This is a genomic window from Micromonospora rosaria (assembly GCF_001567585.1).
Taxonomy (GTDB): Bacteria; Actinomycetota; Actinomycetes; order Mycobacteriales; family Micromonosporaceae; genus Micromonospora; species Micromonospora rosaria.
The window spans coordinates 1-57,022 of the sequence record NZ_LRQV01000027.1; the positions used below are offsets into that span (position 1 = coordinate 1).

The window sequence follows — 57,022 nt, forward strand, 5'->3', positions numbered from 1 at the left end:
CGACGCCGTCCACCGGTGAGCCGGCGGCACCGCCGCACGGGCGGTGCCGGGCCAGGACGGCGTCGGCACCGCCCGCGCGCGTCACCGCCGGGCGTTCTGCTTGGCCATCTGGGGCTGCTCCCCCTTGCCGACCCGCCGCAACGCCTCGCGCAGTTGCTCCTCGGTCATCTTGGAGTTGCCCTCGATCCCCGCGTCGTGGGCCTGCTGACGCAGGTCGTGCAGGCTGTCCCGGTTACCCATGTCGACCCTCCCCGGCGACGGTGGCGCGGGCGGCCCCCACGCCAGTCGGAGCACGCCTTCCCGGCTCCCCCGGGGGCAAACCCGTCCGGTGCCGGGCCGACGCCCGACCAGGCGGTCGGCCCCGCCCGGCCGGACCCGCCGCAGGATGTCAGGCGGGACGGGGCCAGCGGGTGTGGTTGGCGTCGATGACGACGCGGTGGCTGTGCACCCAGGTCGCGCCGTCCCACTCGGCCCGGGTGAGGTGCCCCGGGTCGGCGCCGGCGTGGTGCCGGTGCCGGACGACCTCGCTGAGTCCGGCCGGCCAGAGGCGGCGGGCGGTGAGCCCGGCCGCGAGCACCAGCGCCCCGAGGACCGCCCACGCCGTGGTGAAGCCGGCCGCCGCCCCCACCCAGCCGGCCAGCGGATAGGTGACCAGCCAGCAGAGGTGGGACAACGAGAACTGCGCCGCGAAGACGGCCGGCCGGTCGGCGGCGGTGGACGACGAGCGGACCACCCGCCCGATCGGCACCATGATCAACCCGGTGCCGAGACCGATGAGCAGCCACACCCCGACCGCCAGCGGCCACGACGGCACCGCCGCGAGGGCCAGCGCCCCCGAGACCGCGGCCACGGCCACGGCGACCCCGGTCAGCATCGAGACCCGATCCCCGACCCGGCGGACCAGCGACGGCGTGGCGAGCGCCGCGGTGGCCGTCCCGACCCCGGAGACGGCGAGCAGGAGCGGTACCTGCGCCGCGGTGGCGCCGAGCAGGTCCCGTACCACGTTGACCGTGTTGACCAGGGTGATCGCGCCCGCGCCGGCGACCACCATGTTCAGGGCCAGGACCGCCCGGAGCCGGGGCGTGGCCACGACCACCCGCAGCCCGGCGAGCACCCGGTCGGTGAATCGGCCGGAACCGCCGCCACGCACGGCCGGAATGACGACGCCGAGCACGAGAACCGCCGACACCAGGAATCCGGCCGCAGTTCCCACGAAGAGGAGGTGGAAATCCACGAACAGCAGCAGGAATGCGGCGAGAACCGGGCTGGCGACATTTTCCAGGGACACGGCGAACTGGGACGCGGACAGCGCCTTCGTGTAGTCCTCCTCGTTCGGCAGGACATCCGGGAGGACGGACTGGAAGGTGGGCGTGAAGGTGGCCGACGCGGCCTGGAGCACGGCGATCAGCAGGTACACCTGCCAGACCTCGCCGACCCAGGGCAGCAGGAGGACGACCCCGATCCGGACCACGTCCGCGCCGACCAGCAGCAGGCGGCGGGGCACCCGGCCGGCCCACGCCCCGGCCAGCGGGGAGACGCACACGTACGCGACCATCTTGATCGCGAGCACCGTACCGAGGATCTCCCCGGCCCGTACGTCGGCGAGGTCGTACGCGAGCAGCCCGAGCGCCACCGTCGCCAGGCCGGTGCCGACCAGTGCGATCACCTGAGCGGCGAACAGCCACCGGTAGGACGGGTTACGCAGCAGTTCACGCACGGGATCAGCGGCCTTCCGCACACGATCGAGGAACCCGACCATATCCGTGTGACCCGATTGCGACAACGCCGCTATTGCACCGGCAGGGCAAGAGAACAACGGCCGCACGTGAACAGTGACCGCAGGTGAACAACGGCCGCACGTGAACAATGGCCGCACGTACCCGGGAACGGCGTCGCAGAAGTGTCGCAGGCGCGATTCCTGCGGATTCCCGGGCCGGCCGTCAGCGCGGCCCGCGCCGGGCGACCGCCTGGATCTCGATGAGCAGGTGCGGGTGCGGCAGTTGGTGGACCGCGACGGTGGTGCGGGTGGGTCCGGTCTCGTCGAAGAACTCGGCGTAGACCTCGTTGTAGCCGCCGAAGTCGTTCATGCTCACCAGGTAGGTGGTGACCTGGACGAGGTCGGTCAGGTCGGCGTCGACGGCGTGCAGGATGTCGCGGATGTTCTCGATGACGGCCCGCGTCTGGACCCGGATGTCGAGGTCGGTGGTGCCCATCGGGTCGACGGAGGCGCCGGCGATGGTGTTGTCGGGCCGGCGGCTGGACGTGCCGGAGACGAAGACCAGGTCCCCGGCGACCCGGACGTGCGGGAACCGGCCGCGCGGGGTGGCCTTGCCGGCCACCACCCCGCCGCCCACCCCGCCGCCCGCCGCGCCGCCGCCGTCCGCTGCCCCGCCGCCGTCCGCTGCCCCGCCGCCCGCCGCGCCGCCACCGGCCGCCACGCCGCCCGCGTCGCCACCGGTCACGGCGTCGCCCCCGGCGGTGGTGCCGGTCACGGCGCGACCCGCAGGGAGACGGTGCCGAGCTTCTCGACGGTCGCCCGCACGTGGGCCCCGGCCCGCAGCGGCACGGCGGCCGTCGCCGCCCCGGCGAGCAGGATCGCGCCGTCGGTCAGGTCGACGCCGCTGGCGCCGGCCAGCCGGACCGCCTCGGGCAGGACCCGGCGCGGGTCACCGAGGATGGCGGCGGTCGAGCCGACCTGGACGGTGCGCCCGTCGACCTCCAGCAGCACCCCGAGGTTGTCGATCCCGTCCGGCACCGGCTGCCAGGCGCCGACGACGTAGCCGCTCGCCGAGGTGTTGTCGGCGATCACCTCGGGCAGGGTGAAGCGGAAGTCGACGTAGCGGGAGTCGATGACCTCCAGCGCCGGCGCGACCGCCGCGATGGCGCCCCCCTCGACGCGGAAGGCGACCTCCGGTTCGGCCTTCGGGTGGATGTGGTCGGCGAGGCGGAGCGTGCCGCCGTCGGGCAGGTGCATGGCGTCGGTGAGCCGACCCCAGATGACCTCGTCGACGCCCATCTGCGTCATCTTGGCCCGGCTGGTCAGCCCCAGCTTCACCCCGACGAGACGTTCGCCGCGTCCCGTACGGTGGGCGACCACGGCCTCCTGCACCCGGTACGCGGTGGGCACGTCCAGCCCGGTCTCGGCGGCGAACTGCGGGATCGCGGTACGGCTGGTCGCCGCCGCGTCGAGGCGGACGGCGATCTGGTCGGTGCTGGTCATCGGGCCTCTCCGGTGGTGGTGCGCTGGTCCTGTCCGCCGGTGGTGGCGGCCAGGTCGAGGGCGACGTCGACGATCATGTCCTCCTGCCCGCCGACCATCCGGCGGCGGCCCAGCTCGACCAGGATCGAGCGGACGTCGACCCCGTACCGCTCCGAGGCCCGTTCGGCGTGCCGCAGGAAGCTCGAGTACACCCCGGCGTAGCCGAGGGTCAGGGTCTCCCGGTCGACGCGCACCGGCCGGTCCTGCACCGGCCGGACCAGCTCCTCGGCGGCGTCCATCAGGGCGAACACGTCGCAGCCGTGCTCCCAGCCGTGGAGTTCGGCGACGGCGACGAAGACCTCCAGGGGCGCGTTGCCGGCGCCGGCGCCGTGCCCGGCCAGGGACGCGTCGACCCGGGTGGTGCCGTGTTCGACGGCGACGACGCTGTTCGCCACGCCGAGGGACAGGTTGTGGTGGGCGTGGATGCCGATCTGGGTGTCGGCGTCGAGGACCTGCCGGTACGCGTCGACCCGGTCGGCGACGTCGCGCATCAGCAGCCGGCCGCCGGAGTCGGTGACGTACACGCAGTGCGCGCCGTAGGACTCCATCAGCTTCGCCTGCGCGGCCAGGCTCGCGGGATCGCTCATGTGCGACATCATCAGGAACCCGGAGACGTCCATGCCGTTCTCCCGGGCCCAGCCGATGTGCTGCGCCGAGATGTCCGCCTCCGTGCAGTGCGTGGCGACGCGGACGCTGGTCACCCCGAGGTCGCGGGCGGCCTTCAGGTCCGCGATCGTGCCGATGCCGGGCAGCAGCAGCGTGGTCAGCCGGGCGTCGGTGACCGCCTCGGCGGCGGCGGCGATCCAGTCCGCGTCGGACGCGGCGCCGTGGCCGTAGGTGACGCTGGAGCCGGCCAGGCCGTCGCCGTGCGCGACCTCGATCGCGGCGACCCCCGCCGCGTCCAGGGCGGCGGCGATGGACCGGACCTGCTCGACGGTGAACTGGTGCCGGACGGCGTGCATCCCGTCCCGCAGGGTCACGTCCTGGATGTACAACGTCATGCCAACGCCTCCCGCTCCGCCCGCGACGCCACCATCCGCTCCGCGGTCCGCAGCGCGGCCGACGTCATGATGTCCAGGTTCCCGGCGTACGCCGGCAGGTAGTGCCCAGCCCCGGAGACCTCCAGGAAGACCGACACCTGCACCCCGGTGAAGTCCCGGCCCAGGGCCGGCACGTGCCCGGACACGTCGTCGAACTGCACCCGCTGCTTGAGCCGGTAGCCGGGGACGTACCCGGCGACGGTGGCGACCATCGTCTCGACCGAGGCGGCGACGGCGTCGCGGTCGAGGTCCCGGTCGGGGCAGAGGCAGTACACGGTGTCGCGCATCAGCAGCGGCGGGTCGGCCGGGTTGAGCACGATGATGGCCTTGCCCCGGCCGGCGCCGCCGACCACCTCGATCGCCCGCGCCGTCGTCTCGGTGAACTCGTCGATGTTCGCCCGGGTCCCCGGCCCCGCCGACCGGGACGCGATCGAGGCCACGATCTCCCCGTACGCCACCGGGGTCACCCGCCCGACCGCGGCGACGACGGGCACGGTGGCCTGGCCGCCGCAGGTCACCATGTTCACGTTCGGCGCGCCGAGGTGCTCGTCGAGGTTGACCGGCGGCACCACGTACGGCCCGACGGCGGCCGGGGTCAGGTCCACCACCAGCCGGCCGTGTTCGCGCAGCAGGGCCGCGTGCCGACGGTGCGCGCCGGCCGACGTGGCGTCGAAGACCACCCGCACGTCGGCGAACTCCGGCATCGCCAGCAGCCCGTCGATGCCCTCGGCGGTGGTGGCCACGCCGAGCCGGCGGGCCCGCGCGAGTCCGTCGGAGGCCGGGTCGACACCGACCATCGCCACCATCCGCAACGACTCCGACAGCCGCAACACCTTGATCATCAGGTCGGTGCCGATGTTGCCCGACCCGATCACCGCCACACCCGTGCTCACGCCTCCTCCTTCGCGCCGAAGCAGACCCGGACCGATCCCAGGCCGGAGATCCGCGCCTCGTATCCCGCCCCGGCGGTGACCGGCACCATCGGGCCGAGCGCCCCCGACAGCACCACGTCACCGGCGGTCAGCGGGGTGCCGGCGGCGGCGAGGGTGCCGGCGAGCCACGCGACGGCGTGCACCGGGTTGCCCAGGCACGCCGCGCCGGCACCGACCGACACCGGCTCACCGGCGTGGTCCAGCACCATGCCGGCCAGCCGCAGGTCCACGTCGGCCAGCCGGCGCGGTCGGTTGCCGAGCACGAACAGACCGGACGAGGCGTTGTCGGCGACCGTGTCCACGATCGAGATGTCCCAGCCGGCGATCCGCGAGTCCACCACCTCGATGGCGGGCAGCAGGTGGTCGGTGGCGCGGACCACGTCGACCACCGTCACCCGCTCGTGCGGCAGGTCGGCGCCGAGCACGAACGCGACCTCGGCCTCCACCCTCGGTTGCAGCAGCCGACCCAGGTCGACCTCCTCGCCGTCGGGGACCGCCATGTCGGCGAAGAGCACCCCGAAGTCCGGCTGGTAGACCCCGAACGCCTGCTGCACCGCGGCCGACGTCAACCCGATCTTCGCGCCGACCCGACGCCGGCCGGCCGCCACCCAGTCGGCGACCTGCGCCTGCTGCACGGCGTACGCGGTGTCGACGTCCCCGACGGGTACCAGGTCACCCCGCACCGGCGCGACCGGCGTCCGGGTCTCGTACGCCGCGCGCAGCAGGTCCGCCGCCCGAGCCACATCAGTCATGAGAGATCCACACAGACGTTGGTGAGTTCCGAATAGAAGTCCAGTGAGTGGGTGCCGCCCTCCCGGCCGACGCCGGACGCCTTCACCCCGCCGAACGGGGTGCGCAGGTCCCGCAGGAACCAGGTGTTCACCCACACGATCCCGGCGTCGAGCCGCTGCCCGGCCCGGTGCGCCCGGCCGACGTCGCGGGTCCACACCGTGGCGGCCAGGCCGTACTCGCTGTCGTTGGCGAGGGCGAACGCCTCGTCCTCGTCGTCGAAGGGCGCGACGTGGCAGACCGGCCCGAAGACCTCCTCCCGGTTGACCCGGGCGGCCGGCCCCAGCCCGGTCCAGACCGTGGGCCGCACGTACGCGCCACCGTCGCGGCCGTCTCCGAACACCGGCACTCCCCCGCCGGCCAGCACCGTCGCGCCCTCGGCGCGGGCCAGGTCGTGGTAGCCCAGCACCTTCTCCCGGTGCTGGTGCGAGATCAGCGGCATGGTGCCGGTGGCCTCGTCGGCGGGCCACCCGTACGCCAGCTCGTCCGCGCGGGCCGCCAGCCGGGCCACGAACTCGTCGAAGACCGGCCGCTGCACGTACAGCCGTTCCGTGCACAGGCACACCTGGCCGCCGTTGGTGAAGCTGGAGCGCACCGAGCCCTCGACGGCGGCGTCCAGGTCGGCGTCGGCGAAGACCAGGCCGGCGTTCTTCCCGCCCAGCTCGAACGAGACCGCCTTCACCCCGTCGGCCGCCGCCCGCATGATCGCCCCGCCGGTCGCCGACTCCCCGGTGAACGTGATCGCGTCCACCCCCGGGTGCCGGGTCAGGAACTCCCCCGCCGACCCCGGCCCGAAGCCGTGCACGACGTTGAAGACCCCGTCGGGCACCCCGGCCGCCGCCATCACCTCCGCCAGCAGCGTCGCCGACGACGGGGTCTCCTCCGACGGCTTCACCACCACCGCGTTGCCGCAGGCCAGCGCCGGCGCCACCTTCCAGGTCAGCAGCAGCAGCGGCAGGTTCCACGGCACGATCACCGCCACCACGCCCACCGGCTTGCGTACCGCGTAGTTGAGCGCCCGGCCGCCGGCCGGGGTGACGGTCGTGAACGACTCCGTCGGCGTCGTCGACACGATCTCCGCGAACGCCCGGAAGTTGGCCGCGCCCCGGGGGATGTCCAGCGTCCGGGCCTGGGAGATGGACTTGCCGGTGTCGCCGACCTCCGCCGCCACCAGGTCGTCGTAGCGGCGCTCCAGTTCGTCGGCCACCCGGTACAGCACCGCGGCCCGTTCCCGCTCCCCCATCCGACCCCACGGGCCCCGCACCGCGGCCCGCGCCGCGCCGACGGCGGCGTCGACGATGGACTCGTCGGCCTCGGCCACGTACCGGATGGTCTCCCCGGTGACCGGGGAGCGTTTGGCGAACCGGTGGCCGGAGGTGTCGAACCGGCCGCCGACGTAGTTCGGCAGCACGGTCGGCTCGCCGTCCGGCCGGCCGGCGAGCAGGGTCGGGGACCAGAGCCCGGTCATGATGGGTACCTCCCGGTCAGGTGGTGGTGGGTGCGACGTCCGCGTCGGCGACCAGGGCGACCACGGCCGCGTCGACGGTGGCCTCACCGGTGACCGCGGCCGCCGCCTCGTCGGTGACGACCAGGACGGTGGTGCCGACGCCGACGTTCAGCGGGTCGACGGCCACCAGGTCGGGGCCGTCGGGCCGGACCCGGACCAGCACGAGGCGCCGGCCCTGGAGCGGGGTCAGGATGCGGTCCGCCCACACCTTGCCGACGACCTCGCCGAGGACCATCAGCCCTCTCCCCGCAGGCCGGCCATGACCTCGCGGATCCGGGCGGTGTCCGGGTTGTCGAGCAGCGCGGCGGTGGTCGGGTGGGGCTTCGGGTACACCTGCGAGCTGCGCAGGTCGCCGTGGGCGCGGATGGCGGCCTCGCCGGCCGCGACGGCCTGCCGGACGGCGGCGAGGGTGCCCCGGACGGCGACGGCGAGGTAGCCGCTGGTGACCCGCTCGACGCCGACGCACCGGACGTCGGCGGTCTTGATCATGGCTTCGATGCCCGCCGAGAGGGCCACCACGCCACGGGTCTCGACGATTCCGATCGCGATGTCGGACGACATGTCTGGTTCTCCTTACCGGCTGTCAGTTGCCGACGAGTTGGGGGTCGGCCGCCAGCGCGCTGACGGCGTCGCAGGGGCTCGCGAAGACGATGGAGCGCACCGAGCGGCTCTTGGCGCGCGCGGTCTCCTCACCGATGTCGACGGCCTCCTCGACGGTGGCCAGGTCGCCCCGGACGGCGACGGCGACGATGCCGCCGCCGAGCCGGACGACCTTGGTCACCTCGACCTCGGTGGCCTTCACCATCGCGTCGACGGCGTCGAAGATGGGGGTGAAGCCTTCGGCCTCGACGAAGCCCACGGCGGTGTTCCGCATGGTTTCTCCTTAGGGGTGGTCGGGCAGGTTCCAGGACAGGACGGCGGCGCCGGTGCCCCAGATCGGGCCGTACGCGTGCAGGTGCGCCGGCCCGGTGGTCGCCTCGGCGCCGGCGGCGAACGCGAGGGCGCGGAACTGGCTGTCGGCCTGCGCCTGCCGGGCGAAGTCCTCCCGGACGGCGAGGACCTCGTCGACCTTGCCGGCGGTGAGCAGGTCGAGGACGCGGGTGTTCCACTGGTCGTGGCCCGGCTCGCCGATGCGGTCCTGGCCGGGTTCGATCCACTGCTGGATGAGGCCGGAGGACATCCCGGTCACCACGACGACGGCGGCGCGCAGGCCCGCGTCGCGGGCGGCGGCGGCACCGGCGCGGCCCACGTCGGCGAGGGTGTCGGCGTCGGCGTACAGGTTGCAGGAGACCTGGGCCCACCGCAGCCTGCGGTCCGGGTCGAGCAGCGCGGAGGTGACGATGGTGCCGGTGTCGATCGGGAACCCGTCGTACCGGGTCCGGCGGGCCTGCATCCCGCCGGCCTGGACCCGGTCGGCCCAGCGTTCGGTGAAGTCGACGTCGAAGCGCAGGTCGTAGTCGAGCAGCCCGTAGTCGTAGGCGTACCAGTTCTCGTCGACGTGCTCGCCGCGCGGGTTGGGGTCGCACTGGAACTGGTGGCCGAGGACGGTGAACCACTGCGTCGACAGCAGCAGCACCACGTCGGGTTCGAGGCGACGCAGCCGGGCGCCGACGTCGCGGGCCGCCCCGGCCAGCGCCGACCAGCTCGGCGCGGGGTGCTCGGCGAGCAGGTGCGGCATGCCGGGCAGGAGCGCCCCGGCGACGATTCCGGTCCGGTCAGCCATGGTGGCTCCCCTCGGGCAGCCACTCCACGATCGCGTTGCCGGTGCCGATGATCGTGCCGTAGCCGAGCACGTCGCCGGCGACCTTGGGCCAGCCCATCGCGGCGAGCATCCAGGTGAGGCTGCCGGCCTTGGTCTCGGAGGCGGTCGCCTCGATGTGTTCGGGGATCAGGTCGCGCAGCGGCGCGGTGGGGCCGCGCCGGATCGCCTCGAGCAGTTTCATGTCCCACCGGTACTGGTGGTTGTTGTACGGGTGTTCCCGTTCCATGTCCTCGGGCAGCTCCGGCTCCTCGTGCCAGTGCAGGTGGGACAGGGAGTTGGAGGCCAGCAGCACGGCCCGGCGGCCGGTGGCCTCGACGGCCAGGCGGGTGGCCTCGCCGAGGACCTCCATCTCGGTCAGCGAGGCGTCGGAGTAGAAGTACGGGTTGTTGTTGGCCGACAGGGAGACCACCGGGATGTCCCAGGCCGGGTTGGCCAGGTGCAGGGCGCCGATGGTGGCGTAGTCGACGCGGACCCGGGGGTCGCGCAGGGTGCGGGTGACCAGGCCCAGACCGCTGGCCTCCTCGGCGATCGCCTCACCGAGTTCGACGTCGGTCCGGAAGTCGTACCGGTAGCGGAACAGGTGCGGGAAGATCGGCTCGACGGAGAGGCCGCGTGGGTTCGGGACGCAGTTGACGTGGTGGCCGACCATCGTGATCCAGTGCGGGGCGTGCACGATGAGCACGTCCGGCTTGTGCACGTCGCGGATGCGGGCGCGCAGCCGCTCGTACGCCCAGCGCAGGGTCTCCCAGCCGCCGGTGGAGCGGGGCTCGTTCTGCGGCGGGTTCTCCCCGTAGATCAGGTGGGGCGGGTGCGGGCTGAGGCAGCCGGCGACGATGCCGGGCCGCGTCGGCGCCGGGGCCGGCGCCGGGGTGCGCGGCGCGGTGGTGGCGCCGCCACGGGTCGGGGCCAGCGGCACCCGGAAGACTCTGCTCATGACCGTCCTCCCCCGGCGAGCACCCGCACGTGGGAGCGGTCCTGCGGGGCGGTGCCGAGAATCTGCAGCCCGTCGTCGTCGAGGGCGAGTTCGTCCGCGGCCAGCGCCGCGTCGTGCCGGATCCAGGCCCGCAGCGGGGCCGGGTGTCCGCCGTGCACCTCGACGAGGGTGTCCTCGGCGAGGCCGCTGCCGGGGGCGACGTAGGCCAGCCGCCGCCGGCCGCGCTGCCCGGTGTAGGCCGGCTGGGTGGTGACGGTGGTGCGCAGCCAGCGCCGTTGGTCGCGCAGCCGTTGGCGGGTGGCGGCGGTCGCGGCCGGGTCGACCCGTCCGGCCGGGTCGAGGACGACGCCGTAGCGGTCCCGGGCGGCGGCGGCGGTCAGGTACTCCTGGGTCACGTCCTCGGCGACGGCCTCGGGTGCCCGGTCCAGCGGGTCGCCCCAGCCGCCACCGCCGGCGGACTCCATCACCAGGACGTCGCCGGCGCGCATCGGGAAGCCGGCGACCTTGCCGGGGGTGGCGAAGTCGACGCGCTCGCCGTCGGCCCGGCGGACGTGGGTGACGGTGGGTGCGCCGGGGCCGCCGTGCCGCAGCCCGTACGGCGGGACGGTGGTCCGGTCGGTCTGCACCGAGTACGCGCCGCCGCTGGCCAGCAGGCGGGTCTCGCGGCGGCTGCCGAGCCCGCCCCGGCGGGCGCCGTCACCGCAGGAGCCGGTGCGCAGCTCACAGGCGTCGATGAGGATCGGGATCTCGGTCTCCAGCCGTTCGACGGACTGGATGGTCGAGATGTCGCCGAGGTCGACGGGGTTCATCGCGCTGGGGCCGTCGGACTCGAGGAACCCACCGTTGCCGCCGGCCGGGTAGTCGTAGTAGAGGTAGGGCCGTCCGGTGTGCTCGTCGACACCGCCGATGAGGTTCTGGAAGGTGGTGCCGAACTGGTCGGCGGCGACGAGGTCGGGCGCCACCTGGCTGAGGGCGGCCATCACGGCGGAGATGACCCGCTTGCGGACCTCGCTGTGCGCGTTGGCCGGGGCGGGGTAGCTGACGTGCACGACGGTGCCGGGCTCGGTGTGCACCCGCAGCGGGCGGAAGGCGCCGTGGTTGACCAGCCCACCGGGGTCGAGGGCCGACTTGACGGCGATGAAGACGCCGGCGACGGTCATCGCCCGGGAGGAGTTGACGACGGCGGCGACCTGGGTCGACGAGCCCCGGAAGTCGGCGTCGATCTCGTCGCCGTCGACGGTGAGCCGGCAGCGGACGATGGCCGGGTCGTACCGGCCGTCGGTGTAGAGGTCGAGGTAGTCCTCGTAGTGGTAGGCGCCGTCGGGCAGCGCCCGGATCATGTCGCGCAGCCGCTGCTCGGTGCGGTCCATGTTGGCGGCGACGCACTCGCGGACCAGGGCGGTGCCGTGCCGGGCGACGAGTTCGCGCAGCCGGCGCTCGGCGGTGTGGCAGGCGGCGACGCTGGACTCGAGGTCGCCACGGCGTTCGTCGGCCATCCGGACGTTGGCGAAGACGATGTCGTACGCGGCGCGGTTGGGCCGGCCCTGTTCGATCAGCTTGATCGGGGGGATCCGCAGCCCCTCCTGGAGGATCTCGGTGGCCTGGCCGGAGACGCTGCCCGGGGTCATGCCGCCGATGTCCGCCCAGTGCATGCGTACGCAGGGGAAGAGGAAGAGCTGCCCGTCGACGAAGACCGGGCTGATCAGCGTGACGTCGTTGAGGTGGCTGCCGCCCCGGTAGGGGTCGTTGACGATGTAGAGGTCACCGGGGCGCATCTCCTCGGCGAAGTCGGCGAAGATCTCGGCGACCGAGGCCGGCATGGCGATGACGTGGCCGGGCATGTCCCGGCCCTGGGCGACCATCTGTCCCTGCGGGTCGAACAGCGCGCACGAGAAGTCCTGTGCGTCGGCGATCACCGGCGAGTGCGCCGTACGGAAGATCGTCTGTCGCATCTCCCGGACGATCGAGATGAGACCTTCGGTGACGACTTCCAGGTCGATCGGGTTCACAGTCATGCGGATGCCTCACTGGTTCCGGCTCGATCCCGGTGGCGGGAGAACGGACCATCCTGGGGTGGACCACCTGTCGGTGGGCCTGCTGTCGATGAGCCGTCGGCGGGTGGACCGTCGGCGGGTGGACCATATTGTGGTCCTAGGGTTATATTGTGAAACCTAGCAACCGAGAAGGTGGGAAGCAAGATGTCGTATGCCACTGACACCGCCCCGGACGACGGGCCGGCTCCCCGCGAGTCCGGCACGCAGGCGCTGGACCGCGCGCTCGGCGTGCTGCTCGCCTTCCGCGGCACCGACGCCGAACGCAAGGTCAGCGACGTCAGCCGCGAACTCGGCCTGCACAAGTCGACCGCCAGCCGGCTGTTCCGCGCGCTGGCCGACGCCGGCTTCCTCCAGCGCAACGAGGAGAACGGCAACTACCGGCTCGGCGTCGCCGTCTTCGAGCTCGGCGCGCGGTACCTCGCCGGGCTCGACCTGCACACCATCGCCCGCCCGCTGGTGCACCGGCTGGCCGAGGAGGAGGGCGAGAGCGTCAACCTGTCGGTCCTGGAGGGCCTCGACGCGATCTCGATCCACGTCGTGCAGGGCACCCGCAACCTGCAACTCGTCTCCCGGCTCGGCCGGCGCATCCCGCTGTGGTGCAGCGCGGCCGGCAAGGCCCTGCTGATCGAGCAGGACGACGACGCGCTGCGGGCCACCCTGGCCACCGCGCCGTTCACCGCCCTGACCGGCCACACGATCACCGACCTCGACACGTTCGTCGCCCGGATGGCGACCGTCCGCGAGCAGGGCTGGGCGCTCAACGACCAGGAGAGCGAGGAGGGGCTGCGGGTCGTGGCCGCCCCGGTCCACGACCGGCACGGCCGGGTCGCGGCCGCCATCAGCGTCTCCGGCCCGATCTTCCGGCTCGACGGGGACCGGGTGGCGGAGCTGGCCGCCGCCGCCCGCCGGACCGCCGACGAGCTGTCCCGGCAGCTCGGGTACGGCTTCGGTGAGGTCTGGGGCGACTGAGCCGATCCACGCCTGCGGGCCGGTCAAAACCGCTCCTGCACCACGTCGGGGCGGACCCGCACGTGCAGCACCGCCGGGCCGGTCAGCGGCAGCACCGCGTCGAACGCCGCCCGCGCGCCCGCCTCGTCGGTGACCGTCCACGCCGGCACCCCGAGCGCGCGGGCCACGGCGGCGAGGTCCCGGCCGGGGAACCGGGCCAGGTCCGGGTCCACCCCGCGCGGGGCGAGCTTGCGCACCTCCGCCCCGTACGCGGCGTCGTCGAGGACCACCAGCAGCACCGGCGCGCCGACCCGGGCCAGGGTGTCGAGTTCACCGAGTCCGGTGAGCAGGCTGCCGTCGCCCTCGAAGGCGACCACCGGCCGGTCGGGGCGGCCGACGGCGGCGCCGACCGCGAACGGCAGCCCGACGCCGATGCTGCCGAACTCCCACGGCGCGACGAACGAGCGGTCGGTGGCGGCCGAGTCGAGCAGCAGGTTCGGCCAGCCGCCGAAGTGCCCGACGCCGACGACGGTGGTCCGCCCACGCGGCAGCCGGTCGGCGCAGATCCGCATCAGGGCCCGGGGGTCGATCGCGTCCGCCGAGGGCTCGACGGGCAGCTCGGCGAAGGGGTCCGCCGCCGCCAGCGCGGCGGCCAGGTCCGGGCTGCGCCAGTCCGGCCGCGACACCGGGGCCAGCAGCGCCGACACCGCCCGCGCGGTCTCACCGGCGTCACCGACCACCCCGGCGGCCACCGGCCACCGGGCGCCGATGGCGGCCGGGTCGACGTCGACGCTGACCACCGTCGCGTCCGGGAAGAGGACGCCGTGGTCGGCCGTCCACCGGTTCAGGCCGGCGCCGAAGGTGACCACCAGGTCCGCCCCGGCCAGCACCCGCCGGGTCAGCGGCCGGGCCAGCCCGCCGGCCACCCCGAGGTCGTACGGGTGGCCGGTGAACAGCCCGGCGGCCATCAGGGTGGTGGCGAGCAGGGCGTCGGCCCGGTCGGCCAGGTCCCGGAGCGCGTCGGCGGCCGGCTCGGCGCCCCGGCCGGCGAGCAGCACCGGCCGCCGCGCCGACCGCAGCCGCCCGGCGAGCGCCGCCACGGCGGCGGGATCCGGGACGAGCGGACGCGGCGGACGGGGCACCACCGGTGGCGCGGCGGCCGGGACGGCCGGCACCGGCTCGTCCTGCAGGTCGATCGGCACGTTCAGCACCACCGGGCCGGGCAGCTCCCGGGCCGCCCGGAACGCCCGCCCGACGTCGCGCACGGCGGTCCCGGCGGTGGTCACCGGCCGGAACGTGCCCGCCGTGGCCAGGGCGTACGGCTGCTGGTCGAAGCTCTGCACGTGCCACGGGTCGCTGGGCGGGGTGTCCCCGGCGACCAGCACCAGCGGGGTACGGGCCTGCCGGGCGATCGTCAACGCGGCCCCGGCCACCGCCAGCCCCGGCCCCTGGGTGACCGTGGCCACCGCGCACCGGCCGGTCGTCCGGGCGTACCCGTCGGCCATCATCACCGCGGCGTTCTCGTTGCGGGCCGCGACGAAGCGGACGCCGTGCCGCTCGACCAGGTCCGCGACCAGGACCATGTTGGCGTCACCGAGCAGGCCGAAGACGGTGTCGACACCGTGCGCCACGACGGCGTCGGCGATCGCCTCGAAGACCCTCACCGGGCACCCCGGTCGAGGTAGTCGCCGGGCGGGCGCAGCGCCACGCTCAGCGCGCCGAGGTAGGAGTCGGTGGCGACGGCGTCGAACCGTGGACCGGCCAGCCGGGCCGCCCGCTTGGTCATCGACCGGCCCACCGCCGAGGTGGCCAGCAGCCGGTCGACGACGCCGGTGACGGCCGCCGGCAGCCCGTCCCCGTCGACCACCCGGGTGACCAGGCGCAGGGCGAGCATCTCGGCCGGGTCGATCCGCTCGCCGAGCAGCAGCCACCGCTTGGCCAGGTCGGCACCCACCAGGTCGGCGAGGATCGCCATGCCGCTCCAGGTCAACGGGATGCCGAAGGTCACCTCGGGGAAGGTGAAGAACGCCGGGTCGGCGGCCACCCGCAGGTCGCTGGCGAGCCCCAGCACGGCCCCGGAACCGATCGCCGGGCCGTTGAAGGCGGTGACCGTGGTCTGCTCCAGCCGGTACCAGCGCTCCACCAGCTCGGCGGTGCGCCGCTGGACGTGCATGGTGGTCCCGGCGTCCAGGCCGGCCAGCTCGTGCAGGTCGGTGCCGGCGCAGAACGCCGTACCCGCGCCGGTGAGCACCACGACCTCGACGTCGTGGTCCCGGCCCAGGTCGTGCAGGACGTCCTCGAACCGGGCGAGCATCGCCAGGTCGAAACTGTTGCGCCGGTGCGGCCGGTTGAGGGTCACCCGGGCCAGCCGCCCGGTGCGGTGCAGCAGCACGGACTGCTCGTCGGTCATGGCGACTCCGAGGTGAGTAGGGCCCGGTCGACCAGCGCGGCGGCGTGGCCGACGTAGGACAGCGGGTCGAGCAGCCCGGCCAGGTCGGCGTCGGGCAGGGCGGCGGCCACCTGCGGGTCGGCGCGCAGCACCTCGGCGAACGGCCGGCCCTGCTCCAGGCTGTCGCGGACGATCCGCATCACCAGGTGGTGGGCCTGCTCGCGGCCGAGCGGGCCGGCCAGGCGCAGCATGACCGCCTCGGAGAGGACCAGGCCGCCGGTGAGGTCCAGGTTGGCCCGCATCCGGTCCGGGTTGACGCCGAGGTCGCCGAAGACCTCCACCAGCCGTTCCAGCGCGCCGCCGACGAGGATGAAGCACTCCGGCAGCAGCTTCCACAGCGTCATGCCGACGCCCATGTCCCGGTCGTCCTGGGCGACCATGGTCTGCAACGCCAGCGGCACCTGGGCGCGCAGCGTGCCGGCGGCGGCGATGACCGCCTCGCACCGGATCGGGTTGCGCTTGTGCGGCATGGTGCTGCTGCCGACCTGGGTGGCCCGCTGCGGCTCGTACGCCTCGCCGACCTCGGTGCGGCCGAGGAAGTAGATCTCCCGGGCCAGCTTCTCGGCGCTGGCGGCGACCAGCCCGAGGACCATCAGGCACTCGGCGAACCGGTCCGAGGTGGCGTGCCACGGGGTGTCGGCCACGCCGAGGCCGAGGTCGGCGGCGACGGCGCGTTCGACCGCGAACGCCTGCGGCCCGTACCCGGCCATCGTGCCGGCGGCCCCGCCCATGCTGGTCACCAGCAGCCGGCCACGCATCTGGGCCAGCCGGGACCGGTGCCGTTGCAGCTCGCTCTGCCACACCGCGCAGCGCAGCCCGAAGGTGGTCGGCAGCGCCTGCTGCCCGTGCGTGCGGGCCGGCATCGGCGTGGTGCGGTGCCGCAGCGCGAGCCGGCGCAGGATGCGCACCAGCTCGTCGACCTGACGCGCGACGATGTCCAGGCCGGCCCGGGCCCGCAGCACGAACCCGGTGTCCATCACGTCCTGGGTGGTCGCGCCGAGGTGCACGTACCGGCCGGCGTCGCCGGGGCAGGCGGCGGTCAGCGCCCGTACCAGCGGCACCAGCGGATGCACGGTGTCGGCGGCGTCGGCGGCGAGCACGGTGGTGTCGAGCCGGTCGAGCCGGGCCGTGTCGCTGATCGCCTGGGCCGCCGCCGACGGGATGATGCCGAGGCCCGCCTGGGCGCGGGCCAGGGCCGCCTCGACGTCGAGCCAGGACTGCATGAGCTGCCGGTCGTTGAAGACCCCACGCATCTCGGCGTTGCCGAAGAAGCTGGTGACGGTCAGCGAGTCCAGGAAACACGATCCGAGCTGCATCAGCGCTCCCCCTCACCGGTGAGCAGACCGAGCGCCGCCCGCCGGTCGACCTTGCCGGACGGCAGCAGCGGCAGGGCCGGTACCGTCCGGACGAGCGTCGGCACCTTGTGCCGGGCGAGCCGGGCGGCGGCGAGCCCGGCGAGCCGCTCCGGGTCGGGTACGGCGCCCGGGGCGGTGACGACGAGCGCGCCGACCTCCTCGCCCCAGCGCGGCGACGGCACCCCGAGGACGCAGACCTGGGCGACGGCCGGGTCGTCGAGCAGCGCCGCCTCCACCTCCGCCGGGCTGACGTTCTCGCCACCCCGGATGATCAGCTCCTTGACCCGGCCGGTGAGGGTGAAGACCCGGTCGGCGTCGAGCGCGCCGAGGTCACCGGTGCGCAGCCAGCCGTCGGCGGTGATCGCCGCCGCGGTGGCGGCCGGGTCGTCGAGGTAGCCGACGGTCACCGACTCGCCCCGCACGAGCAGCTCGCCGGGCTCGCCGGCGGGCAGCGGGGTCCGGGTGCCGGGGGCGACCACCAGGGCGGACAGGGCCGGCACGATCCGGCCGACGGTGCCGCCGGGCGGGCCGCAGCGGCCGTCACCCGGGTCGACGCTGATCGTCGGACCGGCCTCGGTCTGGCCGTAGACCACCGCGATCCGGTCCAGCCCGAGCACCCGCCGGGTCCGGGCCAGCAGCGCCGGGGCGCACGGGGCGCCACCGAGGAACCCGACCCGCAGCGCCGACAGGTCGAACCGGTCCGGGTCGGCCTCGACCCGGTCGGCGAGCATCGTCGCCATCGTCGGTACGGCCTGCACCACGGTGCACCGGTGCCGGGCGATCTGCGCCAGCACCGGTTCGGAGCGGAACCGGCGCGCCGACACCCACAACGCGCCGGTGACCAGGGACAGGACCGCGCCGCTGCCGAGGCCGGCGGCGTGCGCCAGGGGCAGCGGGGAGGCGATCCGGTCCTCGGGCCCGAGCCCGGCGGCGGCGGCCGTCCACTGCGCGTTGGCGATCAGGTTGCGGGCGCTGAGCGAGACCATCTTCGCCGGGCCGGTGGAGCCCGACGTGAACTGGATGTTCAGGGCGGCGTCCGGATGCCCGGCCGGAGCCGGCACGGGGCCGGTCCAGCCGGGCAGGTCGGACAGGTCGTTGCCGTAGCCGTGCCAGCCGGCCGGTCGGGCGTCGGCCGGCAGCCCGGCGACGGCCTGCGCGGCGGTGGCCCGGCCGTCGCGGTCGCGGACCCGGTCGGCGACGAAGAGCCGGCGGGGGGCGCTGCGGGCCAGGGCCGCGGTCAGCTCCGGGACGGTCAGGCCGGGGTGCAGGGTCACCAGCGCGGCGCCCCGCCATGCCGCGGCGGCGAGCAGGACCAGCCAGCCGAGCCCATTCTCGGCCCACACCGCGATCCGGTCGCCGGGGCCCACGCCGAGGGCGGCGAGCACGGCCGCGCCCCGGCCGGCGAGGTCGGCGAACTCACCGACCGACACCGGGCCGGCCACCTCGTCGAACGCGTAGAGGGGCCGGTCCGGCTGCCGGGCGGCGCGGTCCAGGACGAGGGCGTCGAGGGCGGGTGGGGTCACCTGGTCACTCCCGGACGAGCAGCAGGTTTCCGTGGCCGTCGACGCCGGCGGTCCAGCCGGCGCCGACGACGGTGGTGCTGCCGTTCTCCCGCACCACCGCCGGGCCGGGCACCGTAGCGCCGGGGGCCAGGTCGGCGCGGCGCCAGACGGTGGCGTCGACCCAGCCGGCCGGACCGTAGATCCGGGTCCGGTCCGGCTCCGGCGCGCCGCCGGCCCGGGCGGTGAACCGCACGGCGGGCCGGGGCCCGAAGGCGGTCAGCCGGCAGTTGACGATCTCGACCGGGTGCCCGGAGCGGGCGTAGGCGTACCGTTCGGCGTAGGCGGCGTGGAACGCCGCCACCAGCTCCTCGGTGGTCGCCGGCAGGTCGGCCACGGGGACGGCCAGGTCGAAGCTCTGGCCCCGGAACCGCATGCCGACCGACAGGGCGAACGTGACCTGGTCGGGTTCGACGCCGTCCTCCGCCTTGAGCTGCGCCCGCGCCGCGTCGCGCAGGTCGGCGACGACGGCGCGCACCGCCGCCAGCCCGGCCTCGTCGGCCGGCACCAGCACGGTCCGCACGTAGTCGTGCCGGGCCTGGGCGGTGACGAACCCGAGCGCGGAGAAGTTGCCGGGCACCGGCGGCACCAGGACCCGGCGGATGCCGAGTTCGTCGGCGAGCGCGGTGGCGTGCATCGGGCCGGCGCCGCCGAACGGCATCAGCACGAAGTCGCGGGGGTCGTGGCCGCAGGCGACCGAGATCTCCTTGATCGCGCTGGTCATCTTGACCGTGGCGATGGTGAGGATGCCGTGCGCGAGTTCCAGGTCGTCGAGGCCGAACTCGGCGGCGAGCCGGCCGACGGCGGCGCGGGCGGCGTCGACGTCGAGCCGGACCTCGCCGCCGAGGCTCTCCTGCGGGTCGAGGTGGCCGACGACCAGGTGCGCGTCGGTGGTGGTCGGCTCGGTGCCGCCCCGGCCGTAGGCGGCCGGGCCGGGGGTCGACCCGGCGCTGCGCGGCCCGATCCGCAGCTCACCGCCGACGTCCCGCCAGGCGATCGAGCCACCGCCGGCGCCGATCGTGTTGATCTCGACCTGGAAGGTGCGGTTCGGGTACCCGGCGATCGTCCCGTCGTTGGTCATCAACGGGGCGCCGTTCTTGATCAGGCAGACGTCGGTGCTGGTGCCGCCGATGTCACAGGTGATCACGTTGGGGTAGCCGGCCAGGCCGGCGACGTGGACGCTGGCGGCGACCCCGCCGGCCGGACCGGACAGGGCCAGGTTGATCGGCAGCCGGCCGGCCTCGTCGGTGGAGACGACCCCGCCGCTGCTAGTCATGATCGACAGCGGGTGGGCGTAGCCGCCGGCCGCGAGCGCGGTGCCGAGCCCGCGCAGGTAGTCGGCGACCGTGGAGCGGACGCTGGCGTTGAGCACGGTGGTCGCGAACCGCTCGTACTCGCCCTGCTCCGGCACCACGTCGGAGGAGATCGTGCAGACCAGGCCGGGGTACCGCTCGGCGAGCCGGGAGGCCGCGGCCCGCTCGTGCGCCGGGTTGCGGTACGAGTGCAGCAGGCACACCGCGACGGCGGTCGGCCCGGCGGCGGCCACCCGGTCCAGCACGGCGTCCAGGTCGGCCGGGTCCAGCGACCGGACCACGCTCCCGTCGGCGCCGATGCGCTCCCGCAGCACGTGCCGCAGCCGGCGCGGGGCCAGTGGTGCACGCCCCGTCTCCTTGACGCTGTAGAGCTGCGGCCGGTGTCCCAGCCCCATCTCGAGCACGTCGCGGAAGCCCTCGGTGGCGACCACGCTGACCGGCTCGCCGGAGCCCTCCAGCAGCGCATTGGTGACCCGGGTGGTGCCGTGGACGAAGCGGTCGACCTCGTCGAGGCGGACGCCGAGCTTGGCCAGCCCCTCGAAGATGGCCTCGGCGGGGTCGTCCGGGGTGGACAGGGTCTTGGCCTCGGCGAGCCGGGCGGTGGCCGGCTCGTACACGATGATGTCGGTGAAGGTGCCACCGATGTCGACGCCGATGCACAGCATGGCGAGCCTTTCGGTAGTGGTGGGCGCGCTGGTCGCGGGCGGCCGGGCCGGCCCGCCGGGGCGGGCTAGAAGGTGACGCCGTAGCGGCGCAGGCTCCTGCTGGTGACGGCCCGCAGGATCCAGTCGAAGAGGTAGCCGAGCAGGCCGAGGGCGATGATGCCGACGAAGACCCACTCGGTCTTGGCGTAGTTGCGGGCGGTCCAGATCAGCGATCCGAGGCCGCTCTGCGCCGCCACGATCTCGGCGGAGACGATCGTCAGGAACGAGTTGCCCATGGCCAGCCGGGCACCGGTCACCACGTGCGGCACGGTGGAGGGCAGCACCACCGAGACCAGGGTGCGGGCCGGGCTGGCGCCGAGCGCCCGGGCCGCCCGCAGCCGCAGCTCGTCGACGGAGAGGACCCCGGCGAGGGTGTTCAGCGCCACGATGAAGACGGTGGTGTAGAAGATCAGGGCGACCTTCGACGCCTCACCCGGACCGAGCCAGATGATCGCCAGCGTCACGAAGGCGATCGGCGGCACGAACCGGAAGAACTGGATGTACGGGTCCAGCATCAGCCGCAGCCACGGCACGCACCCCATCAGCAGCCCGACCGGTACGCCGATCACGACGCCGAGCGCCCAGCCGGTCAGGATCCGGGTCGACGAGGCGCTGACCGAACTCCACAGCGTGCCGTCGCGGACCAGTTCGACCGCGCCCTGCCAGGTGAGCATCGGCGAGGGCAGGAAGAACGCCGTGTAGTTGCGGCTGACCAGGTCCCAGAGGGCGATGCCGAGCACCACCGACAGGACCGACAGCCCGACCCGGGTCAGCCGGGGCCGGCTCCTGCGCCGGCGGGCCGGGCCGGGGCGGGCCCGGCCGACCTGCTCCGGAACGGTACGCACGTCCACGCTCATCGCAGTGCCTTCCTGTCCCCGCCGGTGGGCCCGGCACCGGTGGCGGACCGCCCGGGGTCGCCGCCCGCCGGGATGTCGGGCCCGTCGGTGCGGCGGCCGTCGTGCCCGTCGTCCAGGCCCTGGGCCCGCAGGGTGCGGGCCACCTCGGCGCCGATGTCCTCGCGCAGTCGGCGGAAGAGCGCGGCGCTCGCCGGATCGGTGAGGTCCCGGGGCCGGGGCAGGTCGCACGGGTAGACGTTCTTGATCGCCGCCGACGGGCCGGCGGTCATCGTGACGATGCGGTCGCCGAGCAGGATCGCCTCGCCGATGTCGTGCGTGACGAAGACGATCGTCGCTCCGGTCTCCCGCCAGATCCGGTCGAGTTCGACCTGCATCACCAGCCGGGTCTGCGCGTCCAGCGCGCCGAACGGTTCGTCCATCAGGACGACCGACGGCTCGTTGGCCAGGACCCGGGCCAACTGCGCCCGCTGGCGCATGCCGCCGGACAGTTGGCCCGGGAACCGGTCGGCGCTGTGGCCGAGCCCGACCATGGCCAGGTACTGGTCCACGGCGGCGGCCCGCTGCGCCTTGCCGACGCCGCGCATCCGGGGCCCGAAGTCGACGTTCTGCCGGACGGTCAGCCAGGGGAAGAGCGCCTCGGCGCTCTGGAACACCACGCCGCGCGAGACGTCCGGGCCGGTGACCCGCGCCCCCGCGCAGGTCACCTCCCCACCGGCCGGGGTGACGAAGCCGGCGATCGCGTTGAGCAGCGTGGACTTGCCGCAGCCGCTCGGCCCGAGCAGGCAGACGAACTCCCCGGCGGCGATGTCCAGGTTCGCCTGGTGGACCGCCACGAAGTCACCGAACCGGATGTCGACGTCCCGGACGGAGACCGGGGAGCCGGCGCCGGTCACGCCACTCCCCTGACCATGACGCTCGCCGCGTCGGCCTTCTGCGTGACGATCCCGCTGTCCTGCTGGAACTGGGCGATCTCGTCGTAGCGCTGGATGTCCTCGTCGGTGAAGTCACGGACCTGGCACTGCACCCCCTCCAGGAGGGTCTGTGCCTCGGCCGCCGGTACCTTGATCGCGGCTTCGGTCACCGTGCCGGCCTTGGCCGGGTCCGCGGTGAGCTGCTCGCACGCCTGGCCGATGGTGGCGACGACCTTCTTGGCCGTCTCCTGGTTCGCCTCGTACCAGGCGCCGTCGACGCCGATCACCAGGTTGTAGACGTAGCCGATCTCGCCGCTGGTCAGCAGGATCGTGCCGCCGTTGCCGACGCCGCGCGAGGGCCACGGCTCCCACATGATGTAGCCGTCGACGTCGCCGCGTTGCAGCAGCGCCGGCATCTCGGCGGGCGAGGCGTTGACGAACTCGACGGAGTCCCGGCTGATGTTGCGGCTGTCGAGCACCTTGTTGGTGGCGTACTCGTTCACCGTGCCGGGGACGACGCCGTACTTCTTGATGCCGGCGACGTCGGTGATGCCGGACCGGGCGACCAGCTTGATGAAGTTCGGCGACTGGGAGAAGACCGCGAGACCCCGGATGTCGCCCCGGGTGGCCCGGTTGAGCAGGCTCGACTCGGTGCTGGCGGTGACCTGGCCCTGCTTGGCCAGGATCGCGTCGAGGCCGCCGGTGCCCTCCTGGTACTGGGTGACGGTGACGTCGAGACCGGCCTGCTGGAACAGCTTCTCCTGGTCGGCCAGGTAGATGGGCGAGTAGGCCGGATCGACGCCGACGCCGAAGGTCACGGCGACGGAGGGGGCGCCGTCCCCGCCGGACTCCCCCGGGGACTGGTTCTCGGCGCACGCCGCCACGGCGACGGTCATCAGCAGGGCTGCGGCTGCGGCCCGCATCGCTCGCATTCTCATGGCTACCCCAGACTTGCGCGGCTCATATTGTGGTCTCGGTTGCTTAATGTGGGACGCTACTGCGAGCCAGTTCACAGGTCAAGAGCCACACGACCCCACCCCTCGACACAGAGAGTAGGCAGACTCGCCCGGGTCTCCCCATCTCCCTCACCACCCGTGGAGGAGGCAACAACCATGAAGTACCTGAACAACCCCCTTGGTACGGCGAATCCGAATTCGCAGCCCACTCCCACGCCCTCCGAGGCGGCTACGGAACGTGGCGACAGCCCGGTCACGTCCCGACTCTTTTCACCGGACCGTTACGCCCCGACGGTGACCGAGCGGTCCTGGACCCCGGCCGACACCCTCCTCTACGCCCTCGGCGTCGGCGCCGGGCAGGCCGACCCCGCCGACGAACTCCGGTTCACCACCGAGAACTCCACCGGCCACCGGCACGCCGTCCTGCCGACCTTCGCCACCCTGCTCGCCGCTGACCCGCCGCACCTCGGCGACCCGGCCACCGTCCGGCACGCCGGGGAGACGCTGACCCTGCACCGGCCGCTCACCCCCGCCGGCCGGGCCCGCACCACCGCCACCGTCACCGCCGTCCACGACCAGAGCAGCGGCGCCCTGCTGCACCACCGGTCCGAGATCCACGACGCCGACGGCAGCCCGCTGGCCACCGTCGAGCGGACCATGTTCGTCATCGGCGCCGGCGGTTTCGGCGGCCGGCGCGCACCGGTGTCCGACTGGCGGCGGCCGGCCCGACCCCCGGACCACACCGCCCACCACCCGATCCGCCTCGACCAGGCCCTGCTGTACCGGCTCAACGGCGACCGGAACCCACTGCACTCCGATCCCGTGGTGGCCGCCCGCGCCGGCCTGCCCGGACCCGTCCTGCATGGACTGTGCACGTACGGTTTCGCCGCCCGGACCCTGCTGCACACCGTCGCCGAGGGCGACCCCGACCGGGTCCGGCGGGTCAGCGCCCGGTTCAGCGCGCCGCTGTTCCCCGGCGACACCCTCACGGTGCTGGTCTGGCACCGCCCGGCCGGCGCGCTCTTCCAGGCGGTCGACGGCCGGGGCCGGCCCGTCCTGGACCGGGGCGTCCTCGACCTGCGCTGACCGGTCCGGTCGGCGGGCGGGGCGACCCCGCCCGCCCGCCCGCCGGCCGGCGCCGGCGCGGCCGGCTCCGGCACCCGCGCGGACACCGCGCGTCGCGGACGGCCACCGACCGGCCGGCCGCCCGTTCGGTGGCCGTCCGCACCGGACCGAGGGTCTGTCGCCGACCACCACCGCCGTCACGTCCGTGTTACATCCGCGTGTCGCAATCCGAGGGCTTCACTGCGTCGCCCACTCGCTCACACTGCGTCTACCAGCGGTTTTGCCGGTGAAGATGTCCGCGCCCGACCTCTTGACGGTGACTCATGTTACGGCTACGTTTCCGTCTACCGTACACCGTCGACGATAAGTCGCCGGACTTCACCAAGTCCGGGAGCCCCCTCCGGAAGGTTGTCGCATGGTCAAGCCAGCCGAACCCGCTCCGTCCGTCGCCACGCTGCGCGTGCCCCAGAAGGTCGTGCTGAGCGAGTCGACGTACGACGTGCTGCGGGCGGCGATCCTCGACGGCACGCTGCCGCCGGGCACCCGGGTCGTGGAGGAGGCGCTGGCCCGGCAGCTCGGCGTCAGCCGGGCCCCGCTGCGCGAGGCGATCTGGCTGCTCAAGCGGGACGGCCTGCTCGTCGAGGAGTCCGCGCGGACCACCCGCGTCGTGCAGCTCACCGAGGACGACGTCCGTGAACTGCACATGATCCGCACGCTGCTGGAGACGCTGGCGTACCAGCAGGCCTCACCCCGCCTGCGACCGTCCGACGTGGCCGGTCTGGAAGACCTGATCGACCAGATGCACGAGGCGTCGGTCGCCGGCGACATCCGCCGCATCGCCGACCTCGACTACCGGTTCCACCGCGCCCTGTGCCAGCCGTGCGGACTGCCCCGGATCCTGAAGGCCTGGGACGAGCAGCACGTGCTGTTCCGGATGTGGCTGAACATGGTCGGCCCGACGCTCGGCGTGCAGGACATCGCCGAGTCGCACCGGATCCTGCTCGACGCGGTGCGCGGCGGCGACGCCACCACCATCTCCGAGCAGGTCATCCACCACGTCTACCTGGTCGGTGGCGTCATGGCCGACCAGCGCAGCCGCTGGGCGGCGGCCCAGCCCCGCCTGTGCCTCCCGCAGGGCGCCGCCGGCCACTGACCGACACCCCCACCCCACCCCCTCCACACCGCCGGGCCCGACCGGGCCCGGCGTCGGTGGACCGTACCCGAGAACCAGCGAGGCCCGATGAGAACTGTCAACCTGACGCTCCCCCTCTATCCGTTCATGCCGGTCGGCAACGTGTGGGCCTGGGACTCCCCCTTCCAGCTCACGCCGGTGACGACCCACGAACGGCAGGGCGTGGCGACCCACCAGATGAGCTTCCACAGCGAGGCGGGCACCCGGCTGATGCTCGGCGCCTGCTACGACGACGACGCGCCCCGCATCCACGAACTCGACTACGGCACGCTGGTCAACCGGGAGACCGTCGTCATCGACATCCCGAAGCAGGCCGGCGAGGAGATCGAGCCCGACGACATCGACCGCGCCGTCGTCGGCGACCCCGACTACCGCGACGGCGACGCCGTGCTGCTGCGCACCGGCTGGGGCGACGACGAGCGGTACCGCACCCTCGGCGACGAGTACGCCACCACCACCCCGCACTTCTCCCTGGACGGCGCCAAGCGGCTCGCCGAGGTGATGACCGCACGCGGCAGCGACCTGATGCTGACCGACTGCGCCTACATCGGCAACCTCGGCGAGGGCTTCATGTTCCCGGAGTGGGCCTCCCGCAAGCCGTGGGACCGCCCGCCGTTCCCGTCCCCGCAGGCCCGCATCTACATGCGGCACTACACGCCGGCGCGCGGTGCCGGTGGCGGCGCGCCGGACTGGGGGTCGTCGGTCGTGCTGCACCTCGCGATGTCCCCGGTCGCCGCCGTCGCCAACTGCGGCGCGCTGCGCAGCAAGCGGGTACGGGTCACCGTCCTGCCCCTGTTCCTCGCCGGAGCCGAGGGCGCTCCGTGCACCGTACTGGCCGTCGACGGCGACGAGGCGGGAGAGGCCTGATGACCCTGCGCACCGTGAACCTGACCCGCCCGATCACCACCGACTCCCCGGCCGGCAGCCTCTTCCCCTGGGAGGCGCCGTACCGGACCGAGGAGATCGCGACGCTGACCTACAACGGCGCGAACCTCTTCCACATCACCATGGGCAGCGGCTCGGCCACCCGGCTGCTGGGCCCGGCGCTCGGCTCCCCGTCCGGCGCCACCGTCGACCAACTGCCGCCGCAGCGGCTGGTCGACCGGGCCGCGGTCGTCGTGTCCTGCCCGACCGGGCCGGGCGGCGAGATCTCCGCCGACGCGGTGCGCGTCGCCCTGGCCGACGCCGACCTGCGCAGCGGCGACGCGGTCGTCCTCGCCACCGGCTGGGGCGACGACCCGGGCCGGTTCGCCGACGAGGCGTACTACCTCGACGGGCCGTACCTCGGCGTCGAGGCGGCGCGGGCCCTGGTCGAGATCCTCGGCGCGAACTCCTCGGACCTGCTGCTGACCGACTGCCTCTACCTCGACCGGCCGGGCGGCGACCACGCCCGGACCGAGTGGACCGCACTCCAGCCCTGGCTGCGCCCGGCGTACCCGTCGGACGCCGCCCGGACCTACCTCGCGCACTACCGGCCGGACAAGGTACGGCACGACTGGGCCGCCACCCTGGCCCTGACCGGGTCCGTCTGGACCGTGGCCGGCCTGGTCGGATGCGGCACCCTCGCCGGGCGCCGGGTCCGGCTCACCCTCGCCCCGCTCAACGTCCACGGCGTCGGCGAGGTGCCCTGCACCGTGATCGCACAGGTTCCCGGCGACGACGGTGCCCCCGCAGAACCGGTCTTCTCGTCAGGAGAACCGACATGAAGCGTTCCATCCGATCGATGACACGGACCGTGGCGATAGCCCTGACCGCGACCCTGGCCGTCACCGCGTGCGGTGCGGGCGGCGGCGGGAACCAGGGCCCGGAGTACACCGGCGACACCTTCGACTGGAAGCGCTACGACGGCCAGTCGATCAAGGTCTACGTGGCCGACACCGGCCAGGTGGAGAGCCTGCGCGCCGGGCTCGCCGAGTTCACCCAACTCACCGGCATCACCGTCGAGATCGAGGGTTCCGACGTCACCAGCTACCGGCAGAACCTGCCGGTCCGGCTCACCTCGCGGGCCTCGGACTTCGACGTCATGGCGACCTTCCCCGAGGTCGACGGCCTGCAGTTCGCCAAGAACGGCTGGTACACCGACCTCGGCCCGTACCTGGACAACCCGGGGACGACCCACCCGGAGTACGACTTCGAGGACTTCCGCGCCGGCATCCGCAAGGCGATGACCGTCGAGGACAAGACCGTCACCGTCCTGTGGGAGATGCAGACCGACCTGGTCTACTACCGCAAGGACCTGCTGAAAAAGGCCGGCCTGCCGGTGCCGACCACGTTCGCCGAGTGGGACGCCGCCGCCGCGACGGTGCACGACCCCGGCAACCGGCTGTACGGCTTCGCGCTGCGCGGCATCCCGTACCAGACGACCACCCCCTTCTCCTCCTTCCTGTACGCGCACTGCGGCGAGTGGGTCACCGACGGCAGGGCGGCGCTCAACACCCCCGAGGCGCTCAAGGCGTACGAGGTGTACGGCCAGCTCGGTGCGAAGTACGGCCCGCCCGGCATCTCCGGCTTCGACTGGCCGGTACCGTCCCAGCAGTTCGCGCAGGGCAACGTCTTCGCGTTCCTGGACGTGAACCTGTTCGTCAAGGACCTGGAGGACCCGACCAAGTCCCGGGTCGCCGGCAAGATCGGCTACACCACCGTGCCGCGCGCCGACTGCGACCCGGCGCCGTTCGTCGGTGGCTGGGGCTACGGCATCAACCCGTTCTCCGCCAAGGGTGACGCCGCCTGGTACTTCATCCAGTGGGCCACCGGCAAGCAGATGAACCACGCCCTGAAGCTCACCGGCTGGCCCAGCCCCCGCGCGTCGGCCTGGGAGTCGCCGGAGTTCACGCAGGCCGACACGACGCCCGAGTTCACGCAGGTGGTGCTCAGCAGCACGGAGTCGGCACGGGCCCGGATGAACCCGCCCGTGACCCCCGGTGTCGAGGCCCGGGAGATCGCCGGGCTGGTCGCCAACAAGGGCCTGGAGGGCCAGACCGGCGGCGCTCTGAAGCAGACGGCGGACCAGCAGAACAGCAAGCTGCAGGGTCTGCTCGACGCGATGCGTTGATGACCGGCCGCGGCCGGAGGCCCCCACCTCCGGCCGCGGACCTCGCAAGGGAGGACCTGGTCCCGATGGCCCAGCTCACCGAAAGTCCCCCGCCGCCCACCCGGAAGACCCCGGCACCGCAGCCGGCCCGCCGGAGGCTGCTCGACGTCCTGGACCGCTACGACCGCTACATCCTGCCGGCGCCGGCCCTGATCGTCGTCGTGGCGATGCTGGCGTTCCCGATCGGTTACACCATCTATCTCAGCTTCCACGAGTGGTCCGGCGGCCTGCGTCCACCGGAGTTCGTCGGCCTGGACAACGTGACCCGGTCGCTGACCGACGGCCAGTTCTGGGGCAGCATCTGGCGCACCGTCTACTTCGTCACGCTCTCGGTCGGCCTGCAGGTCGTCCTCGGCGTCGGGGCCGCGCTGCTGTTCCACCAGCGGTTCCCCGGCCGGGGCATGGCCCGCACCCTCTTCATGTTCCCGATGATCGCGACGCCGGCCGCCGTCGCCCTCGTCTGGAAGATGATGTTCGACCCGACCATCGGCATCCTCAACTACCTCGTGCAGTCCGTCGGTGGACCGACGCTGCTGTGGGTCAGCGACGCCAACCTCGTCATCCCGGCCCTGGCCATCGTGGACACCTGGATGTGGACGCCGCTGGTGATGTTGATCGTGCTGGCCGGGCTGGCCGCCCTGCCGCAGGAACCGTTCGAGGCCGCCAAGGTCGACGGCGCCGGACCCCTGCGGACCTTCGTCAGCGTCACCCTGCCGCTGCTGAGCCCGGTCATCCTCGTCGCCGCCCTCTTCCGGCTCATCGACGCGATCAAGACGTTCGACATCATCAAGGTCATCACCGACGGCGGTCCCGGCACCGCGTCGGAGACGCTCAACCTGTACGCCTTCAAGCAGGGCCTGTCGTACCTGCACTTCGGGTACGGGTCGATGCTGCTGGTCTGGCTGACCCTGCTGGTCTTCGTCGTCGCGATCGTCTTCACCCGCCTCCGGGCCCGTACCGACCAGGGGTGACCAGATGTCCCAGACCCTGACCCCGCTCCGACCGCCCACGACACCGGCCGCCCGGCCGGCGCCCCGCCCCCGACGCCGGCGGGGGTCGCTCCTGGGCCGGATCGGGCTCGCCGTCGCCGTCACCGTCGCGCTCGCCCCGGCGCTGTTCGTGTTCTTCTGGATGCTGACCTCGTCGTTCAAGCAGCAGGTCGACATCTACACGATCCCGCCGACGTGGTTCGACTTCACCCCCACCCTGGACAACTACCGGGAGGCGCTGACCCGGACGCCGTTCGGCCGGTACATGACCAACAGCCTGGTCGTCGCCACCTGCTCCAGCCTGCTCGGGCTGGTGATCGGTGTGCCGGCGGCGTACAGCATCGCCCGGTACCGGCAGACCAAGCTGTCGCTGTCGCTGCTGACCGCGCGGCTGCTGCCCGGCGTCGCCTACCTGGTGCCGTTCTTCGTCGCGTTCACCGCGTTGCGGATGGTCGGCACCTACCCGGCGCTGATCCTGTCGCACGTCATCATCACGTTCCCGCTCACCGTCTTCATCATGGTGAACTTCTTCGCCGCCCTGCCCCAGGAGATCTACGACGCGGCGGAGGTCGACGGGTGCGGGAAGCTGGAGACCTTCGCCCGGATCGCCGTGCCACTGACCCGGCCGGGCATGCTCACCGCCGGCATCCTGGCGTTCATCTTCTCCTGGAACGACTTCAAGATGGCGCTGATCCTCTCCGACGGCGACAGCCGCACCCTGCCGGTCGCCGTCTTCAACTTCGTCCACGAGGCGTCCCTGGACTGGGGGCCGATGATGGCCTACGCCTCGATCATCATGCTGCCCGTCTTCATCCTCACCCTCGCCGCGCAACGGCACATCGTCACCGGCATGACGATGGGCAGCGTCAAGTGACCCACACCCCCGGAGGCACCGTGACCAGCACCGTACCCACCGTCGTCAGCCACGCCACCCGGCCCGGCCGGATCATCGCCGCGAGCATCAAGCCCGGCGCCCAGCTGACCGACTCCATCGAGCAGGTCTGCCGCGACCACGGCGTGCACACCGCCGTCATCCTCTCGGTGATCGGCACCATCGAGGAGGTCTACCTGCGCAACCCCCGGGACATCACCACCCTGCCGATCCGCCAGGAGCACGAGTTCGCCGACGACATCGACACCGTGGTGCTCCAGCGCCCCATGGAGATCCTCTCCATCCAGGGCAACGTCACCACCCTCGACGGCGAGCTCTGGGCGCACTGCCACGCCCTGTTCTCCGAGGCCGGCGGCAACGTGCGCGGCGGACACGTCTTCCGGGCCACCGTCTGGAGCCAGGGCGAGGTCTTCCTCCAGGAACTGACCGACGTCCGCATCGACCGCGAGTACGACCGGGAGGTCACCGGCCTGCCGCAGATCCGCCTGCACGGCTGCGACGCCGGCCCCGCCGATGGCCGCTGACCCCTGCCTGCTCGGCGTCGACATCGGCACGTCGAGCAGCAAGGGCGTGCTCACCGACCCGGCCGGGACGGTGCTGGCCACCGCGACCCGCCCGCACGGCGTGTCGCGGCCCCGGCCGGGATGGGTGGAGCACGACCCCGAGACGGTGTGGTGGGCGGAGTTCGTCGCCATCGTCCGGGACCTGCTCGCCGTGGCGCCCGCGCCGGTCGCCGCGGTGGCGGTCAGCGGCATCGGCCCGTGCGTCCTGCCGGCCAGCGCCGACGGCCGGCCGCTGCGCGCCGCGATCCTGTACGGCGTCGACACCCGCGCCACCGCCGAGATCGCCGAGCTGACCGGGGCGTTCGGCGCCGACGAGATCGTCCGGCGCGGCGGCAACCGGCTCACCAGCCAGGCGGTCGGCCCGAAGCTGCGCTGGATCCGGCGGCACGAGCCGGACGTGTGGGCGCGCACCCGCCGGTTCTTCATGGCCAGCTCGTTCCTGGTGCACCGGCTCACCGGCGAGTACGTCCTCGACCACCACTCGGCCAGCCAGAGCGACCCGCTCTACGACCTGCACGTCCAGGGGTGGCTGCACGACCGGGCGGCCCAGGTCGCGCCCGGGCTGGAGCTGCCCCGGCTGCTGTGGCCGGCCGAGGTCGCCGGCCGGGTGACCGCAGCCGCCGCCGACGCCACCGGCCTGCCCGAGGGCGTCCCGGTCACCGCCGGCACGATCGACGCCTGGGCCGAGGCCACCAGCGTCGGCGCCACCCGGCCCGGCGACCTGATGCTGATGTACGGCACCACCATGTTCCTCACCCGGGTGGTGCCCGCGCCGGTCGTCCACCCGAGGATGTGGGCCACCACCGGGGTCTTCCCGGGCAGCTTCTGCGTCGCCGGTGGCACCGCCACCTCGGGGGCGGTGGTCGAGTGGCTGCGCGAGCTGACCGGCGGCACCGGCTACGACCGGTTGACCGCCGAGGCCGCCGCGGTGCCGGCCGGGGCCGACGGCCTGGTGGTGCTGCCGTACTTCGCCGGTGAGCGGACCCCGCTGTTCGACGAGAAGGCGCGCGGGGTCGTCACCGGGCTGACCCTCGACCACGGGCGGGGGCACCTGTACCGGGCCGTGCTGGAGGGGACCGCGTACGCGGTGCGGCACCACCTCGATGAGATGGCCGGGCTGCTGGCACCGCCGGAGCGGGTCATCGCGGTCGGCGGCGGCGCCCGCCCGCTGTGGACCCGGATCGTCTCCGACGTCACCGGGCAGCCGCAACTGCTCCCGGAGCAGACGATCGGGGCCAGCTACGGCGACGCCTACCTCGCCGGTCTCGCCGCCGGTGTGGTCGACCGGGCAGACGACTGGACACGGTGGGCCGGTCGGGTCGAGCCGGACCCGGCGACCGCCGACGCCTACCGGCGCGGCTACCCGGCCTACCGCGAGCTGTACCCGGCGACCCGGGACATCGTCCACGCCCTCACGGCGCGGGGGTAGCCGGCGGCGGCCGTGACGGTCGCGCGGCTGTCAGCCGAAGGTGCGTCAGGCCGGACCCGGGGGGTCGCCGCTGTACTGGTCGCGGATCGCTCCCCTCGGAAAGGAGTCGTCATGCGACTGCGGCTCGTGGCCGCCGCGGCGTCGGCCGCGGCGACCCTGATGGTGCTCGCGGTGGGGTACCCCGCCCTCGGCGCGGGGGTGGGGTGGGCGCGGGGCGAGGTCCCGACACCCCCCACCGTGGCACCCTCCCCGTCACCGTCCCCCTCGCCCGCCGTGCACACCCTGTACCGGGTCGGCGGCATCGGCTGTGACGGGCACCCCCAGCACGAGGCGGCCGGCACGGTCGCCCTGACCCTCGTCGAGGACGGGCTGCGGGTCAGCGTCGAGGTCACCGACACGCTCTACCCGGGACAGCCGTTCAGCGTCGAGGCGTGGGAGCACGCCTCCGGCTGCTACCCGGACAACGCGCTCAAGGTGCCGGGCGTGGGCCTCACCACGAACTCCGCCGGTGCCGGCGCCACCGCCTTCACGCTCCCCTTCCCGTACGGCCGGACCTTCCCCGACGGCAGCACGGTCACCCTCGGCGACGGTGTCGGCACCGAACAGCTCGTCCTGGTGCTCGACCGGACCGACTCGACCGGCGCCGGGGACTCGTACGCGGCCGGCCCGCTGCCGCTGCCGAGCGCGCCGCCCGGCGACGACGACCGGGACGGCGTACCCGACGACCGGGACCGCTGCCCCGACTCCCACCCCGGCTACCCGGTCGACGGGATCGGCTGCGCCCGCCCGCTGGAGGTCGACTGGTCGGTGCCGGCCCGGTTCACCGGCACCCCGTCGAACACCCCGGCGCAGGTGCGCCACACGTCGTACCCGGCGACCCTCACCATCGGCTTCCCCGACGGGGCGCCGTGCGACCCCGCCCTGAGCTACCGTGTCTCGACCGGTGGCCGCGACCACCTCCTCACCGGCGGCTGCGACCTGGCCGTGTCGTACGACTCCGAGGGCCCGCACGTCGTCGAGGTGCACGCCACCGCCGGCGGGCGGGAGGTGGCCGGCGGGGCCCGCGCGCTCCGGGTCGAGGACCTGCTGCTCGTGGTGCTCGGCGACTCGGTGACGGCCGGTGAGGGCAACCCCGCGCCGGGCGGCGGGTGGCAGGACACCCGCTGCCACCGCTCGGCCGCAGCCGGCGCGTTGGGCACGGCGGCGGCCCTGGAACAGGCGGACCGGCGCAGCTCGGTCACCGTGGTGCACCTGGCCTGCACCGGCGCGTCGGTCGACGCCGGGCTGCTGGGCGACTTCGCCGGCATCACGGGGTTGCCGGGCCGACCGATCCCGGCCCAGGTGCCCGAGGCGAAGCGGGTCATCGGCGACCGGCAGCCGGACGCGGTGCTGGTCAGCGTGGGCATCAACGACACCCGGGTGGTCACCGACGTCCTCACCCCCTGCCTGCTGATCCCGCTGCACGACTGTCGCCGCCCGGCCGCGTTCGACCGCAGCCTCGCCGGGATGCCCGCCCGGTACGACCGGCTCGCCGCCGCGGTGACCCGTACCTTCGGGACGGCCGCGTCCGACGTCTACCTCACCGAGTACTTCAATCCGTTGCGCAGGGGCCCGGTCGAGCCGTGCCGGGTGCTGAACCTGTCGCCGGACGAGTCGGCGTGGGCGGAGAGCCACGTGCTGGGGCGGCTCAACGCCACCGGCGCGGCGGCGGCGCGACGCCACGGCTGGCGGTACGTCTCCGGGATGTTCGACGAGTTCACCAGCCACGGGTACTGCGCGGCGAGCCCGTCGCGCTGGGTGCGCACGATGCCGGAGTCGCTGACCGGGCAGGGCGACGTGTTGGGCGCGTTCCACCCCAACGAGGCGGGCCAGCGCAGCTACGCACGGCACCTGGAGGACGCGCTGCGGCACCTGGTCGAGTAGCCGGACCTGCCCGGGGGCGGCGTCGCCCGGCGCCTCCCCCGGGCCGGCCGCTCACCGGCCGGACGGTGGTGGCGGGGCCGCCGCCCGTGACTGGTAGTCGCCGACCTCGTCGGCCCGGATCAGGCCGTCCTCGATCGCCCGGGCCAGCAGCGCGGTCTTGGTGGGGGCGGGGCGGCCGACCTTCGCGAACTTGATCCGGGCCCGGTCGATGTACTGCCGCACCGTCGCCTCGCTGAGACCCATCCGGCTGGCCACCGACGACTTCGACATCGACTGGAACCACAGCAGCAGCGCGGTCCGCTCGCGGGCCGACAGGTGGGGCCGCTGGACCGCCTCCTCGGCCAGCATCGCCCCGGCCACCGAGGGCGTGACGTAGGGGCGGTCGGCGGCGACCGCGACGATCGTCTCGACGCAGTGCTCGCCGCTCTCGTACTTGGCGATGAAGCTGGCCGCGCCCGCCTCGGTGACGGCCATGATGGTCCTCGGGTCGTCGTGGTTGGAGTAGACGACGACCCGCCGCCCGTCGGCGCAGAGGGCGGCGACCTGGTCGGTCACCAGCACGCCGTTGAGTTCGAGGTCCAGCAGCAGCACGTCGGCGTCCCGGCCGGGGCCGTCGAGGACGGCGGCGATGGTGGGGCCGCTGGCGACGACCTCGGCCCGGCGCAGCGGGTCCTGCTCGATCCAGGAGCGGATGCCCTGGACCGCCACCGGCTGGTCCTCCACGACCGCGACGGTCACCTTGCGGGCCACCGCGTCTCGATCCATATCCGCCCATCCTCTCGGTGCTGGTCGACGACGACGTCAGGGTGGTGGTGCACGACGACCTCCGGGGCGTCGGCGACGACGCTGAGGACCACGCCCGTGCCGCTGCCGACGACCGTCACCCGGGCGTACGTCCGGGCACCGCTGAGCACCTCGATCGGTGCCTCCGTCAGCGCCCGGCGCACGGCCACCGGCGGTACGGGCAGCGTCCCCACCGCGTGCAGCGAGACCATGACCCCCCGTCGTTCGGCGACGTCGGCGCAGGCGCGTACCTCGTGCAGCAGCGGTTCGGGGGTGTCGTCGGTCTCCGCGATGAGGCGACGCAGCCGGGCGGCCCCCACCGCGCAGCGGTGCCGCAGCCCGGGGTCGGCGGGGTCCGCCCCGGCGGCCAGGTCGGCGAGGATCGGCGCGGTGGAGAGCCGCAGTGTCTGGTACCGCTCGGCGCGGGCCAACGCCACCACCTCGATCGCGGTTCGCCGGGCCAGCGCCTCGGCCCGCCGGGTCGAGTTCTCGGCGGCCCACCGGGCGGCCGTGTCGAAGCCCCGGGTGCCGACGCTGTAGCCCAGTTGCAGCGTCACGCTGCCCAGCACCACCATGACGTACCGGGCGAAGGTGATCCGGTCGAGCGCGTCCGTCACGACCAGCACCGTGAGCATCAGCAGCGCGTTGGCCAGGAGGAACGCCACCAGGTCGGCCAGCGGGCGTCGCCACAGCACGATCACGGCGAGCCAGCCCACCGAGCCGGTGGCCCAGTTGGCGGGGGTGTCGAGCGTCCCGGGTGGACAGGCGACGAGGACCGCCGCGGCGCTGCCCAGCGCGGCACCGGCGAGCAGCCAGGCGACGGACCGCCGGACCGTCCCGGTGAGCAGCGGCACCGCCCCGACCGTGCCGACGACGAGGTACGCCAGCCAGGCGGCGACCGCCAGCCAGGGCCACCGGTACACCGACCAGTTCGTGACGGTCGACGGCAGGTCGAACCCGAAATGCCAGCAGCCGGCGATGACGACGGCGGCGATCGTCGCCCCGCGCGCGTACCGGGCCGCGACCTGTGCCGTCACGTCGGTCACCGCCGCGTCGACCGCCGGCACGGCGGCGGTCACCGGGGCCACCACAGCAGCACCGTCGTGCCCCGGCCCACGGTGGAGCGGACCTCGGCGTCGCCGCCCACGGACCGCATCCGGCCGACGATCGCCTCCCGGACCCCGTACCGGTGGACCGGCACCCGGCCCGGGTCGAACCCCGCGCCGTCGTCGGTGATCTCGACCCGGATCCGACCGTCGTCGGTCGACAACCGCGCCTCGACCCGGGTGGCGCGGGCGTGCCGGGTGACGTTGGCGAGCGCCTCGACGGTGGCGCCGGTGACGGCGGCGGCGACCGGCGCCCGGGTGGGGCAGGCCGCGAGGTGCCAGTCGACCGGCAGGCCGGCGGGGGCGCCGGCGGCGCGCAGGTGGGCGTCGAGCGCCACCGTCTCGTCGGCGCGCAGGGTCCGGCCCACCTGCCCGATCAGCGTCAGTTCGGTGGCGGCCCGCTCGCGGAGCATGCCGGAGCTGGCCGGTACGCCGCCGGTGCCGATGGTGACCAGGGTGGCCAGCACCGTGTCGTGCATGCGGCGGTTCTGCTCCCGCTCGTCGGCCCGCCGGGCTCGTTCCGCCTCGGCGGCCTGCTGGGCGGCACGGGCGGCGGCCAACGTCGCGTCGGCGGCGGTGGCGGCCCGCCGCAACACCGTCATCAGCGCCGCCGTGGCCACCACCTGCACCACCTGGATGCCGGCGGGGACCAGTCCCCCGTCGGCCGCCTCGGCCCACCGCGCGCCGGTCAGGTGCGCGCCGACGACCACGAGCCCCGCCGGCACCGCGACCGGTGGTCGCCAGGCGAAGTTCGCGACCACGATGCTCATGGTCGCCAGGCCGGCGACCCAGCTCAGCCCGCCGGGCAGGATCGGCCCGGCGACCAGGGTCCCCTGGGCCAGGCAGAGCACCGCGGTGACGGCCAGGTCCACGGTCATCAGCCAGCCCCGCAGGCCGGTGGTCGCGGCGACCCAGGCGAAGACCGCCGACCAGCCGACGCTCACCAGCACGGCGACGACCACCGGCGCCGGCCGGACCGGGGGCACGATGCCCACCAGGGCGGCGGCGCCGCCGACGACCGCGACCGTGGTCCGCATCGCCGCACCACATCGGGCGGTGATCCGGTCCAACGCGTCGTGCGCGGGGGTCATCGCCGCCGCATCGCTCACCGGCCCGGGTGAGTCGCGCGTCGACATACCTCATGGCATCACGCGCGTCCGGCGCTCACGACCTCCGAACGGATGACAGCCGAACTGCCGTCGGGTGATCCGAGGACGTCGCTGCTTGACTGAGTCATCGACCGTCGTCAGACCGGTTCGTGATCGGGCGCGGTACGGCCGGTGGACCGTGTCGGGCGGTTTTCCTGATCGGAAGGGAGGTGAGTCAGGTGATTGTCTCAGCGGGAGTGACGGTGGCCCTGATCCACATGGCGATCCGCGGCGTCTCGGAGACCGTCAAGAGGGATCCGGAAGGCGTCCGGGAGGCGGCCAGAATGGTCGGCAAGGGTGCCTGGAAGGTGGCCCGGTGGACGGCCGGCGCCGCCGCCGCAGGCGTCGTCGGAGACGAGGCGGCACGCGTCATCCGCGGTTCGTGACCAGGAGCGGCCGGGTACGGGGTACCCGGCCGCCACTGTTTCTCCACCGCTGTTCTCTCCGCCGCTGCACAGCGGCTCGCCGAATGGGTCCGGCGGCCACCACCGGACAATGGCGGACGGGCCGGCGACCAGGTCGAGCGGACGGACCGGTGGTGCACGACGAACGCCGACGCCCGTCGCCATGTCGTCGCGATCTCGTCCACCCGTCCGGTGCGGTCGGCGCGACTCCGGAGAACCGTTCGTTCGACGATCGTCCCGATATTCCCCGGCCGTGCCGCCGGGGCCGCGCCGACGGTCAACGGTTTCCCGTGGCAATCCCGAGGAAAAGAAAACCACCGGGCACGGTGCGACGGTGCGACGGCGCGGACGTCGGGGTCGCGGAACGCCCATTCCGGAGGCGGCAGCCAGGGGCGTTCCGGTCCACCGCCCGGACACGACGGGGGTTCCCGACCAACCCGACCAACTCGGTCCACATCGCCCCCCAATAGACGATCATTGATATTTAGCGCTATAGATGTGATGCTGGTCCGTGGAAGCGCTTCCACGACGTCACGGAACACCGAGGAACGGAGGACGTACGATGCAGTCACCCCAGCCCGACCAGGCCGGCCGGCGATCCCGGTCCGCCGTCCGACAGCCTCTCCGGGCGCTTGCCCTGCTGCTCACCCTGGTGGTCGGCGTGCTGCCCTGGGCCAGTCCGGCCCAGGCCCACGGCACCATCGTCAACCCGGCGTCCCGCGCCTACCAGTGCTGGCAGACCTGGGGCAGCAACCACACCAACCCGGCCATGCAGCAGCAGGACCCGATGTGCTGGCAGGCCTTCCAGTCCAACCCCGACACCATGTGGAACTGGATGAGCGCGCTGCGCGACGGCCTCGGGGGGAACTTCCAGGGCAGCACCCCCGACGGGCAGCTGTGCAGCAACGGCCTGTCCCGCAACAACAGCCTGAACCAGCCCGGCGCGTGGAAGCGGACCAACATCAGCCGCAACTTCACGGTCCACCTGTACGACCAGGCCAGTCACGGCGCGGACTTCTTCCGGGTCTACGTCAGCAAGAACGGGTTCAACCCCGCCACCCAGCGCCTCGGGTGGGGCAACCTCGACTTCATCACGCAGACCGGCCGCTACGCACCGGCACAGAACATCTCGTTCAACGTCTCGACCTCCGGCTACACCGGACACCACATCGTCTTCGTCATCTGGCAGGCCTCGCACCTCGACCAGACCTACATGTGGTGCAGCGACGTGAACTTCACCTGATCCGCCCCGCCGACAACCGGTGGCAGCGCCGCGGCCCGGGACCCGTCCCGGGCCGCACCGGTGTCGCCGGTCGGGCCTGCGGATGCCGACGGCCGGGCGGCCGGCGCGCACCGGGGCCCGACACGGCGGCGGTGACCGTGCCGGCGCGTGTGCGCGGGCGGCCCGCCGACTAGGCTGGACCCTGTGATCCGGGCTGTGATCGTGGACGTCGACGACACCCTCTGCCTCACCCAGGCCGCCTCGTTCGCGCTGGAGAACGAGGTCCTGGCCCAGATGGGCCGACCGCCGATGCCACGGGCCCTGCACCTGTCCACCTGGGGCCAACCGCTGTTGGACGCCATGCCCACCCGGTCACCCGGCCTCGACCTCGCCCGGTTCTCGGCGCTCTACCAGGCCGCGCTGGAGCGGTACGTCGCCGACGGCCGGCTGGACGTCATCCCGCCGGACAACCTGCGGGCGCTGGACGAGTTCGTGCTCACCGGCCGGGCGGTGTTCCTGTTGACCTCGCGGACCGAGGACGAGGTCCGGCACATGCTGGAGCCGGACCACGTGCTGGCCGAACGGGTCAGCGGCATCTACCACGCCGGCAACACCCGATTCCGCAAACCCGACCCGCGCGCCTTCGACGAGCTGCTCGCCACGACCGGGATCCCGCCGGAGCAGTGCGTCTACGTCGGGGACTCGCCGGGCGACGCGGTGGCGGCCGGCGGGGCGGGCATGCACTTCGTCGGCTGCCTGCAGAGCGGGGTACGCACGCCGGAGGACTTCGACCTCCGGCACGTGGACGCCTTCATCGACGCCTTTCCCGACATCGTCGAGGCCGTCCACCGACTCGACCGGGCCCGGCTCTCGGCCCCCGGCGGATAGCCGGGAACCCGGAGCCGGCTCGGGCGCGACGGGACGGCCGACGACCCGTTCCCGGCGCGGCCGGGCCGGCCGCCTGCGCCAGCCAGCCCGCCGGGCGGGCCCGGGTCACTCCAGCAGCAGCACCGGGATGCCGTCGCGCACCGGGAACGCCAGGCCGCACCGGACACAGCGCAGCCGCTCCCCGGCACGGCGGAGGTCGCCCCCGTCCGCCGGGCAGCACAGGACGTCGAGAAGCTCCTGATCGAGGTGCATGGTCCCTCCCAGGGGTGGCGTACGCGGTGGTGGGCCATACCGGAGGTGCCGGGCGGCACCGGATGGTCGGCGCGCTTTCCCGGGCGCTCAAAAGGGTAGCGGGAGGCGGACCCGTTGGCCAGCGGTCGCGCGATGATCTATTCTGGAGCGACGAATCCACCGGCTCCCGAGATCGAATTTCCGTCGGGCGGCAATATTGATCCGGGGAATCCCACTGACGATTTCCTCAGCGGATCTCCAGGGAGACTCCACGGAAGAACAGCATTGACGGTGATGAGTGTCACCGTTATGGTCTGGTACCGCTGGAACTTTCGTCGACCGGTTCGGTCCGCGAATGCGCGCATCCGCTCCCGGCTTCCCACGAATGATCGGGGAAACGCATGTCCGAAAGCCAGGCCAGCCCTCCGCTGAGGTACGCGATCTCCGTTCCTCCGCACGGCGACTACGGCGATCCGCGATTCCTGGTGACCCTCGCCCGCGAGGCCGAGGAGGCCGGCTGGGACGGCTTCTTCCTCTGGGACCACCTGGCGTTCATGCGCGGGTTCGAGGGACCCATCGTGGACCCCTGGATCAGTCTCGCCGCCATTGCCACCGCGACCACCCGCATCCGCTTCGGGCCCATGGTGACGCCGCTGGCCAGACGCCGGCCGTGGAAGGTCGCCCGGGAGACCGTCACGCTCGACCACCTGTCGCAGGGCCGGCTGATCCTCGGTGTCGGGCTGGGCTATCCCCGCGATTCCGAGTTCGAGGACTTCGGCGAGGACGGCGACGAACGGGTGCGCGCCGAGAAACTGGACGAGGCCCTGGACGTCATCGAGGGGCTGTGGTCGGGCAAACCGTTCAGCTACACGGGCCGCCATTTCCAGATCCGGGACTGCACCTTTCTGCCCCGCCCGGTGCAGGAGCCACGAATTCCCATCTGGGTCGGCGGTTACTGGCCGAACCGCCCGCCCTTCCGCCGGGCTGCCCGGTGGGACGGCGTGCTGCCCGGCCGGCTCTCCCTGGAACGGCGACGCACCTGGACCCCCACCATGATCCCCGTCGACCAGTACCGGGAGATCGCGTCCTTCGTCACCGACCGGCGGACCCAGGACGGGCCCTTCGACTTCGCCATCGGCGGCTACACCGACGGCGACGGCGGGCCCGCCGACCGGGAGCGGGTGCGCACGTACGCGGAGGCCGGCCTCACCTGGTGGGTGGAGAACCTCCACGGCTTCCGGGGCGACCTGGCGCAGATGCGCCGCCGGGTCGCGCTCGGCCCGCCCCGACCCTGACCACGGTCCACCGTGTCCGGCCGCGCCCCCCGCGGTCGGCCGACCACCCCTCGCCCCCGGAGGATCCCCATGCAGGCAGACATCGTGCAGGTGGGCACCAAGCTGGTCTACCAGGACGACCGGGTCCGCATCTGGACGCTCGACCTCGCCCCCGGCGAGGAGACCACCGTCCACCAGCACCCCTGCGACTACGTCTACGTGGTGCTCAGCCCCGGCCAGACGGAAACCGTGGTCACCGACGGCACCGTGCTGCCCGGCGACGACGCGGTCGGCGACGCGGTCTACCACGAGGCGGGCAAGCCCCACCTGCTGCGCAACGTCGGCGACACGCCGTACGCGAACGTCATCGTCGAACTCCTCTCCACCGGGCGGTGACGACGATGGGTGCCCGGCGCGCGTACCAGGCGCTGGTCGACAGCGGGACGGAGCTGGTCACAGCCGTCCCGGACTCCCTGCTGGCGCCCCTGCACCGGTACGCCGCCGCGCACGACGACGTGGAGTACCTCCAGGTCTGCGACGAGGCGACGGCGGTGGGGATCGCCGCCGGCGCCCGCCTGGCGGGTCGCCGGAGCCTGGTGCTGATGGAGAACTCCGGGCTGCGGCGGGCCTGCGAGACCCTGGCCCGCTTCGCGCTCAGCCACCGGCTGCACACCGTGCTGCTGCTGGCCCGCCGGGGCGCCTTCGGGGAGGCCAACTGGTGGGGCCTGCCGCACGAGGAGACCATGCACCCGCACCTGCGGATGCTGTCGGCGCCCACGGCGGAGGTCGACTCGGTGCGCGACCTCCCCGACCTGCTCCGGCGGGCGTACGCCATGCTCGACACCGGGCAGCGCACGGTCGCGCTGGTGGCGAACCCGCCGTTCGTCGCGGAACTGCGGGGCCGGTAGTGCGCACCGCCGACTTCCTCGCCGCCCTGCTCGACCGGCTGCCGCCGCCCACGCTGCTCGTCTCCGCCCTCGGGCGCACCAGCGAGGAGCTGTACCGGCTCGCGCCGGACCGGACGCTGGTCACCGACACCATGGGTGACGTGGCGGCGCTCTCCGTCGGGGTGGCCCTCGGCGCCCGCCCGCTGCCCGTCGCGGGCGTCGACACCGACGGCAGCTTCCTGATGAACCTCTCGGTGCTGACCGCGCTGGGCGCGCGACTGCCCACGCTCGACAACCACACCCTGGTGATCGTCGACAACGGACGCTACGAGTCCGCCGGGGGGATGCCGAGCCGCCTGGTCGGGCTGGACTGGCACCACCTGTTCCGCGCGGTGGGCCTGACCGCGCTCGCCGTCCACACGCCGGCCGACCTGCCCCGGCGGCTGCCGCAGCCCGGCCTGGTCGTGCTCGGGCACGTCACCAACGACGACCCCGCACCGGACGCCACGAAACCGGTCGACGGGGTGGAGTCGGCGTACCTGGTCGAGAAGTACCTCGCCCGCCAGCGCGGGGCGGCGTACCGGCGACCGGCGGTGAAGACATGAGACTCCTGCACGCCGCCGACGGCGGCGCCCTGTACGAGCGCCCGCACCCGGGACCGGCCCGCGTGCTGCTCTGTTCGACCGCACCGTCCCGACGGCTGCTGACCGATCCCGTGGTCACCGGTGGCGCGTACCGCCGCCTGACCCGGTCGGCGGTGACGGCGGCGCTCACGCTGTTCCGCGCCGACCCCGCCGGGGAGCGGGTGCTCGCCGCCGACCGGGTGTCGGTGGTCACCATCCTCCGGGGCGGGCTCAGCTTCGCCGTCGAGGAGGCCGTCGAGAGCGCCGGCGCGACGGCGGCCGACGTCAGCTTCGTGGGCACCGAACGGTCCCCGGACGCGCCCGTGACGATCGCGTACGAGCGCTGGGAGCTCGGCGGCGGTCCGGTGCTCGCCGGCGACATCCTGGCCACCGGCGGCACGGTGACGGCGGTGCTGGACCGCCTCCGGACGGCCGCCGGCCCGGGCCGGCAGCCCGGTGCCGTCGTGCTGGTGGTGATCGGCTCGGCGGCCGGCGTCGACGCCGTGCAGCGGTACCTCGCCGACCTGGACGCCGCCGAGCGACCACAGGTCACGATCGTCCTGCTCGAAGCCCTGTTCGCGCTGCCGGCGCCCGGCGCCGCAGCGCCCTTCCCCCGGTTCTCCTTCGACCTGCTCCGGTCGGCGGCCGGCGCCACGCCCGAGTACGAGGCGGCCCGCCTGGGCTGCCTCGGCAGCCTCTTCGAGCGCTGCGCCGTCTACGACGGCGGGGTACGGGCGTTCACCCCCGGCGCCCACCTCGACGAACGGTCCGCCTGGTGGGCGACGGTGCTGCGCCGGGACGTCCCGCTGGCGGTGCTCGCCGCGCAGACCGCCGGCCTGTCGGCGTACGCGCATCCGCCGTCGCGGTGGCGTCGGCACCTACCCTGGGCCTCGCAATCCGGCGTGGACCTGGACCTCGTCCACGACCTCGGCGCCCGCGCGTTGCGCTACGCCGAGACGACCCCCACCGCCGACTACGTGCACGACCGGCTCGCCAGAGGACACCCACCATGACGACGCACCTGATCGACAAGATCGCCTGGATCCACCTCGCCGACGGACGGGTGCTCTCCACCCGGTCGCACGGCCGCGACCGCTACTACCTCCCCGGCGGCAAGCGGGAGGCGGGCGAGAGCGACCTCGACACGCTGGTCCGCGAGGCGAAGGAGGAACTGACCGTCGACCTCGACCCGTTCACCGCCACCTTCCTCGGCGAGTTCCGCGCCCAGGCCGACGCGCACCCGGACGGGATCGAGGTGCGGATGCGCTGTTACGAGTCCGCCTACCAGGGCCGTATCCAGGCCTCGGCCGAGATCGCCGAGGTGGTCTGGCTGACCTACGCGGACCGGCACCTGACCTCACCCGTCGACCAGATCATCTTCGACCACCTGCACGACCAGGGACGCCTCTAGACCCGCACCGCCGCGAGCCCGACCCCCCGGGCTCGCGGCCCACCCCCGCCGGAGGTAGACGTGACCATCGCCGATTGGCTCGAGCAGAACATCACCACCGACAAGCGCGCCCTCGACTGGTACACCGGGCCCGAGTGCGAGCCGCGGATCGTGCGCGCGTACAAGGAACTGCTCAGCGGCTACGAGATCGACACCTCCAAGATCCTCAAGACGACCTGCGTGGTGGAGGAGGAGCACACCGGCACGGTCGAGATCCACGACATCAACTACTTCTCGATCTGCGCGCACCACTTCCTGCCCTTCTTCGGCAAGGTGGACATCACCTACGTCCCCGGCCAGCGGATCCTCGGGCTGGGCAAGTTCCCCCGGTTGGTGCAGGCGTTCAGCAAGCGGTTCCAGATCCAGGAGTACCTGGTCAAGGACGTCGCACTGGAGATCATGAGCAGCGGTGGCGCGCGGGCCGTCCGGGTCAGCTCGACCGGTCGGCACATGTGCATGTGCAGTCGCGGCCCGGCGGACCAGACGGTGCTCACCGACACCACCTTCGTCGCCGGGGACGCCACCCTGCTGGCCGAGTACGGCGCGCCGCGCCCGGTCGTCCGACGCGGCTGAGCGGCCCCGCGCCCCCGCCGCCCCACCGCGCCCCGCCGTCGCGGGTCGTGACCGTGAACCCCGTGCCGCCGCTTCCGGGAGGCCAGAGCATGCCTGTCCAGACGTCCAGACTCTTCGCATCAGCGCTGCACGAACTCCGTTCCACCCGGACCCCGCAGGCGGCGTTCAGCCCGAACGCCCACCTGCTGCTGCGGGAGCGGTACCTGACCCGGGACGCCGACGGGCAGGTCACCGAGACCCCGGAGGCGATGCTGCGGCGGGTGGCGGGGGCCCTGGCCCGCGCCGAGCAGGCCGACGCCGCCGGACCCTGGGCGTCGGCGTTCTACGAGGTGATGGCCCGCCTGGAATTCCACCCGGGCAGCCGGACCCTGGCCAACGCCGGCACCGACCAGCCGCAACTGGCCAACTGTTTCGTCCTGCCGGTGGAGGACTCGCAGGCCAGCGTGCTGCGGACCTTCGCCGAGTCGTCGATGGTGAAGAGCTACGGCGGCGGCTGCGGCTTCAACTACTCCAACGTCCGCCCGCGCGGGGACAAGGTCCGGGGCACCGCCGGGCTCGCCGTCGGCCCGGTCGCCCTGCTCAAACTCTTCGACGACGCCACCAAGCTGTTCCGGCAGCGCGGCCGGTACGAGAGCGGCAACATGGCCATCCTCGACGTCGACCACCCGGACGTGCTGGAGTTCGTGGCGGCCAAGCGGATGGACGGCTGGCTGAGCATGACGAACATCTCGCTGGGGGTGACCGACGCCTTCATGCGGGCCGTCGAGGCCGACGCCGGGTGGACCCTGGTCAACCCCCGGACCGGCGCCGCCGTGCGGACCCTGCCGGCGCGGGAACTCTTCACCGCCGCGTGCGAGCTGGCCTGCGAGACGGGTGACCCGGGGCTGATCTTCCTCGACAACATGAACCGGACCAACCCGCTGCGCGACAGCATGGGCGACATCGTCGCCACCAACCCCTGCGGCGAGATCGGGCTCTACCCCTACGAGGCCTGCAACCTCGGGTACGTGAACCTGCCCCGGCTGCTGCTGCCGGCGGACCGCCGGGACGGCTCGCACCTGTTCGACCTGGACCGGCTGCGGGTGGTCATGGCCGCCGGGGTACGGATGATCGACAACGCCATCTCCGCGTCGTGGTTCCCGGTCCCGGAGATCCGCGAGGCGGTCCGCGGCAACCGGCGGATCGGGATCGGGGTCACCGGCTGGGCGGAGAGCCTGGCGCTGGCCGGCGTCCCGTACGACTCGGAGGAGGCGCTCGCGCACGCCACGGTGCTGGCCCGGTCGATGCGGGAGTTCGCGTACGACGCCTCGGTCGCGCTGGCCGGGGAGCGGGGGCCGTTCCCCAACGTGCACCGGTCGGTGTGGAAGGACGCCGAGGAGCAGCCCCGCAACGTGGCGCTGCTCGCCATGCCGCCGAGCGGGAACAACGCCGTCATCTTCGACACCAGCTTCAGCATCGAGCCGTTCTTCGCGATGTCCTACACGCAGCGGGTGTTCGGCGGCCGGCAGATCAGCTCGGTCAACCGGCTGCTGCTGCGGGAACTCGCCGCGTACGGGGTCGACGAGGCGGCCCTGCTGTCGGAGATCGCCGACAACGGCGGCGGCGTGCAGGGGCTGGCCCGGGTGCCGGCGCACATCCAGCGGATCTACAAGACCGCGCACGACATCGCCCCGACGTGGCACGTCCGGATGCAGGCGGCCTTCCAGGAGCACGTGGACAACGCCGTCACCAAGACGGTGAACCTGCCGCACACCGCGACGGCCGAGCAGGTCGCCGCCCTGTACCAGCAGGCGTGGCGGCTGGGCTGCAAGGGGATCACCGTCTACCGGGACACCTCCCGGGCGGACCAGGCGATCGAGGCGACCCGGCCCGCGCCGGCGACCACGGCCCCGCCAACGGCCACGGCCGTACCGGTGGCCACGGCGGACGCGGTGAGCTGCGACCCGGCGGACGGCGCCTGCGCCGTCTGCGAGTGACCGCACCGAGGTCCGTCACCGGGCGCCGCGCGCCCGCGTCCACCCCTGCCACGGAAACGGAGTTTCAGTGAGCCGCGATCTCTGGGAACGGGAGTACGTCACCCACTCCATCTCGTCGTCGACGAACACCAGGCCGTCGCACGGCGCGGACTTCCTGCGCCGGCACCTGCCGAGCATCGCGCGGGTCGCCGGACCGCCGCGCCTGCTCGACCTGGGTTGCGGCGGTGGCCGCAACGCCGCCGTGCTCGCCGAGACCGGGCTGGCCATCGTCGGCATGGACTTCGCCCACCGGCCGCTGCTGGCGGCCCGGACCCGCCTCGGTCCCGGGCCGGCGCGGCTGGTCCAGGCGTCGATGAAGGCGTCGCTGCCGTTCCGGACCGGCGCGTTCAGCCTGGTGACCGCCTTCACCAGTCTGGAGAACGTGACCGAGGACGACCGGCTCCGGGCGCTCGGCCGGGAGGTGCGGCGGGTGTTGTGCCCCGGCGGGCTGTTCTTCGCGTACTTCCTCACCCCGGAGGACGGCTACTACCTGCCCCTGATCGACCGCGACCGGGACGGCCGCAACCTCACCTTCGACCCGGTCACCGACCTGCGCCAGCGGGTGTACCAGGTGGCGGAGCTCTCCGCGCTCTTCGCGCCCTCCTTCACGCTGGTGGCCTCCGACCGGTTCGACTTCCCCGACGTCCGCTCCGGCGGCGTGCACCAGCGGCGACTGGCGACCGCGCTCTGGCAGCGCCGCCCCGGGGCGGACGGACCGGCATGACGACGGTGGTGCTCGGCTCCGGCTCGCCGTCGCGGCTCGGCCTGTTGCGCCGGGCGGGTCTGGACCCGGTGGTGCGGACCAGCGGCGTGGACGAGACCCCCCTGCTGGGCGAGACACCCGTGCGGTTGACCCGGCGGCTGGCCCACGCGAAGGCCAGCACCGTCGCGGCCGGCGTCGCGGACGCCCTCGTCATCGGCTGCGACTCGGTGCTGGAGTTCGAGGGCGTCGCGTACGGCAAGCCGCACCGGCCGGACGTGGCGCTGGACCTGTGGCGGCGGATCTCGGGACGGACGGCGGTCTTCCACACCGGACACTGCGTCGTCGACACCCGGACCGGGCGTACCGTCGCCGAGGTCTGCTCCACCGACGTCCGCTTCGCACGGGTGACCGAGGAGGACGTGGCGGCCTACGTCGCCACCGGCGAGCCGCTGCAGATGGCCGGCGCGTTCGCCATCGCGGGGCGGGGCGGCTGGTTCGTGGAGCACGTGGCGGGCCACCCGTCGAACCTGGAGGGACTGTCGTTGCCCGTCCTCTGGCGTCTCCTGCACCGGCTGGACGTCCGCGCGGTCCGGCTCTGGCGGTGACCGCGCGGACCGGGGGCGACGGGTCGGCGGCCCGCCCGTCCCGGACGCCCGGTGCCGGCGGCACGGCGGCACCGTCCCGGCTGGTCGTGGTCGGCGACGTGACCACCGACGTCGTCGCCGTCCTGGCGGCTCCGCTGGCCTTCGGCTCGGACACCCCCGGCGCCATCCGGACGCTGCCCGGCGGGCAGGGCGCGAACACCGCCGCCTGGCTGGCCTGGCTCGGCCGGCGGGTCACCCTCGTCGGCGCGGTCGGCGACGACGACGCGGGGCGGGACCGGCTGCGGGAACTGACGGCGGCCGGGGTGGCGTGCGCGGTGCGCCGCTGTCCCGGGGTGCCGACCGGTGTCGTGCTCGTGCTGTCCCAGGCGCGGGAGCGGACGATGGTGTCGCAGCGGGGCGCCAACCTCTGCCTCGACGGTGACGACGTCGCCGACGTCCTCACCACGGCCACCGACGCCGGCCACCTGCACCTGTCCGGATACCCGCTGCTGGACGCCCCGTCCCGGCCGGGCGGGTTGCGGGCCCTCGACGAGGCCCGCCGACGGGGCCTGACCACCAGCGTGGACGCCGCCTCCGCCCACCCGCTGCGCGGGGCCGGGCCGGAGCGTTTCCTGACCTGGGTCACCGGGGTCGACGTCCTGCTGGCCAACGCCGACGAGGCGGCGGTCCTCACCGGTACGGCCGATCCCGGCGAGGCGGTCCGGCACCTGACCCGGATCGCCCGGCACGCCGTGGTGAAGCTCGGCCGCGACGGGGCGCTCTGGGGCGAGGGCGGCGGGCGGCTGCACCACGCCGACGCGCCGAGGGTGCCCGTCGTGGACAGCACCGGGGCGGGTGACGCCTTCGCGGCCGGGCTCCTCGCCGCCTGGGTCGACGGCGCCCCGCCACCGGAGGCGGTACGTCACGGCTGCGCCCTCGGCTCCCGGGCCGTCACCACGGTCGGCGGCCGGCCGACGCCGACCGCCCCGGGCGCGTGGCCGGGGGACGCTGCGCGGGCCGGTACGGGCGGCCCCCGGTGGACCGGTCGGGCCGGTACCCCGGTCGTCGCCGACCACGCGGCCGACCCGCCACCGTGAGGGTCGGTGACGGTCGTCGCGTCCCCGCCCGCACCGGGCGCGGGCGGCGCGGCGGGGCGGCTCAGGCGGCGGCCGGGTGGGGGTCCGACGCCCCGGCGGAGCGGCCCGGGACGCCGCCGAGCAGCACGGCCGCCTCGCGCAGCGCGTCGTCGAGCGGCTGGGGACGCAGGCCGAAGGTGGTGGTGGCCGCCGTGGAGTCCATCACGAACGGCCGCGCGAACTGGTACGCCGTGGTCTGCAACTCGCGCAGCATCGGGGAGAACAGGCCGGCGGCGCGGACGATCACGGCGGGCAGGGTGGCGAGCTTCGGCGCGGGCGCCCCCACCGCCCGGGTGAAGCGGGTGGCGAGTTCCCGGATCGTCACCGGCGCCTCGCTGGGCACGTGCCAGGCGCGGTTCCACGCCCGCCGGTCGGTGGCGGCGGTGACCAGCATCGCCGCCATGTCGTTGACCGAGGTCCAGGTGTGCGGCACGTCGAGCGGGGCGGGGACGGCAGCCCGGCGTCCGGCGAGCAGCGGCTTCCCCAGCACGAAGCTGACGATCGACTGCGCCTGGAGGTAGTCGCTGCCGCGCACCTCGGTGACGGCGTGGATGCGGCCGGCGCGCTGGGCGGCGAGGGCGTCGCGCCACATGTCGGCACGCATCCGCAGCTTGGGGTGGGTGGCGGCGAGCGGGGTCTGCTCGGTCATCGGGCCGGTGACCGCGCCGTACCCGTAGAGGCAGCCGGCGATCACCAGCGGGGCGCCGGAGCGCTCGGCGGCGGTGAGCAGCGCGGCGGCCATCGGCGGCCAGTCGGTGAGCCAGCGGTGGTAGGCCGGGTTGAGGCAGTTGTAGACGGCGGTGGCGTCGGCGGCGAGGTCGCCGAGCCGGGCGGCGTCGGTGGCGTCGGCGGCGACGCGCTCGACCCGGGGGTGGTGCGGGCCCCGGCCGGAGCGGCTGACGATGCGGACCTGCTCGCCCCGCTCGGCGAGCTGACGCGCGGTGGTCGAGCCGACCAGGCCGGCGCCGACGATCAGGTGAACACCCACGGGGGCTCCTCTCCTCACGAGAGCGGTGCTCTCTTGTGAGAACCATGCTCGCTCATTCGCCTCCGATCGTCAAGAGCAGTGCTCTCGTTTGTGTGCAAGACTCTCGGACATGCCTGCCGCCAACATCCGGGCCCGGGCCCGGGCCGAGATGGTCACCGAGATCAAGACGATCGCCCGCCGCCACCTGGCGGCCGAGGGGGCGAACCTGTCGCTGCGCGCCGTCGCGCGGGACATGGGGATGGTCTCCTCGGCGATCTACCGCTACTTCCCCAGCCGCGACGACCTGCTCACCGCGCTGATCGTCGACGGCTACCAGGCCCTCGGCGACGCCGCCGAGGGCGCCGACGCGGCGGTCACCGACCGGGCCGACCTGCGCGGCCGGTGGCTCGCCGTCTGCCACGCGGTACGCCGCTGGGCGCTGGCCCACCCGGCCGAGTACGCGCTGCTCTTCGGCAGCCCGGTGCCCGGCTACGCCGCCCCGCAGGAGACCACCGTGCAGGCGGCCCGCACCCCGGCCACCCTGATCGGGATCCTCCTCGACGGCTTCACCACCGGCGTCCTGCCCGACCCCGGCCCCGGCGACCTCCCCGACCCGGTCCGGGCCGACCTCGCCGTTCTCCGCGACGCCCTCTCCACCGGGCTCCCCGAGGCCCTGCTGGCCCGGGGCGCCACCGGGTGGATCCACTGCTTCGGCGCCGTCAGCTTCGAGATCTTCGGCCAGCTCAACGGCGTGTTCGAGGCGCGGGAGGAGTACTTCGACCACCAGATGCGCCGACTGGCCGACCAGATCGGCCTGCCCTGAGCGACCGTCGCCCACCGGGACCGACGGCCCGCCGAGCCGCCGGGCGGTCGACACCCGCGCCGCCCGGCGCCCGCCGGCCGGCGGCGGCGCCTGTTCACCCCTGGCCGGGCTCGTCCACGGCCGACGCCGGGCCGTCGAGCAGCGCGGCACCGGGGTCGGCGACCGCGCGGCGCAGCCGGTGCTGGTAGTCGGCCACCCAGCCGGTGACCGTGTCGGCGTCGAACAGCGCCGTCGCGTACTCCACCACCAGCGACATGCCCCCGTCGGGCGCGGACGTCACCTGCCACGTCTGGTCGGCGCGGGCCCCGGCCAGCAGGACGTCCTCGGCCGGAGCCGGCTCCAGGCCGGGCAGGCGCAGCAGCGGCGTCGCCAGGTCGAGCACGGCGAGGTACACCCTGGGCGGGCGGCCGGTGAACTCGCCGCCCAGCGCCTCGCTGAGCACCGGCAGCGGCACCGACTGCATCGCCAGCATCTGCCAGGTCGCGGCGGCCGTCCGGTCGACCAGGTCGTCGAAGGAGGCCGCGCCACGGACCGGGACGACCAGCCAGTGCACGTGCGCCACCCCACCGACCAGGTCGGCGAAGCGCGGATCGGCACGGTTGGCCACCGGCACGGTCAGCGTGACGCTCGGCTGACCGGTCAGGTCGTGCAGGAACGCCGCGAACGCGGCGGCGAAGACGACGAACGGCGTCACGCCCCGCCGGACCGCGTAGTCGTTCGCGGCGGCGAGCAGGTCGGCGGGGATCGACACGGTGACGAACGCCCCGGCGGTGAGGGTGGCCGACGGGCGGGGACGGTCGGTGGGCAGCCGGATCGGCGCGGCCTCGGCCCGGACCCGGTCCGCCCAGCGCCGGATCAGGTCACGGGTGCGCGGATCGGCGAGGAAGGACTGCTCCCAGCGGCTGAAGTCGACGAAGTCCGCCGCCAGGACCGGCAGGTCGGCGGGCTGCCCGGTGACCACGGCGGAGTACAGCGCGCCCAGGTCACGCACGAGCACGTCGACGCCCCAGCCGTCGATGACGCCGTGGTGCATCGCCAGCGCCAGTTCGTGGCGCTCCCCCGGTCCCGCCGGGTCGACCACCCGCACCAGCAGGGCCCGGAACGAGGGTTCGCGCTCCAGGTCGAACGGCTCCGCCGCCCACCCCTCGATCGTCGCGTCGAGCCGCTCCGGGCTCACCTCGCGTACCGGCAGGGCCACCGGGCCGAGGGCGAGCATCTCCTGGAGGACCACGTCGTCACGGACGGCGTACCGGGTGCGCAGCACGGCCTGCCGGTCGACCAGGTCGGTCAGGGCCCGCCGCAGCGCCGCCTCGTCCAGGTCTCCGCGCAGCGCGAACCGGATCGCCACGGTGAGGGTCTGCGGCTCGTCGCTGCCCACCGTCATGCGGAACTGCCGTGCCTGGCCGACGCTCGCCGGGGCGGTCCGCACCACCTCGCCGGTCGACACCGCCCCGGTTCCGCCCCGGTCCCGGTTCCCGTTCCGGTCCACGGCAGGCTCGGGGGCATCGGACCCGGGGGCCGCGAGTCGGCGGGCCAGCGCCCGTACCGTCGGGTCGCGGAGGAAGTCGACGACCTCCACCGTCCGACCCAGGTCGGTGGTGATCCGGTTCAGCAGCCGCAGCGCCGTCAGCGAGGTGCCGCCGAGCTGGAAGAAGGTCGCCTCGACGCTGAACTCGTCGACGCCCAGCTCGGCCCGCCACAGGTCGTGCAGCCGCCGTTCCAGCTCGGTCGCCGGCGCCACCCGGGTCCCGGAGGCCGTACGGGCGCTGCGGTCCGGTTCGGGCAGGCCCTCCCGGTCCAGCTTGCCGCTGTCGCGCAGCGGCAGCTCCGGCAGCAGGACGCAGACCGTCGGCACCAGGTGCTCCGGCAGCCGGCCGGCCAGCTCCCGCAGCAACCGGTCGGCGTCCACCTCCGGGTGGGCGGGCACCACGTACCCGGCGAGGTACGCCTCGTCGTGCTCGTCGCGCCAGGCCCGGACGGCGGCCTCCCGGACGCCGTCGAGCTGCCGCAGGTGGTGTTCCGCCTCGGCCGGCTCCACCCGGAAGCCCCGGATCTGCACCTGGGCGTCAATGCGGTGCAGGAACTCCAACTGCCCGTCCGACCGCCACCGGACCACGTCGCCGGTGCGGAACGTCGGCCCGTCCTCGGCGTGCCGCCCGAAGCGCCGCGCCGTCTCCGCCGGCTCCCCCAGGTAGCCGAGCCCCACCTGGGCCCCGCCGAGGTGCAGCTCGCCCGGCACGCCCACCGGCACCGGCCGGCCGGCCGCGTCGAGCACCCGGACCCAGGTCCCCGGCACCGGGCGACCGATGGGCGGCACGGCACCGTCCGCCGGGGTCAGGTGCGCCCAGGTGGAGGCGACGGCCGCCTCGGTCGGGCCGTAGAGGTTCGTCACCTGGAAGGGCAGCTCCGGCCGGGCCTGCCGGCGGAGCCGGTCGCCGCCGACGACCAGGTGTCGCAGCGCGCACCGCCCGTCCACCGGCCAGTCCAGGTCGATCAGCAGCTCCCCCATCGGCGTCGGCATCATCGCCACGGTCACCCCGGTCCCGATCAGCCAGTCCCGCAGCCGCGCCGGGTCGAACCGCGCCTCCTCCGGCACCACGCAGAGCGTCGCCCCGGCCCACAGCGCCGGCCAGACCTCGACGCAGGAGGCGTCGAAGCCGGGGCTGCAGAACCAGCTCAGCCGGTCGTCGGCGGTGATGCCCAGCGCCCGCACGTACCAGGCGACGGTGTTCGCGATCGCCCGGTGCGGGATCACGCACCCCTTCGGCAGGCCGGTCGAGCCGGAGGTGAACAGGACGTACGCCACGTCGTCGAGGGCCGGCCGGGCATCCGGGACGCCGTCCGGGTCCGCCGGCTCCAGCCGGTCCACCAGCACGGTCGGCACGGACCCCGACAGCGCCGCCTGCGCCGAGCTCGACACCACGGCGGCGACCTGCGCCTGGCGGAGGATCGCGGTCAGCCGGGCCGCCGGCTGGTCCGGTGCCAGCGGCACGTACCCGGCACCGGCGACCAGCACGCCGAGCATCCCCGCCACGGCGTCGGCGCCGCGCGGCAGATGGACCGCCACGAGCTGGCCGGGACCGACCCCGGCGGCGCGCAGCGCCGCCGCCACCGCCCCGGCCCGGTCGCGCAGCCGCGCCCCCGCCAGCCGGCCGTCGTGGTCCAGCACCGCCGCCTGGTCAAGGGACGGGACCGCCGACAGCGGGCGGTCCGCGCCGGCCGCCGCCGGGCCACCGTCCTGCCAGCCGGCGATGCGCTCCCGCTCGTCGTCGGTGAGCCGGGGCAGCGCGGCCACCGGCAGGTCCGGCTGCTCGGTACCGGCCCTCAGCAGCAGCGTCAGCCGGTCCAGGACCCGCGCCGCGGTGGCCGGGTCGAACAGGTCGCGGGCGAAGTTGAGCTGGCAGTCGACCGTCTCGGCCCGGCTGGTGAGGAACAGCGTGAGGTCGAACGGCGCCCGCTCCACGGCCGCGTCCAGCAGGTCGACGCGGACCCCGGGAAGGTCCATCTCGAAGACCGCGCCGTTGTCGAACTCGATGACCACGTCGAAGATCGGGTGCCGCCCGGCGTCGGGCTGGCCGCCCAGGGCCTGGACGATCCGGGGCAGCGGGACGTCCCGGTGCTCCTGCGCGTCCAGCAGCATCGTCCGGACCCCGCGCACCAGCTCGCCGAAGCCGCGCTCGGGTGCCACGTCGACGCGCAACGGCAGGGTGTTGACGTACATCCCGACCGCGTCCTCGGTGCCGGGCGGCCGGTGCGCGACCGGGGTGCCGAGCACCACCTCGCGCCGGCCGGCCAGGTCGCTGAGCACCACGGCGAACGCGGCCAGCAGCACCATGAACGGGGTGGCCCGCTGCGCGCGGGCGAACCGGCGCACCCGCCGGGTCAGGTCGGCGTCGAGTTCCCCGGCGGCGACCCCGCCGGCCCCGGTGGGCAGGTCCGGCCGGGGCCGGTCGGTCGGCAGGTCCAGCCGGGGCGGGAGCGGGTCGAGCTGCCCGGTCCAGTACGCCAGGTGCGCGCGGACGGCGTCGTCGTCGGCCTCGGGGACCACCGGCGGCCAGGCCGGCGCCGGCGGCAGCCCGGCGGGCCGGCCCTCGACCGCCGCCCGGTAGCCGGCGGCGATCTCGCGGCTGATCAGTTGCGCCGAGACGGTGTCGATGACCAGGTGGTGCATCCGCAGCACGAGCAGGTGCCGGTCGGCCGAGAGCCGGACCAGCCGGGGCGCGAACAGCGGCCCGGCGGCCAGGTCGAAACGGTGCGCGTTCTCCTCCCTCAGCACCGCGGCCACCGCCTCGTCGAGGTCGGCGTCGGTGGCGGTCACCGCCAGGTCCAGCGCGGCGGGCGGGCACGCCACCTGGCGTGGTTCACCGTCGACCTCGCGGACGACCGAGCGCAGCGCCGGATGCCGGTGCACGACCAGTTCCAGGGCGGCGCGCAGCGCCGCCACGTCGAGCGGCCCGGTCAGCCGGACCACCTTCGTCTCGGTGTACGTCGGGCGGCCCGGCAGCATCCGCTCGGCGAACCAGACCTCCCGCTGCGACGCCGACAGCGGCGCCTCCGCCGGGACTGCCGCGGGGGCGGGTGCCGCCGGGGCCGCAGCGGCGGCGGTGGCGGGGCGCAGCAGCGCGCCCAGCTCCTCGATGCCCGGCAGGCCGGCCAGCATCCGCTGCGGTGGCAGGCCGAAGTCGACGAAGCAGCCGATCTCGTCCACGCCGAGCGCGGTGACCCGCTCCACCACGGACAGGGCGTCCGCCGGGCTGCCGATCAGCGCCCGGTCGGCGGTGTAGCGGGCGTAGGCCCGGCGCAGCAGGAACTCGACGTCCTCCTCGGCGGTGTGCTCCAGGTCGATGGTCACCCCGAGACTGTTGGTCACCTGCCCGAACAGGGCCAGCGACGAGCGCAGGTAGTCGCAGAACGGCCCGAACGCCTCCGTACGGGCCCGCTCGGTGTCGTCGCCGAGGTAGGTGTGCAGGAGCAGGACGACCCGCCCCGCCGCCGGGTCGAGGCCGTGCTCGGCGCGGGCGGCCCGGTACAGGGCGATGTTCTCGCCGAGCTGCTCGACGCTCTGGGACATCAGGTTGGTGACGATCCCCAGGTCGGCGGCGGCGGCCCGCCGGTAGCTGTCCGGGTTGCCGACCACGGCGACGAACATCGGCGGTACCGGCTGCACCGGGCGGGGGAAGAGCCGGATCTCGACCGGGTCGCCGTTGCCGGCGGTACGGGTGAGCGCCCCGCCCTGCCACAGCGTCCGGATCTGGTCGACCGCCTCGTACATCGTCTCCCGGTGCCGGCCGTATACCTGCGGGGCGAGCACGAAGTCCCGGGCGTGCCAGCCGGAGGCGCAGCCGATCCCGACCCGCCCGCCCGACAGGTTGTCCACCACCGACCACTCCTCGGCGACCCGGATCGGGTCGTGCAGCGGCAGCACCGCGCAGCCGGCGTGGATGCGTACCCGGCTGGTCCGGGCCGCCACGGCGGCGGCGAGCACGGACGGGTTGGGGAAGATCCCGCCGAACGAGTCGAAGTGCCGCTCCGGCAGCCACACCGCGTGCAGGCCCCGGCTGTCGGCGAAGGACGCCGCCGCCAGCACCGCCGCGTACCGGTCCTCGACCCGCTCCTGCGGGTAGTCGCCGAAGAAGTACAGGCTGAGATCCGGGACGGCCACCGAGCGCGCCCCGGCGGGGGGCGAACCGACGGCGGGGACGGACGGGGTGAACGCGGACGGGGCGGGGGAC

Annotated in this window: 54 protein-coding genes (1 of these 54 cut by a window edge); 26 read left to right on the top strand and 28 right to left on the bottom strand. The window is 73.9% G+C overall.

Features of this window, described 5'->3' with window-relative positions; genetic code table 11:
- Positions 1–81: 81 nt before the first annotated feature.
- The 14 genes from AWW66_RS33570 to AWW66_RS10320 form a co-directional block, all read right to left on the bottom strand.
- Positions 82–240 (bottom strand): hypothetical protein, encoded by a 159-nt coding sequence (locus tag AWW66_RS33570; RefSeq protein ID WP_157527341.1) that lies wholly within the window; start codon positions 238–240, stop codon positions 82–84.
- A gap of 148 nt (positions 241–388) precedes the next feature.
- Positions 389–1,717 (bottom strand): MFS transporter, encoded by a 1,329-nt coding sequence (locus tag AWW66_RS10260; RefSeq protein WP_067363449.1) that lies wholly within the window; start codon positions 1,715–1,717, stop codon positions 389–391.
- Between the two features lie 223 nt (positions 1,718–1,940).
- On the bottom strand, positions 1,941–2,354 hold the full coding sequence (locus tag AWW66_RS10265; protein ID WP_067363452.1) for a RidA family protein: 414 nt from the start codon (positions 2,352–2,354) through the stop codon (positions 1,941–1,943).
- Positions 2,355–2,488: 134 nt separating this feature from the next.
- Positions 2,489–3,220, bottom strand: a complete 732-nt coding sequence (locus AWW66_RS10270; protein WP_067363318.1) for a 2-keto-4-pentenoate hydratase — start codon at positions 3,218–3,220, stop codon at positions 2,489–2,491.
- A complete protein-coding gene (gene dmpG, locus AWW66_RS10275) occupies positions 3,217–4,260 on the bottom strand; it encodes a 4-hydroxy-2-oxovalerate aldolase (RefSeq protein ID WP_067363321.1) in 1,044 nt (347 codons plus the stop codon). Before dmpG ends, AWW66_RS10270 begins: the two co-directional genes overlap by 4 nt.
- Positions 4,257–5,192, bottom strand: coding sequence for an acetaldehyde dehydrogenase (acetylating) (locus tag AWW66_RS10280; RefSeq protein ID WP_067363324.1), 936 nt, complete (start codon positions 5,190–5,192; stop codon positions 4,257–4,259). Before AWW66_RS10280 ends, dmpG begins: the two co-directional genes overlap by 4 nt.
- The gene (locus tag AWW66_RS10285) at positions 5,189–5,983 is read right to left on the bottom strand and encodes a 2-keto-4-pentenoate hydratase (protein WP_067363325.1); all 795 of its coding nucleotides are present in this window, start codon (positions 5,981–5,983) and stop codon (positions 5,189–5,191) included. Before AWW66_RS10285 ends, AWW66_RS10280 begins: the two co-directional genes overlap by 4 nt.
- Positions 5,980–7,488, bottom strand: a complete 1,509-nt coding sequence (locus tag AWW66_RS10290; RefSeq protein WP_067363326.1) for a 2-hydroxymuconic semialdehyde dehydrogenase — start codon at positions 7,486–7,488, stop codon at positions 5,980–5,982. The genes AWW66_RS10285 and AWW66_RS10290 overlap by 4 nt, the downstream gene beginning before the upstream one ends.
- A 16-nt stretch (positions 7,489–7,504) precedes the next feature.
- A complete protein-coding gene (locus AWW66_RS10295; protein WP_067363332.1) occupies positions 7,505–7,762 on the bottom strand; it encodes a EutN/CcmL family microcompartment protein in 258 nt (85 codons plus the stop codon).
- Positions 7,762–8,088: a BMC domain-containing protein gene (locus tag AWW66_RS10300; RefSeq protein ID WP_067363335.1), complete on the bottom strand. Its 327-nt coding sequence runs from the start codon at positions 8,086–8,088 to the stop codon at positions 7,762–7,764. The genes AWW66_RS10295 and AWW66_RS10300 overlap by 1 nt, the downstream gene beginning before the upstream one ends.
- Positions 8,089–8,110: 22 nt before the next feature.
- The gene (locus AWW66_RS10305) at positions 8,111–8,401 is read right to left on the bottom strand and encodes a BMC domain-containing protein (protein WP_067363338.1); all 291 of its coding nucleotides are present in this window, start codon (positions 8,399–8,401) and stop codon (positions 8,111–8,113) included.
- 9 nt (positions 8,402–8,410) lie between these two features.
- Complete coding sequence (locus AWW66_RS10310) at positions 8,411–9,250, bottom strand: DODA-type extradiol aromatic ring-opening family dioxygenase (protein WP_067363341.1); 840 nt, start codon at positions 9,248–9,250, stop codon at positions 8,411–8,413.
- Positions 9,243–10,223: a DODA-type extradiol aromatic ring-opening family dioxygenase gene (locus tag AWW66_RS10315; RefSeq protein WP_083978373.1), complete on the bottom strand. Its 981-nt coding sequence runs from the start codon at positions 10,221–10,223 to the stop codon at positions 9,243–9,245. The genes AWW66_RS10310 and AWW66_RS10315 overlap by 8 nt, the downstream gene beginning before the upstream one ends.
- Positions 10,220–12,238, bottom strand: a complete 2,019-nt coding sequence (locus AWW66_RS10320) for a hydantoinase B/oxoprolinase family protein (RefSeq protein WP_067363344.1) — start codon at positions 12,236–12,238, stop codon at positions 10,220–10,222. Before AWW66_RS10320 ends, AWW66_RS10315 begins: the two co-directional genes overlap by 4 nt.
- Positions 12,239–12,421: 183 nt before the next feature.
- On the opposite strand from AWW66_RS10320, the gene AWW66_RS10325 reads away from it, so the two are divergent.
- A complete protein-coding gene (locus tag AWW66_RS10325; protein WP_067363347.1) occupies positions 12,422–13,246 on the top strand; it encodes an IclR family transcriptional regulator in 825 nt (274 codons plus the stop codon).
- 23 nt (positions 13,247–13,269) lie between these two features.
- On the opposite strand, the gene AWW66_RS10330 is transcribed toward AWW66_RS10325, so the two are convergent.
- The 8 genes from AWW66_RS10330 to AWW66_RS10365 form a co-directional block, all read right to left on the bottom strand.
- On the bottom strand, positions 13,270–14,889 hold the full coding sequence (locus AWW66_RS10330) for a thiamine pyrophosphate-binding protein (protein WP_067363350.1): 1,620 nt from the start codon (positions 14,887–14,889) through the stop codon (positions 13,270–13,272).
- Positions 14,886–15,635 carry an enoyl-CoA hydratase/isomerase family protein gene (locus AWW66_RS10335; RefSeq protein ID WP_245648143.1) on the bottom strand — a complete coding sequence of 250 codons (750 nt, stop codon included), beginning with the start codon at positions 15,633–15,635 and terminating at the stop codon, positions 14,886–14,888. The genes AWW66_RS10330 and AWW66_RS10335 overlap by 4 nt, the downstream gene beginning before the upstream one ends.
- On the bottom strand, positions 15,632–16,990 hold the full coding sequence (gene purB / locus AWW66_RS10340) for an adenylosuccinate lyase (protein WP_067363353.1): 1,359 nt from the start codon (positions 16,988–16,990) through the stop codon (positions 15,632–15,634). Before purB ends, AWW66_RS10335 begins: the two co-directional genes overlap by 4 nt.
- Positions 16,990–18,552, bottom strand: coding sequence for a class I adenylate-forming enzyme family protein (locus AWW66_RS10345; RefSeq protein ID WP_067363356.1), 1,563 nt, complete (start codon positions 18,550–18,552; stop codon positions 16,990–16,992). Before AWW66_RS10345 ends, purB begins: the two co-directional genes overlap by 1 nt.
- 4 nt (positions 18,553–18,556) lie before the next feature.
- On the bottom strand, positions 18,557–20,566 hold the full coding sequence (locus AWW66_RS10350) for a hydantoinase/oxoprolinase family protein (RefSeq protein ID WP_067363359.1): 2,010 nt from the start codon (positions 20,564–20,566) through the stop codon (positions 18,557–18,559).
- A 65-nt stretch (positions 20,567–20,631) separates the two neighbouring features.
- Positions 20,632–21,462 carry an ABC transporter permease gene (locus AWW66_RS10355; protein WP_067363362.1) on the bottom strand — a complete coding sequence of 277 codons (831 nt, stop codon included), beginning with the start codon at positions 21,460–21,462 and terminating at the stop codon, positions 20,632–20,634.
- Positions 21,459–22,355, bottom strand: a complete 897-nt coding sequence (locus AWW66_RS10360; protein WP_083978375.1) for an ABC transporter ATP-binding protein — start codon at positions 22,353–22,355, stop codon at positions 21,459–21,461. The genes AWW66_RS10355 and AWW66_RS10360 overlap by 4 nt, the downstream gene beginning before the upstream one ends.
- Positions 22,352–23,296 carry an ABC transporter substrate-binding protein gene (locus AWW66_RS10365; protein WP_083978376.1) on the bottom strand — a complete coding sequence of 315 codons (945 nt, stop codon included), beginning with the start codon at positions 23,294–23,296 and terminating at the stop codon, positions 22,352–22,354. The genes AWW66_RS10360 and AWW66_RS10365 overlap by 4 nt, the downstream gene beginning before the upstream one ends.
- A 327-nt stretch (positions 23,297–23,623) precedes the next feature.
- Between AWW66_RS10365 and AWW66_RS35955 the strand changes: the two genes are divergently transcribed.
- From AWW66_RS35955 to AWW66_RS10415, 10 genes are all read left to right on the top strand, one after another.
- On the top strand, positions 23,624–24,415 hold the full coding sequence (locus tag AWW66_RS35955) for a MaoC family dehydratase (RefSeq protein WP_067363368.1): 792 nt from the start codon (positions 23,624–23,626) through the stop codon (positions 24,413–24,415).
- A 394-nt stretch (positions 24,416–24,809) separates the two neighbouring features.
- Positions 24,810–25,547, top strand: coding sequence for a GntR family transcriptional regulator (locus AWW66_RS10375; RefSeq protein WP_067363371.1), 738 nt, complete (start codon positions 24,810–24,812; stop codon positions 25,545–25,547).
- A gap of 87 nt (positions 25,548–25,634) precedes the next feature.
- Positions 25,635–26,453: a cyclase family protein gene (locus AWW66_RS10380; protein ID WP_083978378.1), complete on the top strand. Its 819-nt coding sequence runs from the start codon at positions 25,635–25,637 to the stop codon at positions 26,451–26,453.
- On the top strand, positions 26,453–27,292 hold the full coding sequence (locus tag AWW66_RS10385) for a cyclase family protein (RefSeq protein ID WP_067363377.1): 840 nt from the start codon (positions 26,453–26,455) through the stop codon (positions 27,290–27,292). Before AWW66_RS10380 ends, AWW66_RS10385 begins: the two co-directional genes overlap by 1 nt.
- Positions 27,293–27,309: 17 nt before the next feature.
- A complete protein-coding gene (locus AWW66_RS10390; RefSeq protein WP_067363380.1) occupies positions 27,310–28,638 on the top strand; it encodes an ABC transporter substrate-binding protein in 1,329 nt (442 codons plus the stop codon).
- A gap of 65 nt (positions 28,639–28,703) precedes the next feature.
- Positions 28,704–29,648, top strand: a complete 945-nt coding sequence (locus tag AWW66_RS10395; RefSeq protein ID WP_067363383.1) for a carbohydrate ABC transporter permease — start codon at positions 28,704–28,706, stop codon at positions 29,646–29,648.
- A 4-nt stretch (positions 29,649–29,652) separates the two neighbouring features.
- On the top strand, positions 29,653–30,540 hold the full coding sequence (locus AWW66_RS10400) for a carbohydrate ABC transporter permease (RefSeq protein ID WP_083978380.1): 888 nt from the start codon (positions 29,653–29,655) through the stop codon (positions 30,538–30,540).
- A 20-nt stretch (positions 30,541–30,560) separates the two neighbouring features.
- The gene (locus AWW66_RS34330; RefSeq protein ID WP_169807090.1) at positions 30,561–31,082 is read left to right on the top strand and encodes a PPC domain-containing DNA-binding protein; all 522 of its coding nucleotides are present in this window, start codon (positions 30,561–30,563) and stop codon (positions 31,080–31,082) included.
- Positions 31,072–32,550 carry an FGGY-family carbohydrate kinase gene (locus AWW66_RS10410; protein ID WP_067363389.1) on the top strand — a complete coding sequence of 493 codons (1,479 nt, stop codon included), beginning with the start codon at positions 31,072–31,074 and terminating at the stop codon, positions 32,548–32,550. The genes AWW66_RS34330 and AWW66_RS10410 overlap by 11 nt, the downstream gene beginning before the upstream one ends.
- Before the next feature lie 111 nt (positions 32,551–32,661).
- Positions 32,662–34,473, top strand: a complete 1,812-nt coding sequence (locus AWW66_RS10415; protein WP_067363392.1) for a GDSL-type esterase/lipase family protein — start codon at positions 32,662–32,664, stop codon at positions 34,471–34,473.
- A 51-nt stretch (positions 34,474–34,524) separates the two neighbouring features.
- Here the strand turns inward: AWW66_RS10415 and AWW66_RS10420 are convergent, their stop codons facing one another.
- From AWW66_RS10420 to AWW66_RS10430, 3 genes are read right to left on the bottom strand one after another with little or no spacing between them, the layout of a single operon-like run.
- Positions 34,525–35,238: a response regulator transcription factor gene (locus AWW66_RS10420; RefSeq protein ID WP_067363394.1), complete on the bottom strand. Its 714-nt coding sequence runs from the start codon at positions 35,236–35,238 to the stop codon at positions 34,525–34,527.
- On the bottom strand, positions 35,208–36,335 hold the full coding sequence (locus AWW66_RS10425) for a hypothetical protein (RefSeq protein ID WP_157527345.1): 1,128 nt from the start codon (positions 36,333–36,335) through the stop codon (positions 35,208–35,210). Before AWW66_RS10425 ends, AWW66_RS10420 begins: the two co-directional genes overlap by 31 nt.
- On the bottom strand, positions 36,332–37,471 hold the full coding sequence (locus tag AWW66_RS10430; RefSeq protein WP_211271905.1) for a sensor histidine kinase: 1,140 nt from the start codon (positions 37,469–37,471) through the stop codon (positions 36,332–36,334). The genes AWW66_RS10425 and AWW66_RS10430 overlap by 4 nt, the downstream gene beginning before the upstream one ends.
- A 242-nt stretch (positions 37,472–37,713) precedes the next feature.
- Between AWW66_RS10430 and AWW66_RS10435 the strand changes: the two genes are divergently transcribed.
- From AWW66_RS10435 to AWW66_RS10445, 3 genes are all read left to right on the top strand, one after another.
- A complete protein-coding gene (locus tag AWW66_RS10435) occupies positions 37,714–37,896 on the top strand; it encodes a hypothetical protein (protein WP_157527349.1) in 183 nt (60 codons plus the stop codon).
- Positions 37,897–38,476: 580 nt separating this feature from the next.
- A complete protein-coding gene (locus tag AWW66_RS10440; protein ID WP_067363406.1) occupies positions 38,477–39,157 on the top strand; it encodes a lytic polysaccharide monooxygenase auxiliary activity family 9 protein in 681 nt (226 codons plus the stop codon).
- A 183-nt stretch (positions 39,158–39,340) separates the two neighbouring features.
- Positions 39,341–40,024, top strand: a complete 684-nt coding sequence (locus AWW66_RS10445) for an HAD family hydrolase (RefSeq protein WP_245648145.1) — start codon at positions 39,341–39,343, stop codon at positions 40,022–40,024.
- Positions 40,025–40,129: 105 nt separating this feature from the next.
- Here AWW66_RS10445 and AWW66_RS32600 read toward each other — a convergent pair whose 3' ends face one another.
- Positions 40,130–40,276 (bottom strand): Trm112 family protein, encoded by a 147-nt coding sequence (locus tag AWW66_RS32600; protein ID WP_083978382.1) that lies wholly within the window; start codon positions 40,274–40,276, stop codon positions 40,130–40,132.
- A gap of 380 nt (positions 40,277–40,656) precedes the next feature.
- On the opposite strand from AWW66_RS32600, the gene AWW66_RS10450 reads away from it, so the two are divergent.
- From AWW66_RS10450 to AWW66_RS10500, 11 genes are all read left to right on the top strand, one after another.
- Complete coding sequence (locus AWW66_RS10450; RefSeq protein WP_083978383.1) at positions 40,657–41,550, top strand: LLM class flavin-dependent oxidoreductase; 894 nt, start codon at positions 40,657–40,659, stop codon at positions 41,548–41,550.
- 69 nt (positions 41,551–41,619) lie between these two features.
- Positions 41,620–41,925: a cupin domain-containing protein gene (locus tag AWW66_RS10455; protein ID WP_067363411.1), complete on the top strand. Its 306-nt coding sequence runs from the start codon at positions 41,620–41,622 to the stop codon at positions 41,923–41,925.
- Positions 41,926–41,930: 5 nt separating this feature from the next.
- Entirely contained in the window at positions 41,931–42,437 is a 507-nt protein-coding gene (locus AWW66_RS10460; RefSeq protein ID WP_067363414.1) for a thiamine pyrophosphate-binding protein, read from the top strand.
- Positions 42,437–43,021, top strand: a complete 585-nt coding sequence (locus AWW66_RS10465) for a thiamine pyrophosphate-dependent enzyme (RefSeq protein WP_067363417.1) — start codon at positions 42,437–42,439, stop codon at positions 43,019–43,021. The genes AWW66_RS10460 and AWW66_RS10465 overlap by 1 nt, the downstream gene beginning before the upstream one ends.
- Positions 43,018–44,052 (top strand): type I phosphoribosyltransferase, encoded by a 1,035-nt coding sequence (locus tag AWW66_RS10470; protein WP_067363420.1) that lies wholly within the window; start codon positions 43,018–43,020, stop codon positions 44,050–44,052. Before AWW66_RS10465 ends, AWW66_RS10470 begins: the two co-directional genes overlap by 4 nt.
- Entirely contained in the window at positions 44,049–44,450 is a 402-nt protein-coding gene (locus AWW66_RS10475; RefSeq protein ID WP_067363423.1) for an NUDIX hydrolase, read from the top strand. The genes AWW66_RS10470 and AWW66_RS10475 overlap by 4 nt, the downstream gene beginning before the upstream one ends.
- A 60-nt stretch (positions 44,451–44,510) precedes the next feature.
- A complete protein-coding gene (folE, locus tag AWW66_RS10480; RefSeq protein WP_067363425.1) occupies positions 44,511–45,062 on the top strand; it encodes a GTP cyclohydrolase I in 552 nt (183 codons plus the stop codon).
- Between the two features lie 89 nt (positions 45,063–45,151).
- Positions 45,152–47,038, top strand: coding sequence for an adenosylcobalamin-dependent ribonucleoside-diphosphate reductase (locus AWW66_RS10485; RefSeq protein WP_067363428.1), 1,887 nt, complete (start codon positions 45,152–45,154; stop codon positions 47,036–47,038).
- Between the two features lie 67 nt (positions 47,039–47,105).
- Positions 47,106–47,801, top strand: coding sequence for a class I SAM-dependent methyltransferase (locus AWW66_RS10490; RefSeq protein ID WP_067363431.1), 696 nt, complete (start codon positions 47,106–47,108; stop codon positions 47,799–47,801).
- Positions 47,798–48,385 (top strand): Maf family protein, encoded by a 588-nt coding sequence (locus tag AWW66_RS10495; RefSeq protein ID WP_067363433.1) that lies wholly within the window; start codon positions 47,798–47,800, stop codon positions 48,383–48,385. The genes AWW66_RS10490 and AWW66_RS10495 overlap by 4 nt, the downstream gene beginning before the upstream one ends.
- Positions 48,386–48,465: 80 nt before the next feature.
- Positions 48,466–49,461, top strand: a complete 996-nt coding sequence (locus AWW66_RS10500) for a carbohydrate kinase family protein (protein ID WP_157527355.1) — start codon at positions 48,466–48,468, stop codon at positions 49,459–49,461.
- A 61-nt stretch (positions 49,462–49,522) separates the two neighbouring features.
- Here the strand turns inward: AWW66_RS10500 and AWW66_RS10505 are convergent, their stop codons facing one another.
- Positions 49,523–50,488, bottom strand: coding sequence for an NAD-dependent epimerase/dehydratase family protein (locus AWW66_RS10505; protein WP_067363440.1), 966 nt, complete (start codon positions 50,486–50,488; stop codon positions 49,523–49,525).
- A gap of 109 nt (positions 50,489–50,597) precedes the next feature.
- On the opposite strand from AWW66_RS10505, the gene AWW66_RS10510 reads away from it, so the two are divergent.
- Entirely contained in the window at positions 50,598–51,290 is a 693-nt protein-coding gene (locus tag AWW66_RS10510) for a TetR/AcrR family transcriptional regulator (RefSeq protein WP_067363443.1), read from the top strand.
- Between the two features lie 94 nt (positions 51,291–51,384).
- Here AWW66_RS10510 and AWW66_RS34835 read toward each other — a convergent pair whose 3' ends face one another.
- Positions 51,385–57,022, bottom strand: the end of a protein-coding gene (locus AWW66_RS34835; protein ID WP_211271906.1) for a non-ribosomal peptide synthetase/type I polyketide synthase. Its footprint extends 5,750 nt past the window's final position; the window shows 5,638 of its 11,388 coding nt (coding positions 5,751–11,388); the start codon falls outside the window, past its right edge; the stop codon is at positions 51,385–51,387.

Excerpts from the sequence above, each read along its gene's own strand:
- AWW66_RS33570 (WP_157527341.1), bottom strand. The coding sequence starts at position 240 with ATGGGTAACCGGGACAGCCTGCACGACCTGCGTCAGCAGGCCCACGAC.
- AWW66_RS10270 (WP_067363318.1), bottom strand. The coding sequence starts at position 3,220 with ATGACCAGCACCGACCAGATCGCCGTCCGCCTCGACGCGGCGGCGACC.
- dmpG (WP_067363321.1), bottom strand. The coding sequence starts at position 4,260 with ATGACGTTGTACATCCAGGACGTGACCCTGCGGGACGGGATGCACGCC.
- AWW66_RS10285 (WP_067363325.1), bottom strand. The coding sequence starts at position 5,983 with ATGACTGATGTGGCTCGGGCGGCGGACCTGCTGCGCGCGGCGTACGAG.
- AWW66_RS10290 (WP_067363326.1), bottom strand. The coding sequence starts at position 7,488 with ATGACCGGGCTCTGGTCCCCGACCCTGCTCGCCGGCCGGCCGGACGGC.
- AWW66_RS10295 (WP_067363332.1), bottom strand. The coding sequence starts at position 7,762 with ATGGTCCTCGGCGAGGTCGTCGGCAAGGTGTGGGCGGACCGCATCCTG.
- AWW66_RS10300 (WP_067363335.1), bottom strand. The coding sequence starts at position 8,088 with ATGTCGTCCGACATCGCGATCGGAATCGTCGAGACCCGTGGCGTGGTG.
- AWW66_RS10305 (WP_067363338.1), bottom strand. The coding sequence starts at position 8,401 with ATGCGGAACACCGCCGTGGGCTTCGTCGAGGCCGAAGGCTTCACCCCC.
- AWW66_RS10310 (WP_067363341.1), bottom strand. The coding sequence starts at position 9,250 with ATGGCTGACCGGACCGGAATCGTCGCCGGGGCGCTCCTGCCCGGCATG.
- AWW66_RS10315 (WP_083978373.1), bottom strand. The coding sequence starts at position 10,223 with ATGAGCAGAGTCTTCCGGGTGCCGCTGGCCCCGACCCGTGGCGGCGCC.
- AWW66_RS10320 (WP_067363344.1), bottom strand. The coding sequence starts at position 12,238 with ATGACTGTGAACCCGATCGACCTGGAAGTCGTCACCGAAGGTCTCATC.
- AWW66_RS10325 (WP_067363347.1), top strand. The coding sequence starts at position 12,422 with ATGTCGTATGCCACTGACACCGCCCCGGACGACGGGCCGGCTCCCCGC.
- AWW66_RS10335 (WP_245648143.1), bottom strand. The coding sequence starts at position 15,635 with ATGACCGACGAGCAGTCCGTGCTGCTGCACCGCACCGGGCGGCTGGCC.
- purB (WP_067363353.1), bottom strand. The coding sequence starts at position 16,990 with ATGCAGCTCGGATCGTGTTTCCTGGACTCGCTGACCGTCACCAGCTTC.
- AWW66_RS10350 (WP_067363359.1), bottom strand. The coding sequence starts at position 20,566 with ATGCTGTGCATCGGCGTCGACATCGGTGGCACCTTCACCGACATCATC.
- AWW66_RS10355 (WP_067363362.1), bottom strand. The coding sequence starts at position 21,462 with ATGAGCGTGGACGTGCGTACCGTTCCGGAGCAGGTCGGCCGGGCCCGC.
- AWW66_RS10365 (WP_083978376.1), bottom strand. The coding sequence starts at position 23,296 with ATGCGGGCCGCAGCCGCAGCCCTGCTGATGACCGTCGCCGTGGCGGCG.
- AWW66_RS10375 (WP_067363371.1), top strand. The coding sequence starts at position 24,810 with ATGGTCAAGCCAGCCGAACCCGCTCCGTCCGTCGCCACGCTGCGCGTG.
- AWW66_RS10380 (WP_083978378.1), top strand. The coding sequence starts at position 25,635 with ATGAGAACTGTCAACCTGACGCTCCCCCTCTATCCGTTCATGCCGGTC.
- AWW66_RS10385 (WP_067363377.1), top strand. The coding sequence starts at position 26,453 with ATGACCCTGCGCACCGTGAACCTGACCCGCCCGATCACCACCGACTCC.
- AWW66_RS10390 (WP_067363380.1), top strand. The coding sequence starts at position 27,310 with ATGACACGGACCGTGGCGATAGCCCTGACCGCGACCCTGGCCGTCACC.
- AWW66_RS10395 (WP_067363383.1), top strand. The coding sequence starts at position 28,704 with ATGGCCCAGCTCACCGAAAGTCCCCCGCCGCCCACCCGGAAGACCCCG.
- AWW66_RS10400 (WP_083978380.1), top strand. The coding sequence starts at position 29,653 with ATGTCCCAGACCCTGACCCCGCTCCGACCGCCCACGACACCGGCCGCC.
- AWW66_RS10410 (WP_067363389.1), top strand. The coding sequence starts at position 31,072 with ATGGCCGCTGACCCCTGCCTGCTCGGCGTCGACATCGGCACGTCGAGC.
- AWW66_RS10415 (WP_067363392.1), top strand. The coding sequence starts at position 32,662 with ATGCGACTGCGGCTCGTGGCCGCCGCGGCGTCGGCCGCGGCGACCCTG.
- AWW66_RS10420 (WP_067363394.1), bottom strand. The coding sequence starts at position 35,238 with ATGGATCGAGACGCGGTGGCCCGCAAGGTGACCGTCGCGGTCGTGGAG.
- AWW66_RS10440 (WP_067363406.1), top strand. The coding sequence starts at position 38,477 with ATGCAGTCACCCCAGCCCGACCAGGCCGGCCGGCGATCCCGGTCCGCC.
- AWW66_RS32600 (WP_083978382.1), bottom strand. The coding sequence starts at position 40,276 with ATGCACCTCGATCAGGAGCTTCTCGACGTCCTGTGCTGCCCGGCGGAC.
- AWW66_RS10450 (WP_083978383.1), top strand. The coding sequence starts at position 40,657 with ATGTCCGAAAGCCAGGCCAGCCCTCCGCTGAGGTACGCGATCTCCGTT.
- AWW66_RS10455 (WP_067363411.1), top strand. The coding sequence starts at position 41,620 with ATGCAGGCAGACATCGTGCAGGTGGGCACCAAGCTGGTCTACCAGGAC.
- AWW66_RS10460 (WP_067363414.1), top strand. The coding sequence starts at position 41,931 with ATGGGTGCCCGGCGCGCGTACCAGGCGCTGGTCGACAGCGGGACGGAG.
- AWW66_RS10470 (WP_067363420.1), top strand. The coding sequence starts at position 43,018 with ATGAGACTCCTGCACGCCGCCGACGGCGGCGCCCTGTACGAGCGCCCG.
- AWW66_RS10475 (WP_067363423.1), top strand. The coding sequence starts at position 44,049 with ATGACGACGCACCTGATCGACAAGATCGCCTGGATCCACCTCGCCGAC.
- AWW66_RS10485 (WP_067363428.1), top strand. The coding sequence starts at position 45,152 with ATGCCTGTCCAGACGTCCAGACTCTTCGCATCAGCGCTGCACGAACTC.
- AWW66_RS10495 (WP_067363433.1), top strand. The coding sequence starts at position 47,798 with ATGACGACGGTGGTGCTCGGCTCCGGCTCGCCGTCGCGGCTCGGCCTG.
- AWW66_RS10510 (WP_067363443.1), top strand. The coding sequence starts at position 50,598 with ATGCCTGCCGCCAACATCCGGGCCCGGGCCCGGGCCGAGATGGTCACC.